Origin of the sequence: Castellaniella sp. (genome assembly GCF_034675845.1) — a bacterium.
Classification (GTDB): domain Bacteria; phylum Pseudomonadota; class Gammaproteobacteria; order Burkholderiales; family Burkholderiaceae_B; genus Castellaniella.
The window spans coordinates 2,178,982-2,235,415 of sequence record NZ_JAUCCU010000001.1; the positions used below are offsets into that span (position 1 = coordinate 2,178,982).

Annotated in this window: 55 protein-coding genes, 1 tRNA gene and 3 pseudogenes (2 of these 59 running past the window's edge); 34 read left to right on the top strand and 25 right to left on the bottom strand. The window is 57.1% G+C overall.

Translation table 11 applies throughout. The features are described from left to right. Positions 1–937: the 3' portion of an EamA family transporter gene (locus VDP81_RS10450; protein ID WP_322996260.1), read on the top strand. 2 nt of this gene lie to the left of the window's left edge; 937 of the gene's 939 nt are visible here — the last part of the coding sequence; only part of the start codon is in view: it crosses the left edge, with 1 base visible at position 1; its stop codon occupies positions 935–937. 56 nt (positions 938–993) lie between these two features. On the opposite strand, the gene VDP81_RS10455 is transcribed toward VDP81_RS10450, so the two are convergent. After that, positions 994–2,421: an L-serine ammonia-lyase gene (locus VDP81_RS10455; RefSeq protein WP_323012262.1), complete on the bottom strand. Its 1,428-nt coding sequence runs from the start codon at positions 2,419–2,421 to the stop codon at positions 994–996. 166 nt (positions 2,422–2,587) lie between these two features. On the opposite strand from VDP81_RS10455, the gene VDP81_RS10460 reads away from it, so the two are divergent. From VDP81_RS10460 to VDP81_RS10470, 3 genes are all read left to right on the top strand, one after another. Beyond that, on the top strand, positions 2,588–3,610 hold the full coding sequence (locus VDP81_RS10460; RefSeq protein ID WP_322996262.1) for a GlxA family transcriptional regulator: 1,023 nt from the start codon (positions 2,588–2,590) through the stop codon (positions 3,608–3,610). A gap of 42 nt (positions 3,611–3,652) precedes the next feature. Further along, positions 3,653–3,737: transfer RNA gene (locus VDP81_RS10465), tRNA-Leu, on the top strand. A gap of 143 nt (positions 3,738–3,880) precedes the next feature. Next, the gene (locus VDP81_RS10470) at positions 3,881–4,837 is read left to right on the top strand and encodes a tyrosine-type recombinase/integrase (RefSeq protein ID WP_323012263.1); all 957 of its coding nucleotides are present in this window, start codon (positions 3,881–3,883) and stop codon (positions 4,835–4,837) included. Here the strand turns inward: VDP81_RS10470 and istB are convergent. Beyond that, positions 4,788–5,528 (bottom strand): IS21-like element helper ATPase IstB, encoded by a 741-nt coding sequence (gene istB, locus VDP81_RS10475; protein ID WP_323011742.1) that lies wholly within the window; start codon positions 5,526–5,528, stop codon positions 4,788–4,790. The two genes, VDP81_RS10470 and istB, sit on opposite strands and share 50 nt — an antisense overlap. After that, entirely contained in the window at positions 5,515–7,035 is a 1,521-nt protein-coding gene (gene istA, locus VDP81_RS10480; RefSeq protein ID WP_323012395.1) for an IS21 family transposase, read from the bottom strand. Before istA ends, istB begins: the two co-directional genes overlap by 14 nt. Before the next feature lie 140 nt (positions 7,036–7,175). Between istA and VDP81_RS10485 the strand changes: the two are divergent. Continuing rightward, a pseudogene (locus VDP81_RS10485) lies at positions 7,176–7,403 on the top strand (tyrosine-type recombinase/integrase); the annotation flags it as partial. Between the two features lie 180 nt (positions 7,404–7,583). Here the strand turns inward: VDP81_RS10485 and VDP81_RS10490 are convergent. Beyond that, entirely contained in the window at positions 7,584–8,372 is a 789-nt protein-coding gene (locus tag VDP81_RS10490; RefSeq protein WP_323012265.1) for an FRG domain-containing protein, read from the bottom strand. After that, positions 8,365–9,207: a hypothetical protein gene (locus VDP81_RS10495; protein ID WP_323012266.1), complete on the bottom strand. Its 843-nt coding sequence runs from the start codon at positions 9,205–9,207 to the stop codon at positions 8,365–8,367. Before VDP81_RS10495 ends, VDP81_RS10490 begins: the two co-directional genes overlap by 8 nt. A 200-nt stretch (positions 9,208–9,407) precedes the next feature. Between VDP81_RS10495 and VDP81_RS10500 the strand changes: the two genes are divergently transcribed. Next, the gene (locus VDP81_RS10500) at positions 9,408–9,701 is read left to right on the top strand and encodes a plasmid mobilization protein (protein WP_323012267.1); all 294 of its coding nucleotides are present in this window, start codon (positions 9,408–9,410) and stop codon (positions 9,699–9,701) included. A gap of 49 nt (positions 9,702–9,750) precedes the next feature. Next, a complete protein-coding gene (locus VDP81_RS10505; protein ID WP_323012268.1) occupies positions 9,751–10,194 on the top strand; it encodes a TrbM/KikA/MpfK family conjugal transfer protein in 444 nt (147 codons plus the stop codon). Here VDP81_RS10505 and VDP81_RS10510 read toward each other — a convergent pair. Further along, the gene (locus VDP81_RS10510; protein ID WP_323012421.1) at positions 10,180–10,968 is read right to left on the bottom strand and encodes an alpha/beta fold hydrolase; all 789 of its coding nucleotides are present in this window, start codon (positions 10,966–10,968) and stop codon (positions 10,180–10,182) included. The two genes, VDP81_RS10505 and VDP81_RS10510, sit on opposite strands and share 15 nt — an antisense overlap. Here VDP81_RS10510 and VDP81_RS10515 point away from each other — a divergent pair. After that, positions 10,891–11,859, top strand: a complete 969-nt coding sequence (locus tag VDP81_RS10515) for an IS5 family transposase (RefSeq protein WP_323011486.1) — start codon at positions 10,891–10,893, stop codon at positions 11,857–11,859. The genes VDP81_RS10510 and VDP81_RS10515 overlap by 78 nt on opposite strands. 148 nt (positions 11,860–12,007) lie before the next feature. On the opposite strand, the pseudogene VDP81_RS10520 reads toward VDP81_RS10515, so the two are convergent. From VDP81_RS10520 to VDP81_RS10540, 5 genes and pseudogenes are all read right to left on the bottom strand, one after another. Then, positions 12,008–12,256, bottom strand: a pseudogene (locus VDP81_RS10520) (alpha/beta fold hydrolase); the annotation flags it as partial. 250 nt (positions 12,257–12,506) lie between these two features. Further along, entirely contained in the window at positions 12,507–12,728 is a 222-nt protein-coding gene (locus VDP81_RS10525) for an alpha/beta hydrolase (protein ID WP_323012269.1), read from the bottom strand. A 154-nt stretch (positions 12,729–12,882) separates the two neighbouring features. Further along, positions 12,883–13,470, bottom strand: coding sequence for an AraC family transcriptional regulator (locus tag VDP81_RS10530; RefSeq protein WP_323012270.1), 588 nt, complete (start codon positions 13,468–13,470; stop codon positions 12,883–12,885). Positions 13,471–13,608: 138 nt separating this feature from the next. Further along, positions 13,609–14,013: a nuclear transport factor 2 family protein gene (locus VDP81_RS10535; protein WP_323012271.1), complete on the bottom strand. Its 405-nt coding sequence runs from the start codon at positions 14,011–14,013 to the stop codon at positions 13,609–13,611. A 111-nt stretch (positions 14,014–14,124) separates the two neighbouring features. Next, positions 14,125–17,124, bottom strand: a complete 3,000-nt coding sequence (locus VDP81_RS10540) for an ATP-binding protein (RefSeq protein WP_323012272.1) — start codon at positions 17,122–17,124, stop codon at positions 14,125–14,127. A gap of 272 nt (positions 17,125–17,396) precedes the next feature. Here VDP81_RS10540 and VDP81_RS10545 point away from each other — a divergent pair, with 272 nt between their 5' ends. From VDP81_RS10545 to VDP81_RS10575, 7 genes are all read left to right on the top strand, one after another. Beyond that, complete coding sequence (locus VDP81_RS10545) at positions 17,397–18,083, top strand: hydrolase (RefSeq protein ID WP_323012273.1); 687 nt, start codon at positions 17,397–17,399, stop codon at positions 18,081–18,083. A gap of 62 nt (positions 18,084–18,145) precedes the next feature. After that, positions 18,146–18,406, top strand: coding sequence for a XapX domain-containing protein (locus VDP81_RS10550; RefSeq protein ID WP_323012274.1), 261 nt, complete (start codon positions 18,146–18,148; stop codon positions 18,404–18,406). A 17-nt stretch (positions 18,407–18,423) separates the two neighbouring features. Continuing rightward, on the top strand, positions 18,424–20,319 hold the full coding sequence (locus tag VDP81_RS10555; RefSeq protein WP_323012275.1) for an amidohydrolase: 1,896 nt from the start codon (positions 18,424–18,426) through the stop codon (positions 20,317–20,319). Between the two features lie 10 nt (positions 20,320–20,329). Continuing rightward, complete coding sequence (locus VDP81_RS10560; protein ID WP_323012276.1) at positions 20,330–20,782, top strand: DoxX family protein; 453 nt, start codon at positions 20,330–20,332, stop codon at positions 20,780–20,782. Positions 20,783–20,793: 11 nt separating this feature from the next. Next, positions 20,794–21,393 carry an NAD(P)H:quinone oxidoreductase gene (wrbA, locus tag VDP81_RS10565; protein ID WP_323012277.1) on the top strand — a complete coding sequence of 200 codons (600 nt, stop codon included), beginning with the start codon at positions 20,794–20,796 and terminating at the stop codon, positions 21,391–21,393. Between the two features lie 489 nt (positions 21,394–21,882). Then, positions 21,883–23,364 carry an IS5 family transposase gene (locus VDP81_RS10570; protein ID WP_323012059.1) on the top strand — a complete coding sequence of 494 codons (1,482 nt, stop codon included), beginning with the start codon at positions 21,883–21,885 and terminating at the stop codon, positions 23,362–23,364. A gap of 130 nt (positions 23,365–23,494) precedes the next feature. Continuing rightward, a complete protein-coding gene (locus tag VDP81_RS10575) occupies positions 23,495–23,770 on the top strand; it encodes a prolyl oligopeptidase family serine peptidase (protein ID WP_323012278.1) in 276 nt (91 codons plus the stop codon). A gap of 253 nt (positions 23,771–24,023) precedes the next feature. On the opposite strand, the gene VDP81_RS10580 is transcribed toward VDP81_RS10575, so the two are convergent. Together VDP81_RS10580 and VDP81_RS10585 are read right to left on the bottom strand one after the other, a co-directional pair. After that, the gene (locus VDP81_RS10580; RefSeq protein ID WP_323012279.1) at positions 24,024–25,829 is read right to left on the bottom strand and encodes an amidohydrolase; all 1,806 of its coding nucleotides are present in this window, start codon (positions 25,827–25,829) and stop codon (positions 24,024–24,026) included. Positions 25,830–25,915: 86 nt separating this feature from the next. Next, a pseudogene (locus VDP81_RS10585) lies at positions 25,916–26,120 on the bottom strand (hydrolase); the annotation flags it as partial. A 954-nt stretch (positions 26,121–27,074) separates the two neighbouring features. Between VDP81_RS10585 and VDP81_RS10590 the strand changes: the two are divergent. The 7 genes from VDP81_RS10590 (at position 27,075) to VDP81_RS10620 (ending at position 34,808) form a co-directional block, all read left to right on the top strand. Next, a complete protein-coding gene (locus VDP81_RS10590) occupies positions 27,075–27,662 on the top strand; it encodes a nuclear transport factor 2 family protein (RefSeq protein ID WP_323012280.1) in 588 nt (195 codons plus the stop codon). Positions 27,663–27,777: 115 nt separating this feature from the next. Continuing rightward, a complete protein-coding gene (locus VDP81_RS10595; RefSeq protein ID WP_323012281.1) occupies positions 27,778–28,083 on the top strand; it encodes a GNAT family N-acetyltransferase in 306 nt (101 codons plus the stop codon). 81 nt (positions 28,084–28,164) lie between these two features. Then, a complete protein-coding gene (locus VDP81_RS10600) occupies positions 28,165–29,772 on the top strand; it encodes an MFS transporter (protein WP_323012282.1) in 1,608 nt (535 codons plus the stop codon). After that, positions 29,765–30,661 (top strand): pirin family protein, encoded by an 897-nt coding sequence (locus tag VDP81_RS10605; protein WP_323012283.1) that lies wholly within the window; start codon positions 29,765–29,767, stop codon positions 30,659–30,661. Before VDP81_RS10600 ends, VDP81_RS10605 begins: the two co-directional genes overlap by 8 nt. A 40-nt stretch (positions 30,662–30,701) precedes the next feature. Beyond that, the gene (locus tag VDP81_RS10610; protein ID WP_323012284.1) at positions 30,702–31,442 is read left to right on the top strand and encodes an SDR family NAD(P)-dependent oxidoreductase; all 741 of its coding nucleotides are present in this window, start codon (positions 30,702–30,704) and stop codon (positions 31,440–31,442) included. A 123-nt stretch (positions 31,443–31,565) separates the two neighbouring features. Then, the gene (locus tag VDP81_RS10615) at positions 31,566–33,617 is read left to right on the top strand and encodes a prolyl oligopeptidase family serine peptidase (protein WP_323012285.1); all 2,052 of its coding nucleotides are present in this window, start codon (positions 31,566–31,568) and stop codon (positions 33,615–33,617) included. 60 nt (positions 33,618–33,677) lie between these two features. Then, complete coding sequence (locus VDP81_RS10620) at positions 33,678–34,808, top strand: MFS transporter (RefSeq protein ID WP_323012286.1); 1,131 nt, start codon at positions 33,678–33,680, stop codon at positions 34,806–34,808. On the opposite strand, the gene VDP81_RS10625 is transcribed toward VDP81_RS10620, so the two are convergent. Next, positions 34,805–35,749, bottom strand: a complete 945-nt coding sequence (locus tag VDP81_RS10625) for a LysR family transcriptional regulator (protein WP_323012287.1) — start codon at positions 35,747–35,749, stop codon at positions 34,805–34,807. The genes VDP81_RS10620 and VDP81_RS10625 overlap by 4 nt on opposite strands. Before the next feature lie 146 nt (positions 35,750–35,895). On the opposite strand from VDP81_RS10625, the gene VDP81_RS10630 reads away from it, so the two are divergent. The 7 genes from VDP81_RS10630 to VDP81_RS10660 all read left to right on the top strand — a co-directional run bounded on the left by VDP81_RS10630 (position 35,896) and on the right by VDP81_RS10660 (position 41,135). Next, positions 35,896–36,285, top strand: a complete 390-nt coding sequence (locus tag VDP81_RS10630) for a RidA family protein (RefSeq protein ID WP_323012288.1) — start codon at positions 35,896–35,898, stop codon at positions 36,283–36,285. A 105-nt stretch (positions 36,286–36,390) separates the two neighbouring features. Beyond that, on the top strand, positions 36,391–37,398 hold the full coding sequence (locus VDP81_RS10635) for an NADP-dependent oxidoreductase (RefSeq protein ID WP_323012289.1): 1,008 nt from the start codon (positions 36,391–36,393) through the stop codon (positions 37,396–37,398). 239 nt (positions 37,399–37,637) lie between these two features. Further along, complete coding sequence (locus VDP81_RS10640) at positions 37,638–38,273, top strand: nucleotidyltransferase domain-containing protein (RefSeq protein ID WP_323012290.1); 636 nt, start codon at positions 37,638–37,640, stop codon at positions 38,271–38,273. Continuing rightward, positions 38,257–38,679 (top strand): hypothetical protein, encoded by a 423-nt coding sequence (locus VDP81_RS10645; RefSeq protein WP_323012291.1) that lies wholly within the window; start codon positions 38,257–38,259, stop codon positions 38,677–38,679. Before VDP81_RS10640 ends, VDP81_RS10645 begins: the two co-directional genes overlap by 17 nt. A 417-nt stretch (positions 38,680–39,096) precedes the next feature. Beyond that, positions 39,097–40,380 (top strand): tyrosine-type recombinase/integrase, encoded by a 1,284-nt coding sequence (locus VDP81_RS10650; RefSeq protein WP_323012292.1) that lies wholly within the window; start codon positions 39,097–39,099, stop codon positions 40,378–40,380. Between the two features lie 58 nt (positions 40,381–40,438). Continuing rightward, positions 40,439–40,807, top strand: coding sequence for a type II toxin-antitoxin system RelE/ParE family toxin (locus VDP81_RS10655; RefSeq protein WP_323012293.1), 369 nt, complete (start codon positions 40,439–40,441; stop codon positions 40,805–40,807). Continuing rightward, complete coding sequence (locus VDP81_RS10660) at positions 40,800–41,135, top strand: helix-turn-helix transcriptional regulator (RefSeq protein ID WP_323012294.1); 336 nt, start codon at positions 40,800–40,802, stop codon at positions 41,133–41,135. Before VDP81_RS10655 ends, VDP81_RS10660 begins: the two co-directional genes overlap by 8 nt. A 118-nt stretch (positions 41,136–41,253) precedes the next feature. Here VDP81_RS10660 and VDP81_RS10665 read toward each other — a convergent pair whose 3' ends face one another. Both VDP81_RS10665 and VDP81_RS10670 read right to left on the bottom strand, forming a co-directional pair. Then, positions 41,254–41,391: a hypothetical protein gene (locus tag VDP81_RS10665; protein ID WP_322996269.1), complete on the bottom strand. Its 138-nt coding sequence runs from the start codon at positions 41,389–41,391 to the stop codon at positions 41,254–41,256. Positions 41,392–41,551: 160 nt separating this feature from the next. Then, entirely contained in the window at positions 41,552–43,624 is a 2,073-nt protein-coding gene (locus VDP81_RS10670; RefSeq protein WP_323012295.1) for a CocE/NonD family hydrolase, read from the bottom strand. Between the two features lie 165 nt (positions 43,625–43,789). On the opposite strand from VDP81_RS10670, the gene tehB reads away from it, so the two are divergent. Beyond that, the gene (tehB, locus tag VDP81_RS10675; RefSeq protein WP_322996271.1) at positions 43,790–44,353 is read left to right on the top strand and encodes a tellurite resistance methyltransferase TehB; all 564 of its coding nucleotides are present in this window, start codon (positions 43,790–43,792) and stop codon (positions 44,351–44,353) included. Positions 44,354–44,381: 28 nt separating this feature from the next. Here tehB and VDP81_RS10680 read toward each other — a convergent pair whose 3' ends face one another. Genes VDP81_RS10680 through VDP81_RS10710 form a run of 7 tightly spaced genes read right to left on the bottom strand, consistent with a single transcriptional unit; the run spans position 44,382 to position 52,036 of the window. Continuing rightward, positions 44,382–44,504: a hypothetical protein gene (locus tag VDP81_RS10680; protein ID WP_322996272.1), complete on the bottom strand. Its 123-nt coding sequence runs from the start codon at positions 44,502–44,504 to the stop codon at positions 44,382–44,384. Then, positions 44,501–45,703, bottom strand: a complete 1,203-nt coding sequence (locus VDP81_RS10685) for an MFS transporter (RefSeq protein WP_322996273.1) — start codon at positions 45,701–45,703, stop codon at positions 44,501–44,503. The genes VDP81_RS10680 and VDP81_RS10685 overlap by 4 nt, the downstream gene beginning before the upstream one ends. 56 nt (positions 45,704–45,759) lie before the next feature. Next, entirely contained in the window at positions 45,760–47,394 is a 1,635-nt protein-coding gene (gene cydC, locus VDP81_RS10690; protein ID WP_323012296.1) for a thiol reductant ABC exporter subunit CydC, read from the bottom strand. Continuing rightward, positions 47,378–49,183 (bottom strand): thiol reductant ABC exporter subunit CydD, encoded by a 1,806-nt coding sequence (gene cydD, locus VDP81_RS10695; protein WP_322996275.1) that lies wholly within the window; start codon positions 49,181–49,183, stop codon positions 47,378–47,380. The genes cydC and cydD overlap by 17 nt, the downstream gene beginning before the upstream one ends. Before the next feature lie 12 nt (positions 49,184–49,195). Continuing rightward, on the bottom strand, positions 49,196–49,288 hold the full coding sequence (cydX, locus tag VDP81_RS10700) for a cytochrome bd-I oxidase subunit CydX (RefSeq protein WP_322996276.1): 93 nt from the start codon (positions 49,286–49,288) through the stop codon (positions 49,196–49,198). Positions 49,289–49,306: 18 nt separating this feature from the next. Further along, positions 49,307–50,455 carry a cytochrome d ubiquinol oxidase subunit II gene (cydB, locus tag VDP81_RS10705; protein ID WP_322996277.1) on the bottom strand — a complete coding sequence of 383 codons (1,149 nt, stop codon included), beginning with the start codon at positions 50,453–50,455 and terminating at the stop codon, positions 49,307–49,309. A 15-nt stretch (positions 50,456–50,470) separates the two neighbouring features. Continuing rightward, positions 50,471–52,036: a cytochrome ubiquinol oxidase subunit I gene (locus VDP81_RS10710; protein WP_322996278.1), complete on the bottom strand. Its 1,566-nt coding sequence runs from the start codon at positions 52,034–52,036 to the stop codon at positions 50,471–50,473. A 225-nt stretch (positions 52,037–52,261) separates the two neighbouring features. On the opposite strand from VDP81_RS10710, the gene VDP81_RS10715 reads away from it, so the two are divergent. The 3 genes from VDP81_RS10715 to VDP81_RS10725 all read left to right on the top strand — a co-directional run bounded on the left by VDP81_RS10715 (position 52,262) and on the right by VDP81_RS10725 (position 54,191). Then, complete coding sequence (locus VDP81_RS10715; protein WP_323012297.1) at positions 52,262–52,627, top strand: two pore domain potassium channel family protein; 366 nt, start codon at positions 52,262–52,264, stop codon at positions 52,625–52,627. Between the two features lie 70 nt (positions 52,628–52,697). Further along, a complete protein-coding gene (gene wrbA, locus VDP81_RS10720; RefSeq protein WP_323012298.1) occupies positions 52,698–53,291 on the top strand; it encodes an NAD(P)H:quinone oxidoreductase in 594 nt (197 codons plus the stop codon). A gap of 6 nt (positions 53,292–53,297) precedes the next feature. Then, positions 53,298–54,191, top strand: a complete 894-nt coding sequence (locus VDP81_RS10725; protein WP_322996280.1) for a Rossmann-like and DUF2520 domain-containing protein — start codon at positions 53,298–53,300, stop codon at positions 54,189–54,191. Here VDP81_RS10725 and VDP81_RS10730 read toward each other — a convergent pair. Further along, positions 54,157–54,882 carry a type 1 glutamine amidotransferase gene (locus VDP81_RS10730; RefSeq protein ID WP_322996281.1) on the bottom strand — a complete coding sequence of 242 codons (726 nt, stop codon included), beginning with the start codon at positions 54,880–54,882 and terminating at the stop codon, positions 54,157–54,159. The genes VDP81_RS10725 and VDP81_RS10730 overlap by 35 nt on opposite strands. A gap of 8 nt (positions 54,883–54,890) precedes the next feature. Then, on the bottom strand, positions 54,891–55,601 hold the full coding sequence (locus VDP81_RS10735; protein WP_322996282.1) for an FAD-dependent oxidoreductase: 711 nt from the start codon (positions 55,599–55,601) through the stop codon (positions 54,891–54,893). Between the two features lie 219 nt (positions 55,602–55,820). Between VDP81_RS10735 and trpB the strand changes: the two genes are divergently transcribed. After that, a protein-coding gene (trpB, locus tag VDP81_RS10740) for a tryptophan synthase subunit beta (RefSeq protein WP_322996283.1) crosses the window boundary here: on the top strand, positions 55,821–56,434 show its 5' portion. Its footprint extends 595 nt past the window's final position; 614 of the gene's 1,209 nt are visible here — the first part of the coding sequence; the start codon lies at positions 55,821–55,823; its stop codon lies off the right edge, out of view.

Consider the following 56,434-nt stretch of genomic DNA (forward strand, 5'->3'; position numbering starts at 1 on the left):
GACCAATATCCCATCCTCGTCCCCAGCCCCCTCGGTCACCGGTTCGGGCAAAACTCGTCGCCCGTCGCCTGCTCCCCCCTTGCCGTTGAGCAGCGGTTATTGGCTGGCCGTGGGGCTGGCAATTGCCGCCATGATCAGCGTACAGGTGGGCGTTTCCTTGGCCGTGCCGGTAATCGCGGATTATGGGCCATTGAGCACTTCGGCCTTGCGCATCTGCTGGGCCGCTGTGGTCTTGTTTATCTTTGTACGCCCGCCGCTGCATCGTTTCACGGCCAGCCAGTGGCGCGCCACCTGGATTCTGGGCGTCGGCATGGCGCTGATGTCCCTGGCATTCTTTTTGGCGCTGGAGCGCCTGCCCCAGCATTTGACCGTGGCCTTGGAGTTCTGCGGCCCCTTGGCGGTGGCCACCCTGGGCGTGCCTGGGCGACGAGCCCTGGTCTGGCCCCTGCTGGCAGGCATCGGCATCTTGCTGCTGGTCTGGGGCGATGCCCATGCCGCGTCGGGGGTGGATCTGATCGGCATTGGTTTTGCTTTGTTGGCCGCCAGCGGCTGGGCGGTCTACATCATCATGATGAAGCGCATCGGCCAGGGCTTTCCGGGCTTGCAGGGCCTGTCGGTTTCGCTATTGGCTGCCGCCGTATTGTCCTTGCCTTTTGCCGTGGCCGAGGCCGGCACCGTGGCGTTTCCCTGGCAGCAGTTGGCGCTGACCGCCGGGCTGGCAGTGCTGGTGCCGCTGGTGCCCTACATCCTGGAAATCCAGTCCCTGCGCCGCCTGCCAGCGGCGGCGTTTGGGGTGCTGATGAGCTTGGAGCCCGCCATTGGGGCCATATCGGGCTGGTGGATTCTGGGGCAGGGCATGGGCCTGGGCCAGATGCTGGGGGTAGGCCTGGTGGTGGCGGCCAGCATCGGCGTGGTGCGGGCCGCCCGCAAGACCTGAGCAATCCTGCGGCTGTCGTTGGCTGTACGCCGGGCTGAATCAGCCGATGTCATACATCAGCACTCGACCACGTTCACCGCCAGTCCGCCCCGGGAAGTTTCCTTGTATTTGGATTTCATATCGGCACCCGTCTGGCGCATGGTCTCGATCACCATATCCAGCGTGACATGGTGCTTACCATCGCCATGCAGGGCCAGGCGCGAGGCATTGATGGCCTTGTTGCCGCCCATGGCATTGCGCTCGATACAGGGAATCTGCACCAGCCCGCCCACCGGGTCGCAGGTCAGGCCCAGATTATGCTCCATCCCGATTTCGGCGGCATTTTCGATTTGCGCGACCGTGCCACCCAGGACTGCGGCCAGACCGGCTGCCGCCATCGAACAGGCTACCCCGACCTCGCCCTGACAGCCGACCTCGGCCCCCGAAATCGACGCATTTTCCTTATACAGAAAACCAATCGCGGCGGCGGTCAGCAGAAAATCCACGACCCCGGCTTCGGACCAGCCTGGGATAAACGTGCGGTAATAGCGCAGTACTGCTGGCAACAAGCCGGATGCCCCGTTGGTGGGTGCAGTGACCACCCGTCCGCTGGCGGCGTTTTCTTCGTTGACCGCCATGGCGTATAGGTTGACCCAGTCCATGGCGAACATCACATCGTCCGGGTTGGCGGGCGCCGGTGGGCGGACCTGACCGGGCTCGACCGCCCGCGACTTGGACAACAGTTCCTGGTACAGCGCCGGGGCGCGACGCTTGACCTTCAGCCCGCCGGGCAGGATCTCATCGGCAAAAGCGCCTTGCAGCCCACAGCCGCGGTCGATGGCATCGTCCATCACCTGGGCGATGCGCAGCACGCCCGCACGCACTTCGTCGGCTGAACGCAGCGTGATCTCGTTGGCCATCATCAGTTGGGCGATGCTGAGGCCATGGCGCTGGCATTGCTCCATGAGTTCGGCTGCGTTGGCAAAAGGGTAGGGCATGGGTTCGTGCTCGGGCACGGTCTCGTCGGTTTCGATGCTGTCCAGGGCGCGGATAAACCCCCCGCCAATCGAGATGTAGCGTTCGTCCAGCACCGTGTCGCCGCGCGCATCCAGCGCCATGAAACGCATGCCATTGGGGTGTTCCGGCAGCGGCTGCACGCGCCCGGAAAACGCGGTTTTCGGGTTGAAGGCAATGGTGTGATGCTGCCACAGGCTGATGCGTTGGTCGCGTTCGATCGCGTCCACCAGATCGCCGATAGCGGCTGGGTCCACGGTATCGGGGGCCTCGCCCATCAGGCCCAGCATGATGCCCATGTCGGTGCGGTGGCCAGCCCCGGTTTCTGCCAACGAACCATACAGGTGGATAGACAGGCTGGCCACCTGGGACAGCAGCCCGCGCGTATCCAGATTACGCGCAAAGTTGCGTGCAGCCCGCATCGGCCCCACGGTATGCGAACTGGACGGCCCAATGCCGATCTTGAAAATATCGAAAACTGAGAGTGCCATGAATATGCTCCGAAGATTGCGGATGATTCTAGTGATTTAGAGAAATCTGGATTGAATAAAAACGACATTCATCAGGTAATTTTCAGTATTTCATTTTGTTTGTAGTGTTATTCTGTATACAGTCATTTTTAATAAATGAATAAAAACGACATGAATAACATATAAAATGAATAAAAACGACATGCAATCCCCTGCTGCTCCATCCGATCCCGTTCGTGTCCGCCTGGGCTTCGTGCTGCTGCCCCAGTTTTCGATGGGGATGTTCGCCGCCTTCGCCGATTTATTGGGCCTGCTGGACGCCCAAGTCGACATGCCCGGCCCATGCGCTTGGGAAGTCGTGGCGGACACCCTCATCCCCGTGCGCTCGGCCAGCGGCGTGCAGATCGTGCCCACAGACCTGTTGGGCGACCCTTTGCGCTTTGACTATCTGGTGGTCGTGGGCGGGCCGCTGATGCCTGCCAGTCCTTTTGGCGCGGGGCTATTGGCCTGGCTGCGCCAGGCGGCAGGCGCAGGCCGCCATTTGGTCGGCCTGGGCAACGGTGTTTTTGCCCTGGCCCAGGCCGGCGTGCTGGCGGGCCATCGGTTCAGTTTGGGCGGCAACCTGTATCAGGATTTTGTCCGGCGCTTTCCGGCAGTTGCACCGGAACAGCTGGTCATCGACCGCCAGTTGGTGTTCGACCGGCGCCGCATCACCTGCGCCGGCGGCCCAGCCGTCACGGACGTGGCCGTGCGGATTCTGCGCCGACACGTACCGGGTGCCGACATCCAGCAGGCCCTGCGCTGCCTGCAGACCGATGTAGAGCAAGCCCAAACCCGCGTGCAGCCCCCGCCGCCCGACGTCCCGGCCGACTGCCCCCCCATCGTGCGCCGCGCTGTCCTGCTGATCCAGCAATACGCAGGGCAGGCCCTGACCCTGCCCCAGTTGGCCGACCGCCTGGGCCTGTCTGCACGCCAGTTGCAGCGCCTGTTTCGCGAGCACCTGGGCACCACGCCCCAGGGCCATGCCCGCAAGATTCGCCTGCAGCTGGCAGCCTGGATGCTGCGCCATACCGACAAAAGCATCGCCACCATCGCCTCTGAATCCGGCTTCTCGGATGCCGCCCATATGGGCCGCGCTTTCAGGGCTGAATACGGTCAAGCACCCGGCTTGTGGCGCCGCCAAGCAGACAATGCCAAAAACACCGTATAATGGCGATCCATTTCCGGAGTCCAACACTGTGACCCCGACCCTGCCCGGGTGGTGAAATTGGTAGACGCAGGGGACTCAAAATCCCCCGCCGCAAGGCGTGCCGGTTCGATTCCGGCCCCGGGCACCACTCTGAAAATCTCAATAAATACAATCTTTTAGAGCGGTTTCTATTCTTACCCCAAGACCGGGGGATTTTCCAAGTTTGCGAGCCAGGTACAGTTTCGGTACAGTGGTGAAGCGCCGAGTGTACTGTTCGGAGCTTTTACTCGCATGGCAACCATCGTTAAGACCCCTTCTGGTACCTGGAAAGCCGTCATTCGAAAGACGGGCTGGCCGACTGCGTCCAAGACATTTCGGACAAAGCGGGATGCGGAGGATTGGGCCAGGCGTACTGAAGATGAGATGGTACGCGGAGTGTACATACAGCGAGCGCCAGGGGAGCGGATGACGGTAGAGGCGGCGCTGAAGCGCTATCTGCGGGAGGTGACGCCGACCAAGCGGGAATCCACTCGCGTATCAGAGCATAAGAAAGCGCAGCCGCTGATGAGGCATCTTGGAAAGTATTCGCTGGCTGCTTTGAGCGCCGACATCGTCGCGCAATACCGTGACATGCGATTGGCAGGCGATCCGGACGAAAACGGCAAGCTGATTCCACGCAGCAATAACACTGTCCGACTGGAATTGGCGTTGCTCAGTCATCTATTTACCGTGGCTATCAAGGAATGGGGTATTGGGTTGCCTTTCAACCCCGTCGCCCAGATTCGACGCCCTGCCCCTGGGGCTGGGCGAAATCGTCGGCTGACGCCGGCAGAAAACAAGCGTTTGCTGGCTGCCGTGGATGCTTACTCAAACCCAATGTTCAGTTGGATCGTGCGAATTGCTCTCGAAACCGGAATGCGGCTTTCAGAAATCGGCGGTCTACGGCTTCACCAGGTTGATATGGAGAAACGGGTTGTACGTCTGGATATCACAAAGAACTCATCGCCGAGGACTGTTCCGCTGACGAAAGCGGCGACCGCTGCGTTTCAGGCTGCGATTGATAATCCGATTCGGCCACCTGAGACAGATCTAGTGTTCTTTGGTGAGCCTGGTCGGGACGGCGTGAGACGGCCTTATCTGTCAATGGCCATTTATTTTGACCCACTTTTGGCCAATAAAATTGACCCACCCCTAAGCCCTATTCGGGCATTTTTTGTCTTAAACGGTAGCTCTCTCCTCCCAGCATGAATACGTTGGAATGATGGATGATGCGGTCGATGATGGGGATGGCCACGTTATCGTGATGGAAGAACGCCCCCCAGTCAGCGAACCCCTTGTTAGTAGTCAAGATAATCGACCGGTACTCATACAGGGTATTGACCAACTGGAACAGGTTGAAACGGGCCTGCGGTGTCATGGGTAGGTAGCCCAGCTCGTCGATTACCAGCAGGTCGAATTTGGCCAACTGATTGATGCGTTTTTTCAGTTCCCCCTTCATCTCGGCCAACTCCAAGTCCTCGACCAAATCCAAGGCAGTGCGAAACAACACCTTGTAGCCACTGGCCACGGCCTTGTGGCCAATGCCAATGGCCAGGTGGGTCTTGCCAACGCCGGGAGGGCCAATGAATATGATGTTCTCTCGATTGTCAATGAAGCTGAAATCCAGCAATGTGTTGACTTGGCGCTTGCTGATCGTCGTCTGGTGACGGTAATCAAACCCCTCCAGGTATTTGCCGGTAGGCAGTCCCGATGCACGGCGGTGCCGTTCAATACGTGTGCTTGCACGCTCGGCCAGTTCGTGCTCGGCTAGCAGGTGGGCAAAGTCCAGGTAGGATAGTTCTCCCGCCTCGGCCCGGGCGACCAGATCCACTAGGTTGTGGCCAATCGCATTCAGGCGCAGGGCACGATACTGGGTGCGGGCTATCTCAAGCGCACTCATGGTCCACCTCCTGGCCACCCGGTTGGCCAACCTGGGCGTAGACGGTCAGATCCAGCGGCTCAGCCCCATCCGCTCTGGACTCCCACAATGCGCCAGTGCGCCCACGGGCATGTGCCGATGCACTGGCTTGCAGATAACGCTCCAGCTGTGTGGCCGTCATACTTGGCCGACGAGCTAGTGCGGCAATCAGCCCGGCGTCTGTCTTCGCGTATACGCGAAGCATCTTGCAGACAGCCACCAACTGGTCTTTATAGATCCGTGGCGATGTATGCTTCAGGGTCGCGCACAGGGCCTGAGCATCCGGCGATGGAATCAGGGTGGCAATCTCCTGCTCCAAGTCAGTGATGCGTTGTGCATGGTCGCGGTAATGGTGATTGTTCTTGGCGATTTGTCCGCGCCCGACGCATAGGGTATGGGTGGCGATCACAGAACCAGATTCCAGGTCTGTAATAACTAGGCCACCATCTTGCTCGACCACGCCCACATAGGCCCGCTGCCAGGCCAGCGGGACAGAATATTTGTTGGACTGCCACGAGATCAGCCCCGTCTTGTCTGCCCGGCGGCGCTGCCAGACAGCCGACTGGGTGGTCAAGTCAAATGATGGGTTGTAAGGGCGCAAATGCTTGCGCTCTTCCTTCTCAAAAAGTTCACGCGGAATCTGTCCTGTGGTGCCATGCAGCCGGGCATTGGCTACGTCCTCCAACCATTGGGCGAGGTGTTCGCGCAGCGCCTGCTCGCTGGCAAACTCCTCGCCATATAGGCAGTCCGTCTTGACGTACTTGACGCCTGCCTCGACCTTGCCCTTGCTCTCGGGGTCATAGCCCTCGCAGGCATGGATACGAAACCGGGCATGGGTGGCGTATTCATAGAAACGCGCGTTGACAGTCAGTTCGCGGTAGCGCTCGTCGATAACCACCAGCTTGGTCTGATCATAGATGCACTCCTCTGGTACCCCGCCAAAGTAGCGCATCGCTTGGTCATGCAGTTCGATGAAGGCTGCTGTATCGAGCGCCTTGAACGCCAGCCCCACATACAGCAGCCGTGAATACGACAGGACAAACACTACAAAGTGCACCGTGCGTGCCTGGCCGCCAATCAGCACCTCGCGCAGTTCACCCGGGTCCACCTGGCACTGCACGCCAGGCACCGTCTGTAAAACCGGCTCGTAATAGCGCAGTTGCCCGCAGGCGACCTGTTGCTTCAGGTCCTGTACATAACGCCGGATGCTGCGATCTGATACAGCCAAATCGCCAACCTTCGCGCGCAGGCGTCGGGCAAGCTTCACTGCCGTGAGCTTCGGATAACGCTTCAGTTCAATGGCCAGGTAATCCCGGTAGGTATCGAGCGATTTGCTGCGTGACTGATAGGCTTGCTTGTCACTGATCTGCGTCTCGTCCATCTGCAGGTACTTACGCACCGTGTTGCGCGAGATCCCCAGCTCGGCGCTGATGGCCCGTATCGACATCCCGTGACCCTGATCGTACATCCCTTTTATCTTGTGAATCACAACCCACTCCTTCATCTGTGCGCTCCTTCCTACCTGCCATTGCGGGGTCGGAACGCTATACGGTTTGTGGCCTCATGGCCACCCGGGAGGTGGGTCAAAATTATTGGCCATTAGTGGGTCATTTTATTTGGCCATTAACACCTTATCTATTCGATAAGGCCTGGACGGACGCCAAGAAGGCTGCTGGTCTGACAGACTTCCGGTTTCATGATCTGCGACATGAAGCGGTTAGCCGGCTGGTCGAGGCGGGGCTGTCAGATCAGGAGGTGGCGGCGATCAGCGGGCATAAGAGTATGCAGATGCTGAAACGCTATACGCATTTGAGAGCTGAGGATTTGGTGGGAAAGTTGGATAAACTGCATAGTTGAGCACTTGTTTACGACCCGAAGAAGACAATCTCGCCTGGATGCAGTCCTTTTGGACCGTTTTTGGACTCACCATGATCCATTGACATTGACGGCCCAGGAATCTTATCTAGAAACACTGGCTTCAAGACGGTCCCAACACTGCACTTACACATGCAAAGACACGCCCTATCAATTGACAGGCTAAACAGCGTAGATTTGCATCTGCATACGAATCGACCGCGCCAATCCATCAAGGTCTCCGTAGAGACTCTTGCTGGTGATGTTCATCTTTCGTAGAAGCGCAAAAACACCCGGCACTAGGCTGCCTCGTATAACAAACTTCTGCATGTTTACGGATGAGTAAAGAGGTGAAGTTAGAACGTCTTCAATGCGAAGGTCCCTATTGCCGGAAAGAAGAAATGAGCCTGCCTGACGATCCAAGCGAGCGTTTAGGAGTTTGGGTTCGCCGACCCAAATTATGTCGTAGGAAAACCGGTCCACAACTTGATCGAATACTTCATCTTGACGATCAAAGAGCGTTACTCTCGTTTCGGAGAACCCATTATCTTTGGATCTAATGTACTCAATAGACCGATCCATAACAGCAGAATAGTCAATCGCATACAGGGCTATATCTCGCTGAAGAGCAGGGGCCGATGCCTCAAGCGCGAAATATAGCGCGACATATGGACTCTCAGTGAAGTCAAGCAGCCGGGTCGGAATACCATGGTGTTGCATGATAGAAAGCCATGCCAACTTCGAACTAGGCTGGAGATTTTCACGGTCGTAGAGGTGGAACTTCGAGCAAAAGCTCTTTAGCGAAAAGTCCTCGAACTGATAAGCCTTTTCCGCTGACCAGTTTGGCCCAACGACACGCTCGAGCGAAGACTGAAGGTGCCATGATGCATCGGCCTGCCCCCTAAACAAATAGTTGTTGGGCAATTCATTAATCTGCTGGATGAGGGATGCGACGGAGTCAATTTCAACCAAGACCATCGCGTCTCACTGTGCGATATTTGGCTGTTAGATCTGCTAAAACGATTTCCGGCCGGTGCTCTTGCTCGTCGTATTTCCGCTTAACAGGATCGCCTTTAAGGTTGACCGTTACTGCCTTTTGTCCCTTTGACTTCTGGATCCGCGCCGACGCTTCATTACCAGTTGCGGCTGTACTGCGAGTTACCTCCTGAAGTACCCGCCTATTTAGATCTGTGCCGCTTATCGTTGTTCTGCCTTTTATTCCTTCCGCTGCATTCAAGTAGACGGATAGAGGCTTTTGAAAATGTTCATCGGCATCGAAGGGATTTGGCCCTCTAAAAGTAGCGGAGAAAGTAAATACTTTGAAGGCCGTTTCGATGGCCTTCAAAAAACCATCAGGATCAGGAATCGGGCGAATTTCCACTGCAATTTCATTCTTTACAACCACTAGGGACCGCGAAAGTAGTTGTTCTAGCCTTGCAGCTATGCCTTTCGTAGTCTGGGAAAGGTTAGGCTTTTTCGCGATGCCCAAAAATCCGATGGCTGCGTCGAAGACGCAATGGGTGTACGGGCTCGCTTCCAATTCTTCTTCAACGAAGTTAGACGTCTCCTCATCGAACTTCTCGATTGTTGAGGTAGTTGTTCGTCCTGCAGCGAAGTAGCCCGTGAACTGATCAAACATCTGAATATTACCAATATGCCAGTGATACCCTTTTCGAAGTTCGCTCGACGGTTTTTCAAGTATTGCTTGTAGCAGTATGTCTCTCGGCGTCAGTTCATCGTGCAAAAAGGATGCCTGATGCGGGCGAACCATCTTTACACGAAACAAGCTGTACTCAATTGAGGGCATATTGCTCCTTGGCGTCTATCAAACAAGTTCCTAGACAATCAAAAAGTACCAGGCTAATTCTGCCTGACAAGAGCTATTGACAACTCCACGCTAACACATCTAACAGAATGTGTCATTTTGAAGTCGGAATTAACACCCATGAGACCAACGATTGCTGCACCAACACAAAGCTAACGCGTCTCCCTACCTATTGGGCCTCCATGAACGAACCTCTCTCCGAGGTCATCCGCATTCGGGTGACCCCGTCCCATGCTGCACGCCTGGGCGAAGCCGCCGCCCTGTCCGGGCTATCCCTCTCTAACTATGTAAGGCGACGGCTTTCCGCCGACGACACCCTACAGGAAGAACTCACCCTGCTGCGCAAGGTCGTGGCTGATCTGGGCCAGCTACGAGACACCCGCCTGGCTGCTATTGAAAGCGCCCACCTGCTGCGGGCCATGGCCAAGCCTGAACATCTCGCCATCGCACAACAGACGCTGCAGCAGCAGCGCTGATCCCCCAGGCCGACAGGCCACACGCTCTACCCTTTCCGGAGACCTCCCCATGCACACCCTTCCCGCCCTGCGGGCCGGGGCGCTGGCGCTTGCCTGCGTCCTGGCGCCTGCCGCCCACGCGAACGGCACCATTGAGCTACTGACCGGCATTCCGCGCCTGGCCTGCGAAGCGACGCTATGCCTGTCGTCCAGCTTGCGCCCTGGTGAGTGCAGCCCGTCGCTGGATCATTATTTCGACATCAAGAAATACAACAAGCGCGGCCTGGACTGGTCTGCAACGGTCGCGGCCAGACGGGCTTTCCTGTCTGAATGTCCGTCTTCCGACGAACCGGGTACGGAGCTTTTTCGCTGTGCTGTTATGTTTCCGCAGCAGCGGCGAACGCCGCTGCGGTGGACTTCAGCAGAAACGTACGTGTTAAGACTCAGGCTGCAGGCCTGGAGTTTAAACTTTGTCGTATTGATTGAGGCTCCCGAACGTTCAAGGCTGTCGTGATTGATGGGCAATCGGCTCGAGGAATGCGCGTATCAAGGTTGCCACCTCTTGCGCATGCGTTTCTAGCGCAAAATGTCCCGCATCAAGGAGGTGAACCTGAGCATCTGGCAGATCCTTCTTGTAAGCGGCGGCACCGGCAGGTACGAACGCAGGGTCATGGCGCCCCCATGCGGCAAGTAACGGGGGGCGGTAGTCGCGAAAGTAAGCTTGGAACGCTGGATACAGCGCGACGTTACTGCGGTAGTCGAGAATCAAATCAAGTTGAATCTCCTCCGCGCCCGGCCGTGCCATGTAGGCGATGTCGAGCTCATAGCCGTCTGGTGACAGCGTTCCTGGCTCGGCGCCCGTGCCGTATTGCCAATTGCGGATGGTGTCCGGTGAGAGGGATTCCCGGCAGGCTTCCCGGTTTTCCGCGCTTGGCTCGCGCCAGTAAGCCTCCCAGGGTCCCCATTGATCGCTAAACCCGTCGAGGTAGGCGTTACCGTTCTGCGAGATGATTGCTGATACCCGATAGGGATTGCGCATGGCTATCCGTAGGCCCACCGGAGCACCGTAATCAAAGACGTACAACGCATATCGCTCCAGTGACATGGCTTCAGTGAAACCCTCGATCACGTTGGCTAGGGAAGGTCTGAACAAGTCCCCTGGACCTGTCAGAATGTAGGTTGTTGAACGAGACCCAATCAGGAAGCCCCGATGAGCCAGTTGAGTTTTTCCGACGCCGAATTTGCAGGCAAGCGCAAAGTGACGCGCCGCGAGAAGTTCCTGGCCCAGATGGAACGGGCCGTTCCCTGGAAGGTCTTCGCCGACCTGGTCGAACCGCACTACCCGAAGGCCGGCAACGGCCGTAGGCCTTACCCGTTGGAAGTGATGCTGCGCATCCACTTCATGCAGCAGTGGTTCAACCTGTCGGACCCGGCGATGGAAGAGGCGCTGTACGACAGCACCTCGATACGCAATTTCGCCAAGCTCTCGCTCACGCGTGGCAGCATTCCTGACGAGACGACGATCCTGAACTTTCGTCATCTGCTGGAAAAACACGACATTGCAGCAGACGCACTGGAAGCGGTGAACTTGCTGTTGGCCGATCAGGGCATCACGGTACGCAAGGGCACGATCATCGATGCCACGATCATCGAAGCGCCCAGTTCTACGAAGAACGCCGCAGGCGCGCGGGATCCCGAGATGCATCAGACCAAGAAGGGCAATCAGTGGCACTTTGGCATGAAGGCCCACATTGGCGTGGACATGACCGGCCTGGTGCACACTGTGGTGGGCACGGCAGCCAATGTTCACGATGTCACGCAGGCCCATGCGCTGCTGCACGGTGAAGAAGAATTGGTGCTGGGCGATGCGGGCTACCGAGGAGTCCAGGATCGAGAGGAAAACCAGAGTCGCAACGTGCAGTGGCACATTGCCATGCGTCCGGGCAAACGCCGTGCGCTGGGCAAGAGCAACATGGGGCGGATGCTGGAGTCCTACGAACGAGCCAAGGCCAGCCTGCGCTCGCGGGTGGAGCATCCGTTTCGGGTGATCAAATGCCAGTTTGGATTTACCAAGGTGCGCTATCGGGGGCTGGCCAAGAACACGGCGCAGCTGAAGATGCTGTTTACGTTGGCAAACCTGTGGAAGGTGCGCCACCATTTGATGGCTACGGCGGGATAGGTGCGCCCGAAATGGGCGTAGAGGGCCCAAAACGGGCCTGTCAGGGCGGAAATCACCCTGATTCTGGCCTATTTTTGAGCAAAAGTTCTGCATTATGAAATTCAGGTCGATTGGGCTGGAAAAACAGATTCTGAAACCGGCTTGATCAGACCTTCCCTAGGCTGTCGAACGAGTATTCAAATGTACCGCGCGGTGGCGACTTTGTCTGGCCGAATCCGGGCAGGTCGGGCGCGATTAACCTGAAGCGATCGGCGAGTAATGGAATCAGGTCACGGAACATGTGGCTGGCGCTCGGAAACCCATGCAGGAGCAGAATCACCGGTGCGTCACTCGGTCCCGCCTCGCGGTAGAAGACCTCGACATCATCGACTTGAATAAACCCATAACGTGTTTTCATCGCATTATCCTCTCGTTTTTTGGAAATACCTGTTCAAACCAGCTGTTTGGTAACAACGGTCGATTCGCCATGAGAGAAGAATCGACACGCTGGCCCAGAAACCATAACGAAATACATGATCTGAGACTTCGCAACTATTAGTGCCAGTTCATTGTCGCAATTCACTGTCTCTTATTATTGGATGGCTGTCTGAGATTGGGATGATTGTGTGATGCGCAGTGCCCGAGGATTATTCGGACGATGTAAAGAATCAGCTATGGATAAACGCCAGCACATCAGCGTTAAACTGATCAGCATCAGTCTGTGCCAACCCATGCGAACCGCCGGGGTAGATTTTCAGGGTGCCATCGTTGACCAGTCCTACTGCTAACTCTGCAGAAGCAGCGAGTGGAACGATCTGAACGTCATCGCCATGGATACCCCAGTCCTTGTAGAAAAGTGTGGCGTTATCGCTAGTGGTGAACGTAGTCATGGATATCGCTCCTGTGGGTGAGCTCCAGAGGAACGATAAGGCGATAACCCAAGCAACGATAGGACGAGAGTGCTATGTTTGGATGAATGTAGGTTTGGATAAGCAAAGGTTTTCTACACATCTCAGTGATCGCGTGCAGATCGAGAACTTGGCTTCACTCCACCTCCGCATTCGCTTGTATCGATTTCAACGATTCGCTGGCATATATCCGCCGCCATTCGCCGGGTGTCATACCCACGAGATGCCGAAACAAGCGTGTGAGATGGGACTGATCGCACATCCCGCAATCTAGCGCGATTTGGCAGAGGGAATGGTTGGTCGTCAGCATCATTTGCTGTGCGCGCTCGATGCGCAGTCTTGCGATATAGGCGAACGGAGCCTGGCCGAATGTTTCTTTGAAAGTTCGGAAAAAGTGTCCCGTACTCAGTCCGGTAAGAGCAATGAGATCAGGGCTCCTGATAGGCTGTTCGAGATTTTCCTCAATGTAGGTTGTCAAGCGTTTCGCCTGCCAATGGGGTAATCCGCCGCGGAATGCGCTCTCGGCCTTCTGTCCGACGCCTCGTTCCAGACTGGCCGTTAGCAACGCCGTCGCGCGGGATAAGCATGCTTGTACAGCCTTACGATCAACCTCGACGTTAGATTGCGCCACGGTGAGCAACTCCAGCAAAGTCGCTGTCAACATAACCCCACTCTGGTTGTTCGGTTCACGAGCGTTGGTGGCCAACACTACACAGTTGCTCATGGGACTTCCTCCGTTTGTGATCGATTAGGGATGTCGATCCACGTAACGAAGATGATCGGATAAGTGCGCTCAAATGCTAAGTAAAGTGTAGAAAAACGCTGTAAAGTAAGGCCACTCTATCGCGCTGACTTCTGGCCTCTACGTGCCGCTGCGCCACGACGCATCGAAAGGAGAGGTGCCCGAGTGATCTCGCAGAATGATTAATTGCACGATCTTGTCTTCGGCGAGAGTGAAATAGAGCAGGACTTCCAGCGGATCCGGCAACCCACGCTTATCGAATTTTCCGTCGGCGTGGGCCGCGACAACGCAGTGGCCGTAGTGCTGAACGCAATGAATGGGGCGAAGCGACAGCTGCTGCCCGATAACGTCGCACTCGGCCCATTTTTTTAGTTCAGCCAGCCCGCACCATTGCTGTAACTGATCGTTGACGATCGAATCTGCCGCGAAAACTTCAAGAAGATGGAACAGATCACCGGCATTCGTTGCCTCTATGAACTGTGCGACTCTTTGAGGAAGAATAGAATCGCTTGAGTGACCAACCATACAAACACCCCTTGTAGGGCGTGCGTACGCCCTCGAGTTATCTTTTCCTATTCTCGGAGGTTGCGGACTGGAGCGCTCGTAAAGTGGTGTAAAACCGTGTAAACCACGAGGTCAATCAGAGACTTGCTTTGCCCTCGCGGCCGGACGCCAGGCTTCGATTAAACGTCTGGCTGTTCTGAGGTCGCATGTGTCGTAACCTTCTGTAAAGCGGCCGTAAACCTCCGCCAGGATTGTGCTGGCCTCCTCACTCCGCTCCTCGCTTGCGAGTAGTTCACCTAAAGCCATAGCGGAGCGCAATTCGAAGCTGAGTGCGCCTTGACTATTTGCAAGCTCAATTGAATGTTGCAACATCGCCTTGGCTGCGCGCGGATCTAAGCGACCGGAAACCACCCCGATTCGGGCTCGCGTACGCAATAGCTCAGCCCTGTCGAATGACTCATGTCCCGCCTCGGCTCGCTCCAGAGCCGCAGAGATCATTGCCTCCGCCTCCAGGATCTCACCGCATTCGAACAGAGCTTCAGACATCGATCGGCTCAAGGTCATCGTGAGTAAGTGACGGCCCTCTCCATTCAAAATATCTAGCGCTTCGCGATACCTGTTTGCTGCCGTCTGGAATTCCCTTCGGAGTAAAGCCACTTCGGCTGACAGCGCGATACTCAAAGCCACATGTGGACCAAAGGAGTAACGACTAACGTATTGCTTGAGGCGGTTTTCCAGCGCTTCCGATTCCTCTATATCTCCCCTCCACAGAAAAACCGTCGAGGCGTACAGCAATTCGGCGACGAATACGTTCACCGTTTGCTCGTTCTGCTCAGCCTCCTCGACGGCCTGATGTGCAACTTGAGCAGCGCGTTCGGTGGCGCCGCTTAACCAAAGCGCGCGTGCAAGGACGATGAGAGCACGCGTCCGATGTCCGTAACCATACATATCGATCTTTGTCACGCCACGCGCCGCAGATTGCTTGAAGCCCTCTTCGATGTGGCGTAACGCGCCCGCCTGATCGCCAGCCAAGAAATACGCACACCCGAGCATCCACTCAGACATGACGATCCCCGCAGGAGAGTCGATACTGCGTGCCAGCTCGATACTGCGTCGGCTCACCTCGACCGCCCCATGGGAGTGACCGATTTCGATCAAAAAGGTATGTAGTCCCGAAAGTAGTCCAAGTTCGCGTTCGTGATCGTTTAAGGTCCGAGCAAGGCGTAGGGCGTGTTCAATCGAATTACGGACTTCATTACCATTGCTACGAGTTAGTAGTGCGGAGATCGCCAACGCTTCTTGCAAGATGAGGTGTGTCGCGGAGCCCTCCTGGGGACCCAGTAGCAACAACGCGGCTTGACACCAGCGATGACACTCGTCCAGTAGTGATAACGCCAGTAGATGCGGTGCGGCGAGCGCTGCCAGACGAACACCCAGCTCGCTTTCGCCTGCTTCGGAGAACGCCCATGCAAGCGCAGTGCGCAGGTTGCAGACCCGCTCACCCTCTCCTGGCTCGGAGAGTGCCCACACCAGCGCAGAGCGCATGTTGTAGCCCCCCATCACATCCCGGTTCGTGGCCTGCCACTCATTCTCACGCTCATTATTTCCGCTGAGTTGTGCAATGAGATACTCGGTGAGCTTGCGCGAGACGGCGTTGAGTTCGCCCGACTCCGCTAGTTTTGTCGATGCGTAGGCGCGTGTAGAGTCCAGGAGGCGCAGATGCCGTGATCCGTTCAGCGTCGATGGCGACAGCAGTGATTTGTCGGTAAGGCTTGCGATTGCTGCTGATACGTGGGTCTGCGTGAGGACTGCGTCCGTAGCGACCCACTGTGCCGCCGCCAGATGGAACGGAGTCACGAACACTGACAACCTGACCAGGACGCGGCGTTCGTTCTCGGACAGCAGGTTGTAACTCCAATCAAGCATTGCCTGGAGTGTTTGATGCCGGGGCGGCGCGGTGCGCCTGCCATGCCAGAGAAGATCGAAGCGGCTGTGGATCAGTTCCGCAGTTCCGCGCAGGCCGTGCGAGCGCACGCGACCGGCGGCGAGTTCGATCGCCAGGGCAATGCCATCCATCTTTCGGCAGATTTCGACGGCGAGCAGCGCTGTCTCATCCGTCAGTGTCTCTTGCGCGCCGCTTGCCGTTACTCGATCCATGAAAAGCTGGACTGCGGGAAACGCCATCGCATCGTCCGCTGTCATGCCATCGCTGACTGGAGGAAAATCGAGCGGCGGAAGGATATGTACATGCTCGTCCTCGACACGCAATAACTCGCGGCTGGTCGTAAGCAGGTGAGCCTGAGGCGCGGATTTAAGAAGCCATTCTGAGAGAGCCGCCGTCTCGTCGATGAGGTGCTCGCAATTGTCCAGTACGAGCAACGTTCTTCGAACGCCCAAAAAAGTCAGGATGCTTAGTTTAGGATCTTGTAACTGCACCTTTAGGCCGAGCACGGAGGCAATCGTAGCAGGAACGAGCGAGGCGTCAGTGACCGAGGATAAGTCGACGTAGTACACGGCGCCGCTAAAGGCATCGAGCATCGTGTGCGCTACGGAGATCGCGACAGTCGTCTTGCCCATTCCACCAGGGCCGACGATGCTCACAAATCGGTGCTCGGTGAGCATCTGGACCAATGTGCGAACCGAAGCGTCGCGTCCAATGAGACGTCCGAGTTGTTCGGGCAACGAGCGTTCCGGGGTCGATACGAATGGCTGGCTGGCGGAGCGAGGATCGGGAGATCGGATGGCCTCGAGTTTCTGGGACAAAGTCTCGGAATGCACTCGAGTTACGGGTACCACGAGGCTGTATCCGCGGCCTGGAAGGTTGACGACGTAGCGCGCACCGTCCTTGGCTTCACCCAGACACTTGCGCAGGTTTGAGATGTTGACGCGTAAATTGGCCTCGTCGACCACCAGCCCCGCCCATGCACGCGCGATCAATTCACGCCCGGAAACTACTTCTCCGGACCGCTCAACCAACGCAATCAGTAAATCGAGCGAGCGGCTACCGAGTTTGACGGTCACCCCATGGCGCTGCAGCAACCGTCCGGTTACGTGTAGACGAAATGGGCCAAACTCGACGATCTCGCCACCTTCTGGCACGTAAGGACTCGGGGGCAAATGATGATTTTCCATGCGAAGGGCTCCGCCACACAATACACGAGGTCTTCGTCCTGCTTGTACCTCCTATGAACCGCAGGAATCTTCCATAAAAGCAGGGCTGTCCAATCAATGGATGGCCTTGTGCGAGATAGTGATACAGCCGTTATGGCAATAGCGTTATTGAGGCCAGGAATGGCCTAGAACCGCTCGGGCGCGCGCCCTCAGACGTCGCCATGATCGACCCAAAAATCGATCCATTGGTGGCGGTCACTATCTGCGCAAGCATGCTCTATAGGAAATTTAACATGACCAACCCAAAACTCGAACTACTGACGCCGGATAACTGCCAGGTTATCTTCATCGATCAGCAACCCCAAATGGCGTTCGGGGTTCAAAGCATTGACCGACAGACGTTGAAGAACAACGTAGTCGGACTAGCCAAAGGCGCGAAGATTTTCTCGATTCCGACCATTATTACCACAGTTGAGTCGGAAAGCTTCTCTGGCTATAGCTATCCTGAACTGCTATCGGTATTTCCGGAGGCGCCCATTCTCGAGCGCAGTTCGATGAACTCCTGGGATGACCAGAAAGTGCGGGACGCGCTCAAGAAGAACGGCCGCAAGAAAGTAGTCGTGTCAGGCTTGTGGACTGAAGTTTGTAACAACACATTCGCCCTGTCGGCAATGCTCGAAGGCGACTACGAGATATACATGGTAGCGGATGCGTCGGGCGGCACAAGCGAGGCGGCCCACGACTACTCTATGCAACGCATGATTCAAGCCGGTGTTGTGCCCGTTACCTGGCAACAGGTCATGCTTGAATGGCAACGCGACTGGAAGAATAGGGACACTTATGACGCTGTCATGGAGCTAGTTAAAGAACACTCCGGTGCCTATGGCATGGGGGTTGACTATGCGTACACCATGGTTCACAAGGCGCCGCAGCGGACCGAACACGGGCCGATTCTTGCCCCGGTGGCCGCGTCTCTTTAACGAATGGGGCGCACATTCTAGCGGTGCGCCCGTCATAACTAAGCACATCGAGAGAGCGAACCATGAAGCTCTATATTTTTTCCATAGCCGCTGGGGTGTTGGTGGGCGTTATCTATAGCTTGCTCAGTGTGCGTTCTCCAGCACCACCATTGGTCGCATTGTTAGGCTTGCTCGGCATGTTGATTGGCGAGCAGCTTATTCCAGTAAGCAAACAGATCCTGGAGGGTACGGCGTTCACTACAGCCTGTGCGAAAACACAAGCCACTGAACATGTGCTCGGACAGCTGCCAGGAAGAAACCAGGTAAGAAAGGACACTGCGTGATTAAAAGAGACTCTCTTATGGCTGACTCCATTCCAGACATCGTTTTCCACAATGGCCGAATCACAACTCTTGATCGCGCCAACCCTACTGCCACAGCGGTCGCCATCAAAGACGGAAAATTTCTAGCCGTCGGTACAGACAGCGAAATTCTCGCCCTGAGCCCTCCGGCAACTCGGGCAGTTAATTTACGCGGCAGGCATGTACTTCCAGGCCTGTATGACAACCATACCCATGTAGTTCGAGGTGGGCTGAACTACAACCTCGAGTTGCGCTGGGACGGTGTGCGCTCACTGGCGGATGCGTTGGACATGCTACGCCGTCAAGTCGCCATCACTCCGGCACCGCAATGGGTACGTGTGGTTGGAGGCTTCACTGAACATCAATTCATTGAAAAGCGTTTGCCGACGATAGAGGAAATTAACGCCATTGCACCCGACACGCCCGTTTTTTTGCTTCATCTATACGACCAGGCGCTGCTGAATGGTGCTGCTTTACGAGCCGTTGGCTACACCAAAGATACGCCGCAGCCTCCGGGGGGAGAAATTACTCGCGATGCGAATGGCAATCCTACCGGTTTGCTGTTAGCCAAGCCCAACGCGATGATCCTGTACTCCACTTTGGCGAAAGGCCCTAAGTTACCTTTTGATTATCAGGTCAACTCAACACGTCACTTCATGCGTGAGCTCAATCGGCTGGGTATCACTGGTCTTATCGACGCGGGAGGCGGCTTTCAGAACTACCCGGAAGATTACGCTGTTATCCAGAAACTATCAGATGAAGGACAGCTGACCGTGCGTCTGGCCTATAACCTTTTCACGCAAAAGCCCAAAGAAGAGAAGGAAGACTTTCTGAATTGGACCAGCAGCGTAAAGTACAAACAAGGCACGGACTATTTTCGTCACAATGGCGCGGGCGAGATGTTAGTGTTTTCTGCCGCCGATTTCGAAGATTTTCGCCAGCCACGACCAGACTTATCGCCAGAGATGGAAGGTGAGTTGGAAGAGGTGGTGCGTATTCTGGCACAAAATAACTGGCCCTGGCGCCTGCATGCCACTTATGACGAGACCATATCTCGAGCGTTGGATGTGTTTGAGAAGGTTAATCAGGACATACCGCTTCAGGGGATCAACTGGTTCTTCGACCACGCTGAAACAATATCCGATAAATCGATTGACCGAGTAGCCGAGTTGGGTGGCGGCATTGCAGTGCAACACCGTATGGCCTATCAAGGTGAATACTTCGTTGAGCGCTACGGCGCCAAAGCAGCCGAAGCGACCCCGCCAATCGCCAAGATACTGGACCGAGGCGTAAAGGTTTCCGCAGGGACGGATGCCACTCGCGTCGCATCTTATAACCCTTGGGTGTCGCTCTCGTGGATGATCACGGGAAAAACGCTGGGCGGCATGCGGCTGTATCCCCAACGCAATCTTCTCGATCGGGAAACCGCACTGAGAATGTGGACGGAGAATGTGGCTTGGTTCTCCAATGAAGAGAACAAGCGTGGGCGCATCCAGGCAGGCCAGTTCGCCGATTTCATCGTTCCCAGCAAAGACTATTTCGGAGTGCCGGAGGACGAAATCTCGTTTCTTACCTCACACTTGACTGTCGTAGGTGGACGCATTGTTTATGGTGAGGGGCAATTCCTTTCACTGGATGACAATCCTGTACCGCCCGCAATGCCCGATTGGTCTCCCACGCGTCTATTCAAAGGTTACGGTGCATGGGGCGAACCAGAAGGGGCAGGCAAAAACTCCCTGCAACCGCTTCGCAATCAAGCCATTGCTTCATGCGGCTGCGCAAGCGCATGCGGATTACATGGCCATGATCATGCGACAGCCTGGGGTTCAAAGGTTCCTGCCTCCGACTTAAAAGGCTTCTTTGGCGCATTGGGCTGCTCTTGCTGGGCAGTTTAAGGGATCGGCCATGTCTATGAACAACACTAATGGCAATTGGCCAGTCGCCGCTTCGCGGCCAGCCCTTGGAAGCAGAGCCATTCGTTTTATTGCATATCTGGGGCTATGCGCAGCCTATTTGCAAGGAGGCATCGTCAAGCTGACCGATTTTCCAGGGGCCATCGCGGAGATGAATCACTTTGGGCTGACACCCGCACCGCTGTTTGCTGTGCTGGTGATCGTACTCGAGTTGGTTGCATCGTTGATGATCTTGATGGGTCGTCTGCGTTGGCTCGGAGCCCTGGGGTTGGCAGGCTTTACGTTGCTTGCCACAGGTATCGCCTTGCGTTATTGGGAACTACCAGTGGGGCATGAGCGCTTCATGGCTACCAATTCATTCTTTGAGCACCTTGGTTTGGTCGGCGGCTTCCTGCTCGTGGCATGGTTGGACCTCCACGAGAAACTTGTTAATCGAAAATTTTAAGAGAGGTAGTTATGGCAAAAGTACTGGTACTGTATTACTCGTCTTATGGACATATTGAAACTATGGCGTATGCCGTAGCGGAAGGGGGCCGCGAGGCAGGTGCGGACGTTGTCGTCAAGCGGGTGCCCGAGTCGGTCCCTGAGCTAGTCGCGAAGAGGTCGGGCTTTAAACTTGACCAGAGCGCACCAGTCGCCACGGTTCAAGAGTTGTCGGAATACGACGCCATCATTTTCGGCACTCCTACACGCTATGGAAACATGGCAGCGCAAATGAAGAGCTTCATCGACCAGACTGGCGCGCTTTGGGCCACCGGCGCACTGGTCGGTAAGGTCGGTTCGGTCTTTACGGCCAGCGGGTCTCAGCACGGTGGGCAAGAATCGACCGTCCTCACCTTTCATCCGGTCTTGCTTCACCTGGGCCTCATTGTCGTCGGATTACCTTATTCATTTCAGGGACAGATGGGTGTCGATGAAGTCATGGGCAACTCTCCCTATGGTGCTTCCACTATCGCTGGGAACGACGGCTCTCGGCAACCGAGCAAAGTTGAATTGGATGGTGCCCGTTATCAAGGACGGCATGTTGCACAGATCGCTGCAAAATTGATCGCATGAATCTTCCATAACAGTAAACCTGTTCAATCAGTGGATGGCCGTTTGCGAGATAGTTATATCGTCGTTACGACAATGGCGTTCTAGCCAGCATGATTCGCCCGAACAACATTGCCGTCGAGTCGACACTCGACAGGTCGCAAGCAGCTGATCATTGCCGGCCTGTGGACCGAGATCTGCGTCGCCATACCAGCGATTCAGGCTGCGGCTGGCGTTAATTTGATGACCTGTCAGCCGAGTGGCAGCGTGATTGGGCGCGGGCCGACACTGCAGTTGGGCTCACTGACATACTTATTCAGCATTCTGCCGGTAGCGGCATCGCGTATCTGTGGGAGCAGCAACTGCTCAATATACCGGTTCCCCGTACTAAGTCGCCCCTGAAGTATCAATAACACATTGATTTCATGTAATAATATTGACATCCAAAACCAACAAATCTCCCAGAAACGCCTCCGTTGCAGGTCATTTTCTGGGAGAAATGCCAAACGCCCCATGAGTGAAATCGACGATTTTTTCCGCAGTCGCCTGGATCAAATGATCGATCTGCGCAAACCGCTGGCGGTACTCGCCACGCATATTCCCTGGCAGGAATTGGAGGCCTCGGTGGCCCATCGATTTGCACGCCAAGTGCGCACAGGAAAGAAAGTTTCCGATGTGGATTTGTTTGGCCCGAGCGTGGCTGTCGTGGGCGGTGCGATTTCAAACGCTGGGCGCCCGCGCCTGCCGATGCGCCTCATGATCTCCTTGCTGTATCTGAAGCACACCTTCAACGAAAGTGATGAAGGCGTATGCGAACGCTGGAGCGAGACGCCAGTCTGGCAATACTTTTCCGGCCAGGAATATTTCGAGGATCGCCTGCCGTGCGATCCCAGCGCGATCAGCCGCTTCCGAGGCCTGCTGGGCGAAGAAGGCGTGGAAGAATTGCTGGTGCAAACCATTATGGTGGGCATGAAGCTGGGCCTGATTGAACGTCGGGCACTGGAAACCGTGATCGTGGACAGCACGGTGCAGAGCAAGGCGGTGGCACACCCCACTGACAGCCGCTTGCTGGAAGTGGCACGTGACAAGCTGGCTGAGGCTGCCAAGGCCCATGGCATTTGCTTGAAGCAAAGCTACGCCAAAGAAGGCCGGGACCTGGCCAGGCGGGCTGGGCGATATGCGCACGCCAAGCAGTACCGCCGCATGCACAAAGCGATCAAGCGCCAGCGCACGATTCTGGGCCGCTTGGCCCGCGACATCGAGCGCAGCAAGACGGTGCTGGCCCAAAGCATCCAGCAAGCCCTGGATCCGCTGCTGGCCCGAGCACATCGAATCGCGGAGCAGAGCCGTCGCAAGCAGGCGGTGAAGGGCAAGGACAAGATTTACAGCTGGCATGCCCCCGAAGTCGAGTGTATCGGTAAGGGCAAGGCCCGCACCCCATATGAGTTCGGCGTCAAGGTGGGTATCGTCACCACGTTGACAGGGAACCTGATCGTGGGCGCACGCAGCTTCCCAGGCAACCCGTACGATGGTCATACTTTGGCGGAGGCATTGGAGCAAGCCAGTATCCTGCTGCAGGACACCGGCGTCAAACCCAAGACGATCTATGCGGATCTGGGGTATCGCGGGGTAGATGGTGAAATCCCGGAATATGCACTGAAGCACCGTGGGAAATTCAAACGCTTGACACCCAAAGAGCAGCAGTTGCTGAGACGGCGCCAGGCGATTGAGCCGATCATTGGGCATCTTAAAAGCGATCACGGCATGAATCGCTGCCACTTGAAGGGACAAATTGGGGACGCTATCCACGCGGTGCTATGCGCGGCGGGCTTCAATATGAAGTGGCTGCTGCGCATGATTGCCCGCAAGGGCATCCGCCCTTTTTTTGCGCCTTATTTTTTGACCTGGATCTGGCAGCGAATTCAGAAATCATCCCTGTGGGGTGAGCTACCCCGCCAGGATGCGTGGCCTCAGATCGCCGGAAATCCGGCGTGATATAGGTGAAATGAATTCTTCAGGGACGACTACTAAGGGCTGATCAACTCCATCTGGTAGATCATTTCCATTTAACAGACAGCCAGACTGCTTTCTGGCAGCCATTCCAACTGTGAAATGTCCGGATGTCGTGGCGGGTTTTCAGAACTTTTGCCTGCCCCCATTTCACGACATCCAATCTGGCGTTATCTATCTAGCCGTCCTTGTCACCACAGCGGACACTGACGATCGCGTCGTTCCCGCTTACTCATTCAAGTATGTGGTGACGCTCCAGGCCTCCGATCTCGGCGTACGTCTGAACCTGTTGCGTGTCGAGAGCGGTGCAGGTCACGGCTCCGGCAAACCGTCAGACAAAGCTATAGAGGAAATTGCCGACATGTGGGCGTTTGCTGTGCAGTGGGCCTGACTGAGTGTTGGCAATTAATGTAGAGTCCGTGAAGGTTGCGCGTCATGCGACCTTCCCACTTGTTGAGCGATCCCGGTCATGAGTCCGAGCCCCTGCCTACCAGTAACGGTGATTACCGTCTGCTAAGGTTTTGCCTTCGGACTGTTTCTGCCGTAAATTGAGGCTGGGTGTTTGACGTGGCTAGTATCCTGAAAAAGAAATCGTGGGCGGCCACAAACTGTTGTGGAGCGTGAGCTATTCACACTGGGCCAGCTCACTTCGGCTCATAGTGGTTCCCAAGATATTTAATGGGCGACCAGGCGGGGAGGATGTCGGGCAGGGGCGGTGAGAGGGTGCTGTAGTCTTGCGCACCGAACACCACCCTACCATCCATGACGGTCAAAACAGAGACTATATATTTAATCTGATCTTCCGACACGGTGAAGTAGTCCCTATCCAGCAGAGCGAAATCTGCCAGATTACCTGGAGCAATCATGCCAATTTCGGATTCTGCGTTCATGAACCACGCCGGACCACTGGTGAACAGTTTCAGCGCCTCGGCGCGCGAAAGGCGGTTGTTCTCGGCAAGCACTTCGGATCCGGAGACCGACTTTCCGGACACCATCCAGCTGATGCCGACCCAAGGGTTAAACGTGGAGGCCCGATAAGCATCGGTGCTCATGGCCAGAGGGACGCCACTATCTACAAGCTGGCGCAGGCGCGGAGTTTCCAAAGCCATTTCGAGGCCGTGGGTCTCGATAAAGCCATCTCCGTGCAGCGCCATCTTGATGTCCAAGGCAATTCCGCCTCCAAGCTCTTTGACTCTGGCGATGTTTTCCGAACTAATAGTCTCAGCGTGCTCAATGCTCCACTTCAGGCCCGCAAGAGGGGACGTTTTATTCATCTCTTCCAATGCATCAAGGAAGGGAGAGATGTTTTCGTCGTAGCTGATGTGCATCCGAAAAGGAATTCGCCGCTGAACCAGCTTTCTCACGTCCTGTTCGACGTGTTGCCGCATGACTTCGGGGTCAATGATGACCGCAGGGCGATCGAAGTTCTCATGATCGTGCACGTGTAACGCCAACACTTCTCCGGCACCGCGATATACCTGGCCATGCGCCAAAGTCGGGTGCCGGTTGTGTCCGGGGCTGATGGGTGCGGTTCTCGTGATCACTTCAATTTGTGCGTCCACCATATTCATTGGGCTGCCGTCGCCGAATTGCATGTCCACGAAGGGCATGCGCACGTTGAGGCGGTCGTCGCGGGCAAGGACGTCTACGGTCGATTGGGCGTTAGGGTAGCCTCTGTTACCAGCATCAATGACCGAGGTAATTCCAAAACGATTGAGACCGTGGATGGCATGGACCAGCGCGCTCACCTGTTCATCGAACGAAGGTTGCGGAACCATGGTCTCCATGGCGATAAAGGTGAAGGTGTAGCCATGGACTACACCCGTGTAGTTTCCCTGGTCGTCCTTCTCGAACTCAGTGCCTGGAAGTTGTGGAAACCGATCGGTGCCCACGCCGAATGCCTCCATCGCCAGCTCATTTATGAAGGCGCGGTTGTAGGCGTACTGCACGATCAGAGGGCGGTTAGGCACAGCCTCACGCAGTTCGCTCATGGTGGGGAAGCGATTTTCTTCGAACTGGTAAGGGGACCACCCTCCAATCACCTTGACCCAGTGGCCCTCAGGCGTTCGCTCTGCCTGCTGACTCAGCATGGTTAATGCCCGACGGAGCGTGGGCACGCCATCCCAACGTACGTTGTAGGTGAAGCTGCTCTCATTGAGCACGTGGGTGTGGGCATCGCTGATGCCCGGGATCATTCTTCGACCGCTGGCGTCGATAATCTCGGTGCTGGAACTTTGCAGACCAAGAATTTCGGCGTCGGCGCCGACCGAATAGATGCGACCATGCTTCACTGCCAAGGCAGACGCTTCCGGCTGCGCTGGATTGCCGGTGAAAATCTTTGCATTGAATACGATCAAGTCTGCGCCGGGAGGTTCCTGCACGGACTGTGCCTGGACGGTGGAGGCGCAAAGAATTGCCAGCAATGCGATCCATATTCTCTTAATCATCATTTCCATCCTCGTTTGAATGATATTTTCGAAGCGCAACCAAAGTCAGGCTAAGAACTGTGTGAGTAGGCGGAGGCCGCCCAGGAGAGATGCTTCGAAAAGCTTTCGGTTTTCAACAGCGGCGATAGTGGTTGGCTCGCCAAAAATGTGCGCCGCATTTGCCAGGCCTACGGTGTTGTTCTTCAGGGTTTGTCGATCAACGCTCTGCATTCCGAACGCCATTTTGGGCTGTTGGTCGCTAAAGCTCAGTTGAGAGTTGCTCGGGGGTAAGACTTCAAGCTTCCGGCTCTGAATTGTGCTCATCTTTGGCAAACGCGATGGGTTGCGTGAAATGTATGATCAATGTCGCAAAACAACGGCACTTATTATTGGATGATTGTCCGATATTTGGCGATTAGGGCCGTGTTAATTGTCGGGCTATCGGCTCGACGAACCGCATATCAAGGCAGCCACTTCTTGCGCATGCATCTCTAATGAAAAATGCCCCGTATCGAGGAGGTGAACCTGCGCATTCGGCAGATCCCGTCTGTAATCGGCGGCGGGCGATACTCGCAAAAGTGAGACTGGAAAGCTGGATACAGCGCGACGTTTTTGCGGTAGTCGAGGATCAGATCGAGCTGAATGTCCTCTGCACCCGGCGCGCCATGTAAGAGATGTCTAGTTCGTAACCATCGGGTGACAAGTGCTGCTTATCCGCTCCGGAGCCATACCGCCGGTTGCGGATCGTGTTTGGTGCGAGCGACGATCGGCAAGGTTGGAGAATTCATGGTCAAGGAGGAACGGGGAAAATCTCCCCCATAGGTTGCACCGGGGCGACGCCAGGACACAGGACAGGCTGGTTTCGATATCGTCCATATAGCCAACAAGCGCAACCACTACGCTCCCTCACGACTCTGGAACTGTTTGGGCTTCACAAACAGTGTTGTGTGTGTCTGCCTGTTTATCGACTAAACGCCCGTCATTAGAATCTTTCACAACCACACATCCGCCGGCATCGGCCCTGTAATGAGGGAATCTGTTCATTGACAACACGCAACGCTGTTTTCCACCTGGACGCCAGGCGCTTTATGAACGGCATCGAGAAGCGGGGGGAGCATCTGGCCTAAGCAGACCGCTAAGTGCGACGAGACATTGACCGTATGAATCTTCCATAAAAGCAAGCCCGTCCAATTAATGGATGGCCGTTTACGAGATAGTAATACCGCCGTTATGGCAACTTAGAAACCTCAATAGCAAAGGATCAAATACATGACAATCCTTAAATTTTCAAAGGCGGCTCTCTTCTCTGCACTCGCGATTAGCACGTCTGTCTTGCCGTCAGCGCCTGCCGCAGCGCAGACAATAAGCTCACCGGATCAGTCCGCAGCGTCTCTCGCCGTTGTTATGGATTTTCTGTCTAACACAGCACCGGACAAGGTCGAAGCGGCGGCCGCTCGCCTCGTGGCGCCCGACGCAGTTTATGTATCGCTGAACTTCGACAACCCCGAGCTGAAGAAGATAGAGCCGTGGACGGGGACTGCCAAAGGCCCCAGTGCGTATAGCAGCACGTTCCTTAGGGTCGCAGAATATTGGACGATCGAGGACTTCACAATTACCGACAAACTGGCTGTGGGTGAGGATGTCGCCATTTTCGGCAAGTTCACCTATCGTTCGGTTGAGGTGGGCCATGTCTTCACCTCGCCATTCTCGATTCACGCCAAGGTGCAAGAGGGCAAGTTGATCTACTTCCAGTTTATGGAAGACACATACGCATCAGCGAGCTCATTCCGTAAAAGCGGATCGTGGATAGTAAAGACGACCAAGGCGACCCCAGCATTCGAGGTCGGCGCAAAGTAGCCTGACTTGATACCTCATTACTCCCTGAGGCATATCCTGCTCGCCAAACATCAAGAGAGATTCCCTTTGTCCTGCAACTCGAACTACTTACCCCTTTACGTTTACGGAGACTGAAATGACCGAGAAACCTGCCATTCAGATTTCGTACGAGGATAAAGGCCATAAGGGTCGTTTTGTCGCTCGAGTCAATGGTGTCGCCGACGAAGGCGAGCTGACTATCTCCAAGGTGTCCGATGTGCTGATCATCGCCGACGGCACGCTTGTTCCCGACACGCTTCGCGGAACCGGCACCGCGTCGGTGCTAGTCCAGGCTTTGATTGCGGATGCTCGCGCCAAGGGACACCGCATCGTGCCACTCTGTCCTTATGTCCGGGCGCAGTCGCTGAAGCACCCGGAGTGGTTCGATGTTATTCAGAATTGAAGCAAGTAGAGCTTTCTTGATCATGATGGCTATGTTTTCAAGATGGCAACCAACTCTGTTTGCCGCCCGACAGGAGCCAAAATGACCGCCATTGATATAGCTGCTCCGGCGAAGGGTCCACTGAGCTTCCCGGTCTTTCGGGCGCTGTGGATCGCCACGATCATTTCCAACATCGGCACATGGATGCATGATGTCGGTGCAGGGTGGCTGATGACCTCGTTGTCGCCAAGCCCACTGCTTGTGGCGCTGGTGCAGGCCGCTACGACCCTGCCGATGTTTTTGCTGGCTTTGCCGGCGGGCGCGCTGGCCGACATCGTCGATCGTCGAAAGATGCTGCTGGGCGCGCAGGTCCTCGGCCTTGCCGCTGCAGCGGTTCTGGCCCTCCTGACTTTTCAAGGGCTGACCACCCCATGGGTGCTGCTTGGCGCTACCTTTGTTCTCGGCGTGGCAGCGGCGCTCAGTGCGCCAGTGTTTCAGGCTATCGTCCCCGAACTGATCGACAAGGCAGGCTTACCCGATGCCGTGGCGCTCAATAGTCTTGGCGTCAACATTTCGCGCGCCATAGGCCCGGCACTTGGCGGGGTAATCGTGGCAATGGCCGGCATTCCGGCAGTCTTCGCGCTGAACGCAGTGTCGGTTTCGGCGGTACTGATCGTGCTTGTCAGATGGAAGCGCGCAACGACCGTACACAGCTTGCCGCCTGAACATTTCTTCGGCGCGCTTCGGGCCGGTTATCGCTATGCACGGCATTCTCCGGCAATGCTGCTGGTATTGATCCGCACCCTTGGCTTCTTCCTGTTTAGCAGCGCGCTTTGGGCGATGCTGCCGTTGGTGGGGCGCCGTGAACTGGGGTTAGATGCAGCGGGCTACGGCGGGCTTCTCGGCTGCATGGGCGCGGGTGCCATTGTCGGTGCATTGCTGCTTAAACAACTGCGCAAAAGGGTAGCCTCCAACACGGTCTCGATCTGGGCAACACTGCTATTCGCGGCTGCGACTCTCGCATTGGCGCTGGCACCCAATGCTTGGCTGGCCGGGATAGTGATGTTCGGTGCTGGCCTCGCCTGGATCGGCATGCTGACCTCGCTCAACGTCGCAGCGCAAATGGCCTCGCCTGGTTGGGTCAAGGCGCGGGCGCTCGCTGTTTATCTGCTGGTGCTTCAAGGGGCCATGACTGGCGGCAGTATCCTGTGGGGAACTCTGGCTAGCAGCGCCGGCGTCTCCGGCGCCCTGATCATCGCGGCCATTGGTCTGACACTGGCGATCCTGCTGGCGATGCACTGGCGGCTGCCGAACGATTCCACCATCGATCTGGCGCCCTCGAACCATTGGGCTGAGCCTGTCGTCGCCATCCCGCCTGCCCATGACCGCGGCCCCGTCCAGATCGAGATTGAGTACCGGATCGCCCCGGAACAACAGGCTGCGTTCATCACCGCACTGCACAAGTTTCGCGTGACGCGCTATCGCGACGGCGCGATCCGCTGGGATGTTTGGGAAGACGTTGCAGAACCCGGCCGGGTGGTCGAGGAATTCGTCGTTGAAAGCTGGGTCGAGCATCAGCGTCAGCATGCCAGGGTGACTCACAGCGATGCATTGGATCAGCAAGTGTTAAAGGCGTTTCACATAGGCGATCAACCCCCTGTCGTTCGTCATTTTCTGCGACCACTTTATAAGGAAACACGACATGATTGAAATGGTCATTGAACAGCGTCGTCGCGATCTCGGAGGCGGCTTTGAAGTGGGCCGCATTTTGCCGATTGCAAAACGACGCATGGTAGGTCCCTTTATTTTCTTCGACCACATGGGGCCGCTTGATCTCGCGCCAGGCCTTGACCGGAGCCTCGACATCCGTGCCCATCCGCACATCGGTCTTGCAACGGTAACGTACTTGTTTGCTGGCGAGGTGATGCATCGCGACAGCCTTGGCTACGAGCAGGTGGTTCGACCACAGGAAGTGAACTGGATGACTGCAGGCAGCGGTATCACCCATAGCGAGCGGTTCGAGCGCGCACGTGAACAGGGTGATCACTTGCACGGCATTCAGGCCTGGGTCGCGCTGCCGACCGAGTTGGAAGAAGTCGCGCCGTCGTTCTCTCATCATTCCGCGAGCGATCTGCCGAAATGGAGCGACGCTGGCGTCAACGGACAGCTCATCGACGGCAGCGCCTATGGCCTGACTGCTGGCACCGAAACGCATTCGCCACTGTTTTATGCCCATCTCGACATGGCACCAGGCGCGATCGCCGAGATTCCGACAGGACACAAGGAGCGTGCGATCTACATCGCGAGCGGTGCGGTGGAGCTGGATGGAACGCGCTACGAGCGTGGCAGGATGCTGGTGCTTAGCTCGGCCGCCTCGCGTGTGCGAGCCTTGGAACACTCTACCGTGATGGTTCTAGGTGGCGAGCCCGTCGGAGAGCGGTTCATTTACTGGAACTTCGTGTCCTCCTCGAAAGACCGGCTCGCCCAGGCGGCAGCTGATTGGAGGGCGGGAAGGATGAAGCTGCCCGATGCCGACGATGAAGAGTTCACCCCACTGCCGGACGAACCGTTGCCGCCATTTTCTACGCGAACCACGTAGGTATCTGAACTTAGCTAAAACACTGTACAAAGGAAATTATATGATCGATTTAAATGGGAAGCACGCATTAGTAACTGGGGGGTCGCGGGGCATCGGAGCTGCGATCGCACTGGCGCTGGCAGAGAACGGGGCCGACGTCGCATTTACTTATCAGCACTCAGCCGAGAAAGCTGATGCGGTCGTGAAGTCAATCGAGAAAATGGGGCGTCGCGCAGTGGCCATCCAGGCCGACAGCGCCGACCCGAAGGCTATCTTGCGCTCCGTGAGCGAAGCCGTCTCGACGCTCGGTGGACTCGATATCCTTGTCAACAGCGCAGCGATTGGTCACACCGGCATGATCGCGGACCTTGATGTGCATGACTATCAGACCGTGATGGACGTCAATGTACGAGCCCCAGTGTTGTTTGCGAAGGCAGTTATCCCACATCTCACGACCGGGGGACGCATCATCACGATCGGTTCGGCTCTGGGAGAACGAGTCCCGTTCCCGGGCATCACGCTTTATGCAATGTCCAAGGCAGCACTTACCTCCTTCACTCGAGGCCTTTCGCGCGAGCTCGGCCCGAACGGAATCACCGTGAATCTTGTACAACCCGGTGCGACTAATACGGATGCCAATCCTGCAGATGGCGAGGCCGCCGATTTCCAACGAAGCCTGACTTCGTTGGGACGCTACGCTGAGCCACATGAGATAGCGAATGCTGTGGTCTTCTTTGCTAGTCCTGCTGCGAGTGTGGTTACGGGCGCCACCTTGACCGTTGATGGAGGTTCAATCGCATAATCGAACTTGTTCTGTCGAGCTTTTACAAAGGACCTGATATATGACTCAGCTAATTTCAGAGCCTATTCTCCTGATGGGCGGTGCGGGTGCTATCGGACGCCTCTCCGCCCGCGCGAGAGCTTAATGATCTATCCGCAAACAGCTCAAGCCGATGTTGTCGATGAATATTTCGGCCAGAGAGTGGCCGACCCTTATCGCTGGTTGGAGAACGATATTCGTCGAGACCCTGCTACTTACGCCTGGGTAGACGTGCAAAACAGGCTATCTGCTTCTTATCTGGCCGGGCTTCCAGGGCGGGATGTTTTTCGGGAACGTCTTGCGGTTCTGTTTGATCACGAGCGACTTACCACACCAGAAAAGCGGGGGGACCGGTACTTCTTTACGCGCAACTCGGGGCTTGACAATCAAGCGGTCCTTTTCGTCCGCGAGGGCATGAATGGCTTGGATCGTGTTGTTATCGATCCGAACGAGTGGTCAAGAGACGGCGCCACCGCTTTGGCAGAATGGGCGCCGTCGGAAGACGCGTCCCATCTAGCCTATGCAATTCAGGAGGGTGGTGCGGATTGGCGCACGATTCGCGTTCTTGAAGTCGACAGTGGCATGATCCTCAAGGATGAAATCAAGTGGGCGCGATTCACGAATATCGCTTGGGTGAAGGATGGTACGGGGTTTTTCTACTCCCGCAATCCCAAGCCGGAAAAGGACGTCGAATTCTCGGCACTGGCTCTCGGACATGCGGTCTATTTCCACAGGCTTGGAACGGAGCAGTCCGAAGACCGGCGCGTTCATGCTCCGGAGACGGATTTACCGATGATTCATACGATGGATGTCACCGCAGACGGAAGATACGCCGTAATCTACTCGAGTGCTCTCACGGGAGGCAACGGATTCGCTGTGGTCGACCTGAGTAATTCCGACTGGCCTATAAGAACTGTAGTCGATACTTTCGACCATACCTGGCTCCTTGCCGGCAACATCGGTGCAAAGCTTTTCCTCTTTACGCAGAAGGGCGCAGAGCGAGGCAGGCTTGTGACAATAGACCTCGCCGATTCTGAAGCGGTGTTCGTTGAGCTCATCGCGGAGCGACAGGACAGAGTGCTTAAATTTGGTGCGCTTGTTGGCAGTCGCCTCATTGTCTCTTATATGCACAACGCAAAGACAGAGGTTGAGCGCTATACGGTTGACGGCACACCCGACGGCGTCGTCGAGTTGCCTGGCGTGGGTAGCGCTGGTGCTTTCTACGGTCGGCCGGACGATGATGAGGCTTTCTTTATCTTCACTAGCCACGATGCACCAGCCGCCATCTACCACTACGACGTTGCTACCAATTCTAGAACAGCTTGGGCGAAGCCGAAGGTCGCGATCGACCTGACCAATATCTTGGTGAAGCAGCACTTCTACGCGTCCAAGGACGGCACGCAGGTGCCAATTTTTGTCGTTTGTCGCACGGACGTGACGGCTCCCGCGCCGACTATGCTCACGGCCTATGGGGGATTTGGTATTTCCATGGTTCCCTTCTATTCGCCTGCAGCGATGGCATGGGTCGAGCAAGGTGGGGTCTACGCCGTTGCGAACATTCGTGGTGGAGGAGAGTATGGGAAAGCGTGGCATGATGGCGGGCGGGGACCAAAGAAACAGAATTCCTTCGATGACTTCATTGCTGCTGCAGAATTCTTAAAGAGGGAAGGCATTACATCGCCGGATGGGCTGGCCATTCATGGCGAATCCAATGGTGGCTTGCTGATTGGAGCTGTTGTCAATCAGCGACCAGAGCTATTCGCGGCCGCTATTCCAGTTGTTGGCGTCCTCGACATGCTGCGGTTCGATCGTTTCACTGGTGGGCAGCTCTGGACACAGGAGTTTGGCCGCCCGGATGACGAGGCAGATTTCCGGAACCTTTTCGCCTACTCTCCGCTGCACAATATCCGGTCTGGGGTGACCTATCCGGCCATCCTTGTCTCTACCGCTGACACTGATGATCGTGTCGTTCCTGCACATTCATTCAAGTACGTTGCTGCGCTCCAGGCTTCCGACCTTGGTGTTCGCCCACGCCTGTTGCGCGTCGAGGGCCGTGCGGGTCACGGGTCGGGCAAGCCCACGGACAAGGCGATAGAGGAAATCGCAGACATGTGGGCATTTGCTGCGTATTGGACTGGTCTCGATGTTGGCAATTAATGCAGAAACCCTGGAGGCTGCGCTTCATGCGGTCATTGCAATTGTTGAGCGGACACGGCCGTGAGTTCAGGTCTGTATCTAGGCGCAACGGGGTTCGCTCTGATCGCGGTCTGTTACGGTTTCGCTCGTTTTTCCTTCGGGCTGTTTTTGCCGCAAATTGACGCCGAGCTGTCCTTGTCTTCTACGCTAAGCGGGTTGATCTCGGGAGGGGCCTTTCTGAGCTACTGCATTGCTATTGTTCTATCGACTTATTTGACTGAACGTATCGGTGCTCGTTTTGTTGCCATCTGTGCCGCCCTGGTCGCAGCGGTAGGTATGGCTAGTATCGCCATTGCACCTTCTGCATCTTGGCTTGCAGGCGCGGTAATCCTGGCCGGCTCAAGCACGGGGTTGGTCTCGCCACCCATGGCTGCAGCTGTGGCCGTAGGCATCCAGCCGGACCGACAGAGCGTCACCAATACGGTCATTAACGCAGGAACAGGTGCCGGCGTAGTGCTTTCGGGGCCAGTGGCATTGATGTCGGGTGATCAATGGCGCCTTGCTTTCGCTGGTTTTGCCGTCGCCGCAGTTGGTCTGGCATTAGTCGCCGCGCTCAGCGTACCGGGAAGTTCCAGCAAAGTCACAAAAAATGCCAACAGTCTGCCCTCATTTAACGGTGTGCTTTGGCGTCTGATCTTTGCATCTTTCCTGATGGGCGCTGCCAGCACTGCCATTTGGTCATTTGGGGGCCAGCTCATCGCGCTTCGACTCAATTGGAGCAGCGCTGGCGTGGAGTTCCTCTGGATTGCCATTGGGTCGGCGGGCATTGCGGGTGCTGGGGCAGGGACTCTTATTGCGCGGTTCAGAATTGACCGAGTGCACCGCATTTTTTTGGTGATGCTGGCAGCAGGTATCCTTCTTATCGGTGTCGGCGCCGCCACAGTCGCCCTGACACTTTTTGGAGGAATTCTTTTTGGTGCAGCTTACATCATGCTCACAGGCGTCTATTTAGTGTGGGGAGTTTCTGCACTGCCTGATCGACCTGCCTCTGGCCTAATGATCGGCTTTCTAACTATAGCTATCGGTCAAGCGGTAGGCGCCCCGATCTTCGGGCTACTGATGGACCGGCTGACAACCAACTCCGTGGTGACCATTTTTTCGTGTCTCGCCCTCACGCCAGGATTGACACGGGCTGAAATACGAATGTGTTAGGGGTCTGTATCCATGTGTAGTGGAGGTCGGGATACGACTGGCGCGTGCTGCGCCATCAATGCAACGATCCAATCGATGAACACACGTAGTTTTGCACTGACATGCCGGTTCTGGGGAAAGGCGACGTACATCGGCATTGGGTCGATATGCCAATCGGTAAACAACGGAATCAATTCGCCCCGCGCCACGTGCGCCTGAGCCATGTAGGAGGGCAACCAGAGGGCTCCCATTCCAGCCAGGCCTGCGGCCAGATATGCGTGACCATCGTCGACCACTAACGCGGGCCGACCCAAGACGTCAATGCTTTTGCCATCACGACGTATGGTGTGCGGGAACAAGCGTCGGGTGCGCGACCACGAGAAGCTCACGGTGCGGTGATGCGGCAACTCCAGCTCGCTAGGGTGGTTGGGGTGCCCCGTCCGCTCCAGATAGCTTGGTGCGGCATACACCGCCAGCGGTAGATCCGCCGCATGCCGAGCCACTAGCGACAGGTTGGTCACCTCACCCCCGCGTACAACGCAATCCACATTCTCGTCAATTAAGTCCACTACGCGATCGCTCGCACCAAGATACAGCTGAATGTCGGGATACTTGGCGTGAAAGTTCGGTAGCGCCGGCACCAGAATCATGCTGGCAAATGGGCTGGGCACATCCACCCGCAGCCTGCCCCGAGGTGACGACAGGCCGCCGGACAGACTGGTTTCCGCATCGTCCATGTCGGCTAACACACGCAACACACGTTCATAATAAGCCGCTCCGTCAGGGGTTACATTGACCTGGCGAGTTGTGCGATTCAGTAATCTGACGCGCAGGCGTGCTTCGAGTTGCTGCACCAGTTGTGTCACGGTTGTTTTACTCAGATGCAGGGTTTCCGCCGCTTTGGTGAAACTGCCCGTTTCCACGACCCGGGCAAAGGCCTGCATGGCATCGAAACGGTCCATCTCCCCTCCTCGACTCTGGCATTGTTTGGGTTATACAAACAGAGTTGTGCGTCTTAGGCAGTTTATCAGCTAAGCACCTGTCATTAGAATGAGTCACAAGTACTTATACAGCCGACATCGGCTCTTCCAAACAAGGAATTAGTTCTATGACAACACGCAACGCTGTTTTTCCATCCGGACGCCAGGCGCTTTACGAACGACACCGCTACTCGCCAGCAATCGAATCCAATGGTTTTCTGTTCGTCTCCGGCCAGGTCGGCAGCCTGGAAGACGGCTCGCCGCAACAAGGGCTGAAAGCGCAGGTGCGACAGGCTTTTGAAAATCTGAATGCCATTCTAGCGGCAGCCGGATGCACCTTCGACGACGTGGTCGATGTTACTGTTTTTATGGTTGACCCACAATCGACATTCGAGGAAATCTGGCAGGTGGTGCCCGAATATTGGGGCGAAGCGCCGCATCCAGCCTTGACCGCCGTGGGCGTCACATGGCTGTCTGGATTTGATTTTGAAATCAAGATAATCGCCAAGTTACCGTAGAAAGATCAAAGTCACCACAGCAATACTCTCGCCCCTGTGCCGAAAACGACCACGGCGCTCTTACAACTTTCTCAATTATTACGACAAATCATCGAGGTATTCATCATGTCAACACGTCATGTCTGGCGTCTGGCACGCCGTCCGGCGGGTTCAATCGTTACTGACGATTTTCGATTTGGCTCCGAGCCAATCCCTGAACTTTGCGACGGAGAGTTTCTGCTTCGTGTCCGTTACCTGTCACTAGATCCGGCACAGCGAGTTTTCATCGGCGATCAAGAACAGTTTCTACCACCCGTCGAGCTTGGCGCTCCGATGTTCGGACTCGTAGTTGGTGTCGTGGAGAAAAGCAGAAAGGAAGGTATTGCAGTAGGCACTCTTCTAAGCGGTGCCGGCGAATGGGCTGACTACATCGTCAGTGACGGCACGGGTTTTACAGAGCTACCCACTTTTCCGGGAATAAGTCTCGCGGCCACGTTCGGGACATTCAGTCTTGTAGGGCCCACTGCTTACTTTGGTCTTCTCGATATTGCCGACCCGCAGCCAGGTGAAACCCTGGTCGTTTCGGCGGCAGCCGGTGGCGTGGGCCAGATCGTTGGTCAAATAGGCAAGCTGAAAGGCTGCCGGGTGATCGGCATTCCCGGCGGGCCGGAGAAATGTGCTTTCGTCACCGAGCAACTGGGTTTTGATGCCTGCATCGACTACAAATCTGTAAATGTTGGTGATGCGCTAGATCATCTGGCGCCAGAAGGCGTGGACATCTATTTTGAACAGGTGGGCGGCCCGATCCGAAACGCCGTCATGGAGCGCATGAAGATGTTCGGCCGCGTCTCCGTTTGCGGGATGATTTCCGAATACAACGTTACGCACGCGGACACCCAACCCAGCTACTGGTGGGCCATTATGATGCGACGCCTCACGGTCCGTGGCTTCATATTCGATGATTATCGTGCCCGTTTTCCAGAGGCGGAAAAAAATCTCGCCGCGTGGATGCAAAGCGGACAGCTTACGACGCGACAAGATATACGACAGGGGCTTGAGAACGCTCTCTCATCTTTGCAAGACCTGTATTCCGGGCGGAATTTCGGAAAACTGTTGCTTGAAGTCACGCCATAACTGGTTCTTGCAGTCTCCTTGCCGACTATGACGTCTCAACCGTAGCGGTGTCTGTCAAGCTAATCGGAACGCTGTAAAACCGAAGCCATGACACCCAGTGTGTAAGGTCATTGCGAGCCGACAATCACCGCACAAAATGCGGCGATTGGCATCATAAACGCCGCATAGAACTCGACCGACATGTGGGCAGGAGTTAGCAGCCGCCGGGAAAGGCCCAGTAGTAGCCAGCAAAACCCAAATTGGGTATCATAAACCCCAATATGGGTATTTCAAATATTACTGCGCCCCGCCGGAGCCTGTCCGACGCTCTCTTTCCCGGTACCAAACAACGGGTGCTAGGGATACTGTATGGTCAGCCTGATCGCAGCTTTTATGCCAATGAATTGATCAGCCTCGCAGCCAGTGGCTCCGGTGCCGTGCAACGTGAACTCGTCACGCTCACGAATAGTGGCTTGGTGACCGTGACGGCTGTTGGCAATCAGAAGCACTACCAAGCGAACGCAGAATCGCCTATCTTCAATGAGCTACGTTCCATCATTCAGAAGACGGTAGGCCTGGCTGAGCCGTTGCGCACAGCCCTTCAACCCATGTCGGCCCAGATCACCGCAGCTTTTGTATATGGCTCCGTCGCCAAGAAGACAGATACGGCCAGCAGCGACATTGATCTGATGGTGATCAGCGATGACATCAGCTACGGTGAACTTTTCACCGCCCTTGAAGCGGCCAGTGTGAACCTCGGACGCCCGGTCAACCCAACCATTCTGTCTCAAGACGAGTTCCAGAAACGTCTTGCCAATCAGGAATCATTCCTGACCCGCGTCATGGAACAACCCAAGATCTGGATATTAGGTAAAGACAGTGACCTCGGCATTTGAAAATCTGAGCGGCCCCGGCAAGCCATTACGGGCCGAACCCCCTGACAAGAAAGAGTTTGAAGGTCTGGTTCGTTCTGGGCGGGCGCGATTGCGTGATGCTCTAAACACAACGCTATCCATCGAAAGCCGCTTCGACCTGGCCTACAACGCTGCCCACGCGTTGTGCCTGGCTGCGTTACGTTGGCACGGTTATCGCTCCGGCAACCGATATGTCGTATTCCAACTATTGCCGCACACGCTGAATCTTGGCTCATCTGTCTGGCGAGTTCTCGACAAGTGTCACAACATTCGGAACCTGGGTGAGTATGAGGGCGACTTGAACGTGGATGATCGTATCGTCACCGATCTGGTGACAGCCTGCCAGTCAGTTGCAGACCGAGTCGATGCTTTACCACCGTTGAAGTAGCTGTGAGCAAGGCGACCGTCTGTACCGAACTGTACTTCGAACCAAACTTCGGTACAGTACAGGTACAGTGACCAGTTTTACAGAATTTCGTTAAAATACGCTAATAGACTGATTCGTAAGTCCTTTTATCTATTTTAACTTGCACCCAGCTTCGCCCTGCTTACCTATACAAACACCTTAAATCGCCAACTCAAAATCCCCCGCCGCAAGGCGTGCCGGTTCGATTCCGGCCCCGGGCACCAACGGCTTGTTCCACAAAGGTTCAAGTTGCATCAAATTCTCAAAGAAATCATGCGGTTAGGATAGAAACTTAACCCATGATGTCCCATCAAGTTTCAGTAAATCCCGACGTTGCGTGCCCCCCAAGGTGTACCCTAGACTGGTTGTACCCAGTTTTCTTTTTACAGGGGTACACCTATGGGATTCCTGACTGATCTTAAGATCCGCACCCTCTCGCCCAGCGTCAAAGAACAGATGCTGAATGACGGCGATGGCCTCTACCTGCGCTTGCGCGCATCCAGCAAAAGTTGGCTCTATCGGTACAAATCCGGTACGAAGCAAATCAAGATCGGCCTAGGCGCCTACCCAACGATCACCCTCGCAATGGCACGCGAACTCACCAGAGAGGCGAACGCGCTGCGCGCTCAAGGCATCGACCCGCAAGACGCTCGACGAGAGCAGCAAGAGCAAGCCAAGATCGCCAAGATGAATACCTTCGAACTGATGGCGCGCGCCTGGCTCGAAAGTGCCAGCAAGGATCGCGTCTGGTCTGCCGGCTACAAAAACAAGGTCACCCGGCACTTGGAAATTCACGTGTTCCCCTGGGTTGGTGACAAAGCCATGGAGGCCATCAGGCCTCCTGAAATCGTGCGCTGCCTGCATCGCATCAAGGATCGCGGCAACCTGGAAACAGCGCAACGTGTCCGCGAAGCCGTCCAGCATGTCTATCAGTACGCTGTGGATACGGGTGTATTGGAGCCCGCCCAGAATTTCGTCAACAACCGTACTGGAGGCTTACCAACACCACGCGGCCGCCACTACGCAGCCATCACTGATCCGCAGCTACTGGGCCAGCTTTTGAGAGATATGCGCGCGTACTCCGGTAACTTCATTTCCGTTGCCGCCTTGCGCTTGGCTCCGCTAGTCTTCCAGCGGCCCGGCCAGCTGCGCCTGGCACATTGGGAAGATGTCGATCTCAAAAAGGGCCTGTGGCGCTGCCCGCCAGAGAACATGAAGATGCGCGAGTGGCAGAAACGCGATAGCCGCACCCCTGCGCATATTGTGCCTCTGTCACGCCAGGCGCGACGGATTCTAGAGGATCTGCTGCCGATTACCGGCCCCTCCGGCCCTGTGTTTCCCAACATGGCCAGGCGCTCTGACAAGTCACGCTATATCAGCGAAAACACGATCAACTCGGCTTTACGCACGCTGGGGTATGACACCAAGGAACAGATCACAGGTCATGGATTTCGTGCCACCGCACGCACGATGATCCGCGAGTACCTTGGCTGGGAGCCGGACGTCATCGAACGCCACCTGGCGCACGTATCGAAAGAAGAGCTGGGTGCCAGCTACGACCGAGCCACCTTCTTGGCTCAGCGCAAGGTAATGGTGCAGCAGTGGGCGGATTTTCTGGATGAGCTGGAGGCGGGAAAAATGCCCAAGCTTGCGGAAAACGTCCTCTGGCTCAAGCGGGCGTAGCCTACGCCTACTTGGCGTTCAACAGCAGCCCAAAACATTCCAGAAATGGTATATTGACATGAAGCCTTCCTCCATGAAGCCGCTCTTCTGGCTTGGCAGCAGCAAGAAAGACCTGTTGGCTCTGCCGGTGGCTGTACGAAAGTTCTTCGGTCATGCGCTTGACTTCGCCCAGCGTGGCGAACAGCACGAAGCGGCGAAAGTGCTAAAGGGCTTTGGCAGTGCGGGTGTACTTGAAATTGTTGAAGACGACACCGGTGGCACTTACCGGACTGTCTACACCGTGCGTTTTGCTGAAGCCATATTCGTATTGCACGTCTTTCAAAAGAAGAGCAAGCGAGGTATCGAAACGCCCAAGCCGGATATGGAAATCATCCGTCAGCGTATGAAGGCCGCTGCAATCGTCGCACAGGAGTTGAGAAATGAGTAAACGCATCGTTGAAGGGATTGAAGTCGAAGCCAGTTCAGGTAATGTGTTTGCTGACCTTGGCCTGCCCGACGCCGAAAAACTGCAAATCAAATCAGGGCTGACCGTCGAGATTGCCAAAGCCATCCGCGAGCGCGGATTGACGCAAGCCGAAGCGGCAGAACGCATGGGTCTTACCCAACCCAAGGTATCAAGTCTACTGCGTGGTGGGTTCTCGAATTTCTCCGAACGCAAGCTGATGGACTGTCTGAACCGCTTGGGCTATGACATCGAAATTCGTGTGCGCGAAACGGCAGAACCAATCGGCCACCTAGTGTTGACTCACGCCTAAGTCGATGGCCGGGACGTAGCCGCTGCAACACGCCTGACACGGCCGCCAGCAGAGCCGGTATTCAGGGGTCTGCCTTCAGTGAAGCGCTAATCAATCGCTTCGCCCGGCGACAAGACACTTACTCGTCGGAGTCTTGCTCTTCCTTGACCTGTTTGTTCTCGCTGGATTCAGATCCTTGGTCGGATATCTTTGGGGCTTTCCAGTTAAGCGGTGGCGCGACGATATCCTTCCAGGCGATACGTTTAGGTGTGGACATAGTTTTCTCCCAAAGCAATGTGGCAGCACACTGTGTGCCGCCACCATCACTGTATAAACTATCAGCATTCTTGTGTTATGTCAAGTTTATAGGGCAGATTGGGGAGCAGTGCGGCAATTCTCCCCATCCAATCACAGCAATCTGAAGTATTGGCCTTCCCCTACTGAAACCGCCGCGGAATATGATCCGCCCAGGTTTTTTCCCTCACCAATTCCCCGTTTTTTCGCAAAACCTTCGTAAACGTGACATGAAAGTACGTATCGTCCGATTCGATCCGCGCTTTGGCCGATAGGGCTATTTCCTCGCCGTTGATGGTGAACAGATTGTTGCGCTCGCCCTGGTAGCTGGCATGGGCGGGTCTGGCATCGTTGACGTCCCAGCGGTACGACTCGCTGGATTTGAATTCATTGCCGTGGGCGGTCCAGCGTATGTCGCTCGTGGTCGTGAAGGTCGAATCACCGGTTTTTTCGTTGCGGAAACTCTCAAAAACCGGACCGTTGTTTTCCAGTGTCTCGCCAAAGGGCGCCGCATCGTCAACTTCTGGCTGGGGCAGCAGGCAGGCCTGATCGCTTGCGTTTCGTGTCGGCACCACTGGCAGATCCAGCCAGGTGCTGTTGCCCGACAGAAGGCTGGTCACGCCTGCCGTGGGGCTGGGCCAAATCATGGGAAACTGTGCGTTAGAGACCGCCAGCCGGATGCGGTGGCCTGGCTGGAAGCGCCAGGTGGTGAAGTGTATCGAGGCCGTCAGGGTGGTGGGTTCGCCGGGAATCAGCGCGGTGGGCTCCAGCCGTGAAAAACGCTGGGACGGGTTGATGCTTGCGCCGCTGACCAGGGATACCTTGCCGTCGGGTGCAACATCTTCCAGGCGCACCGTCCATTGGTAAAAAGGGGCGTCTGCGGCCACGCGCAAACGCACTTGTGGCATGCCCATGATTTCCAGGGCTTCGGTCAATGGGGCAGAATCAAAGACCAGGCTATGGCTGTCGTCTGTGGCCATGTCGCCTGTTTGTTCGCCCCACCAGCCGCCGGCGGCCATCCCGGTGCCGGCACGATAAAGCAGGGGCTGGGCGGTTTCCTGTGCCGTCGGCGCTAGGCTCAGTTGCTGCGCGGCCTGGGGGTAGTAGCGTTTTGTGCTGTTGTCCGACGGCCATTGCTGGTCGCAGCGCCAGTAACCAGGGATTGTGCTCAGGTCGGTGGCGGGGGAATGCCCGGTACGCATGAATGCCATCCAGCGGGGTTCGTCCAGGACGCCGTTGTCGATGCCTTTCAGCCAGTAATCCCACCAGCGCACGGCTTTTTGCCGCCATTCGTAGTTGGGGCCGGGCACGCCATATTCAGGCCAGGCGTGGTTCCATGGGCCGATTTCTGCAATGACCGGCGCTTTGGACGACTGCCCCACGTCGAGGACGAAATCCCGGTAGCCGTCCAGCAATCCGCCAATCAGATAGGCCGGGACTTCCAGGGGAGCCTTGAATGTCGTGGATTCCTGGCGCCAGAAATCGCCGTCCTGCTGCTGGCGCAGCCAGGTGAAAATCCAGGGTTCTTGGTCGAAACGATTTTTGAAATAGGTTTCGTCAATCCGGTAATCCGGGCTTTGCGGCATCGAATTATCGGTATCGATCTGATGGGCATATGAATCTATGTGCAAGGCCCCGTCTATATAGTGCACGTCGTTGTAGAAAAGATCTGTCGAGCCATGCGCTGCGATAATCGCCTTCAGGGCGGGGGGCTTTCTGTGGGCCGTCATCAAAGAATTGAAGGCGCTCCATGAAATGCCGTACATGCCCACTTTGCCGTTGGACCAGTCTTTTTTGGATAGCTGGTCTATCAGCTGTTCGGCATCGGAAATTTCTGCCTGGGAATATTCGCTTTTGGGGATACTGCCCTGGCTACCCCCGGTGCCGCGCACATCCACCCGGGCCACGACGTAGCCGCGTTTGGCAAAATAAGCCCCATAGCCATAGTCGCTCAGGACAAAAAAATCGTCTTTGCGGTAGGGCACCATTTCCATGATGACAGGGAAGGTTTCCCCCGATTTTTTAGCGGTGGGGCGATAATAGGTGACGGCCAACTGCACGCCGTCTTCCATGGTCAGCGTGCTTTGTTCCAAAGAGAATTCGTAGTGGGTGGTTTGCACAGGTGGCTCGCTATCGCCAGAGCAGCCCAACAACCCAAGCATCAGGGATAGGCAAACCGCCATTCTTGCCAGACTGCTTGTATTCCATCGCATCATTTTTTTTCCAGGGTTGCGCACGATCCCCGCATCATGTCAGAGGTCGATATGGCGCACAAGACTTGATGAGCAGGCCGTCAGGCGTTTTGTGGGTTTGTGCAGACGGAATTGCTCCGCTATCCTGGGGTGCTTATCAGCAGTGATGATTTTTAAGGATTTCATGCTATGGAAGATTTGAACAGCCGTCATGGCCTGAACCCGGCGCACAGCGAAGTCGTGGACGCATGTCGGGTGATCCAGCCTTGCGATGCCTTGGATATGGGGTGCTCCAATGGCCGCAATGCCTTGTATCTAAGCCAGCTTGGATTCAATGTCACGGCGATTGATGCCAATCCCAATGCCATCAATATGCTGCAGGGCATTGTGGATCAGGAAAAAATCAGCAATATCCAGCCTCGGGTCTATGACATCCAACAGGCCGATCTGGATGCTGATTACGGTTTTATTGCGTGTACCGTAACCCTGATGTTTATCGATCCGTTGCGTGTCGACGCGGTGCTGTCCGATATGCAGGATCACACGTTGGCGGGTGGCTATCACCTGATTGTCTGCGCCATGGATACCGAGGCATACCCTTGTCCCATGAATTTTCCATTTACCTTGAAAACAGAGCAATTGCGCACGATGTATCAGGGCTGGGAATTCATCAAATACAACGAAGATCCCGGCACCATGCACAATGGGGCGCGGCTGCAGTTTGCCACCATGCTGGCGCGCAAACCCACTTAAGACAGCCGCACACGCAGGGGCGGGCGGTTTAGCATAGGCTCATCCCGCCCTGCAATAAATCAAAAGCGCCCTGTCGCCAGCCTGCCAAAATCAACGCCAGTGTCGCTGCAGCCACCAGGCCTGCCAGGATCGTCCAGCCTTTATGCATCATGCTTGCACCCCTTGCAGCCGTGCCACGGGCTGTTCACGAATCGGCCAGTTCAGCGCGGCGGCGACAAAGCTCAGGGCAATTGAAATCTGCCAGACCACATCATAGCTGCCTGTCTGGTCGAACAGATATCCGCCCAGCCAGCCGCCCAGAAAAGATCCTATCTGGTGAAACAGGAAGACGATGCCGCCCAGCATCGACAGGTTGCGTACGCCGAATATCGTGGCAATGGCCCCGTTGGTCAGTGGCACCGTGGATAGCCAGAGCAGGCCCATGGCAATGCCGAAGGCATACGCGCTGCCGGTGGTGATCGGAAACGAGATGAATAGGGCAATCACCGCTGCCCGGGCCAGATACAGGGCGCTCAGCAGACGGGGCTTGGAGTGGCGCCCCCCCAGCCAGCCGGCGATATAGGTGCCGAATACATTGAACAAACCCACCAGCGCCAGCACGGTGGTGCCGACAATAACCGGCAGATGCTTGTCCACCAAAAATGACGGCAGGTGTACGCCAATAAACACCACCTGAAAGCCGCAGACGAAAAAGCCGAAGGCCAGCAGCCAGAAACCGGAGTGGTTGCAGGCCTCGTGCAGGGCTTCTTTCAGGGTCTGCTGGTGTCCATGCGTTGTGGGCGGGGTGTCTTTGATCATGACGGCCAGGGGCACGATCAGGGCCGCCAGCAGACCCAATACCACCAGTGCTGCCGCCCAGCCCAGCCACTGGATCAATCCCAAGGATCCGGGCAGCATGGCGAATTGCCCAAAGGACCCTGCTGCTGCCGCAATGCCCATGGCCAGGCTTTGTTTTTCCGGGGGCACCGCCCGTCCGACGACGCCCAGTATCACTGAAAACGAGGTGCCCGACAGGCCGATCCCAATCAGCAGGCCTGCGCTGAGGGACAGGGATAGCGGCGAATCCGCATACCCCATCAGTACCAGCCCGGTCGCATAGAGAATCCCGCCGACCACGATGGTGCGCTTGGCACCCAGACGATCGGCCACTGCCCCCGCAAATGGCTGGGCAACGCCCCAGGCCAGATTCTGCAAGGCCATGGCAAAGGCAAAAACCCCGCGTCCCCAGCCAAAGTCGGCGCTCATTGGCGAAAGAAACAGGCCAAAGCCGTGGCGTATCCCCAGAGATAGAAACAGGATCAGCGAGGCGCCCAGCATCAGCCAGAAGCTTTTTTTGGATGAGAAGCTCATAGAATCGTCGGGTGTTCGGATGGGCGAATTATAGGAGGATGGCGGCCCTATATGCTTCATATTTCAATGATTCTGTCGAATACGCCATCTGGTACCCGAGCATGGGTGGCAACCAGCACCGTGCGTCCTGCGGTGGCCTGGGCCAGGTCCTTGAAAAATGCCTGGGCTGTGTCATGGTCCAGGCCCGATACCGGCTCGTCCAGCAGATAGATCCGGGCGGGCGACAGCAGCAGTCTGGCCAGGCACAGGCGGCGGGCCTGGCCAGCGGATAAGGTCTGTCCGGACTCACCCACCCAGGTATCCAGGCCGTGGGTCAGGCTGCTGATGAAGCCGCCCAGTTGGGCCTGGGCCAGCGCCTGCCACAATTGTGTATCGGTGGCCTGCGGGCAGGCAATGCACAGATTGTCGCGCACCGTGCCCAGGAATACAGGCGAAAACTGTGACAGCAGGGCAATCCGGGTGTGCAGTTCGTCGGGCTGGGTCTGTTTCAGATCCACCCCGCCCAGGCTGACGCAACCTTGTTGGGGGTCCATGATCCGCAGGCATAGCGACAACAAGGTCGATTTGCCGGCCCCGCTGGCCCCCATGATGGCGACCCGTTCGCCGGGCTCGACGCGCAGGTCCAGATCCTGCAAGACCCACGGGCCATCTGCGTAGCGAAAAGAAACCTGTTGCAGGGCCAGAGTTCCCTCGGTGGGCAGGCTGACGGGCTGATCCACGATCATCTGGCTGGCGGGCGTAGTCAATAGTTGGCGCACGCGGGCGGCAGCCTTGCTCATGGCCCCGGCGCGGGATGCGCCGCGCATCAGTGGGCCGACGACTTCGAACAGGCCCAGCCCCCCCAGCACGATGCCCACCCACACCGGGCCGTCTAGTGCGTCGGCCTGGATGGCGTGCATGCCCAACAGCAGCATCAGCACCAGGGCCAGACCCAGGACGAGCTGTTGCAGCAACTGACCCCAGGCTCCCAGAGCGGACAGGCGATCCCGCGCTTGGGCCAACTGCTGGCAGGCTTGGGAAAATTGGATTTGAGCGCTGTCCTGCAGGGCAAAGGCCGTGATGTCGGCGTGTGCCTGGACGGCTTGGTGGATCTGGTTGCGGGTCCAGGCGGCATGCAGTTGCAACTGGGCGCCGGGCGCTTGTGCGCGCCAGGCCAGCAGGGCGGGAACGCACAGGGAGGCAAACACCAGCAACAAGGCCACCGAGGTCGCCAGCCAGGGGGCATACTGGCCCGCCAGCACTCCGAAAGACAGCGCTGCCAGACAGGCCACCAGGGCGGGGGAGATCAACTGTAGAAATACGCTGTCCAGCACGTCTACATCATTGGTCAAGCGCGCCACCAGGTCGCCTTCGCGCCAGTTGGCCAACTGGGCCGGGCTGAAAGTCATGGTGTGCGCGAATACCCGGGTACGCAGTTCGGCCAGTAAATCCAGGGTAGCGGCATGCCCCAGCACCCGTTCGCCGTAGCGCGATCCGATGCGCAGGAACGACAGGCCGCGAATCAAGGCCGATGGCGCGAACAGATCGAACCCCAGCATGGAGCCTGCCAGAAATGCCGCTGTCAAAAACCAGCCGGCCACCATGAATAAGCCCACTCCGGCCCACACGGTGACCAGTGCCACCAGGACCGCCGCCAGCAAAGGCCGCCAGCGGGGCAAGAACCAGGCGATGCTTTCAAACCTGCGCGGCATGGTCAGGCAAGTCCTTCAGTTCATCCAGGTTGATCCTGCGACCCAGGGTGTGTGCCGCCGCGATGTCGTGGGTGGCCACGATCAGGGTGCGCCCGGCACAGAAGCGCTGCAGCGAGGCCATCAGTTGGCGGCTGGTGTCGGCATCCAGATGGGCGGTGGGTTCGTCCAGCACCACCAGGGCAGGGTTCAGCAAAAATAAACGGGCCAGCGCCAGACGCTGACGCTGGCCACCCGACAGACCGTAGGCGGCCTCGCCCAGGGGCATGTGCAGGCCCAGCGGGCTGGCCAGCACGAAATCCAACGCGCAGGCCTGATCCAGCGCCTGTAGCAAGTCGGCCTCCGGGGCGTCCGGTGCCACCAGATGCAGGTTGTCGGCCACCGAGCCTGCCAGAAAGAAGGGGCGCTGGCCGATATAGGCCAGGTCTTTTCCCAGGGCAGGGTGAGGCTGGGCGGGGCCGTCTGGGGTCAGTGTTCTGGATTGACCCAACAGGCTAAGCTGGCCAAGGCCTGCACCGCGCAAGCCCACTAAGGTTTCCAGCAGCGTGGTCTTGCCGACCCCACTATGGCCCATGATGGCCAGATGCTCGCCAGCTTGCATGTGCAGCGTGATATCCCGCAATAGAAATTCGTCTGGATGTCGACCGGGCAGGCTCAAGCCCCGCAGCTGGATGCTGGCATCGCGTGCTGCGGCGGGCGTCCAATACCTGGCGTCGGACACTTCCTGGGTCGCCAGGACTAGCGGATGCGCTGGGTCGGCAGCCAGATTCGGCAGGCCACCAAACAATTGGTCGATCTGCCCCACGGCGGCGCGGGCCGCTGCCCGGTCGTGGTAGTTGGCCGCCATCTGGCGCAGGGGGTTATAGACCTCGGGTGCCATGAACAAGGCAAATAATCCCAGAGGCAGGCTGATCGCCTCGGCGCGAAACTGCAGATATCCCAGGTAGCTCAGGCCGATATACAGGGCCATGGCGGCGACCCCCAGGGCGGCAAAGAACTCCAGCACGGCAGATGACAGAAAGGCTATGCGCAGCACCGCCATGGTGCGTTGGCTCAAGCGTTGGCTGGCGTCGCGCATGGCGGTGGTTTCATCGTCTGCCCGGCCAAACAGCCGCAAGGTAAAGGCACCGCGCAGGCGGTCGGTGAAGACGCCGGACAAACGGGTCATTTCCTGCTGGTGGCGCTGGCTGGCGGCTTCGGCCCCCCAGCCCACCAGGGCCATAAAGACCGGAATCAAGGGGGCCGTCAGCAGCATGATCAGGGCCGCCAGCCAGTCCAGCGGCAGCAGCACCAACCCAAACGCCAAGGGCAGAAAGACGGCGGCAATGGCTGAGGCCTGGTAGCGGCTGAGGAAACCGTCCAATTGTTCGACCTGATCGACCAGGGCGCTGGCCAGTTCGCCTGAGACCTGCTGGCGCGTCCAGTGAGGCCCGTGGGCCAGCAATTGCTTGAACAGGGCCTGGCGCAGTGCCGCCTTGATGGCCTCGGCGGCACGGCTGGCGGCGCGTTCGCCGGAAAAGGACAGGACCGCCCGCAGCAGCACCAGTCCGGCAATGCCGGCGATCCAGGGCCAGCTATCGGTGCCGGGCAGGTCGTGGTTGATGACCCCGCCCAATACCTGCGCCAGCAGCCCGACCTGAACGACCAGCAGCAGCCCGACCAGCAAGGGGGCGGCTACGGCCCAGATGAAGCGGGTGCGCTGCTGGCGCCACAGCTTGGCCAGCCAGCGCGATTGCGTCGGATCTAGGGTCGTGTCCGTCGATCTTGGGGCGGATGACGCGCGGCCAGACATGGGCTGGCTGCTTTACTCGTCCTCGCTGAGTTCATGCCACAAGGCATTGAGTATGGCGAAGGCGCAGGCCAGTCCCAGTCCTAAGGCCCAGGAAAAATACCACATGAGAGCTCCTTGTCAGGCTTAGTAAGCATGACCTTCGAGATTTTTTTCGGTGACCTTGCCGCGCATCACGCGGTACACCCAGGAGGTGTACGCAATAACAATGGGCAGGAAGATAATCGTCGCCAACAGCATGATCCATAAGGACGCCTGGCTGGAAGAGGCGTCCCAGATTGTCAGACTGACATTGGGATTCAGCGACGAGGGCAATAAAAAGGGAAACAGGCTTAGACCGAATGTCCAGAGTACGCCTGTCAAACTGGCGGTAGAGGCCAGGAACGCCCAGACCTTATTGGGTCGGCCCACCAGTAGCGCGGCCAGCACGGCCCCCAAGACACCAATTAAGGGGGCCAGCCACATCAGCGGCCAACGCGCATAGTTGTGCATCCAGGCGCCGTCGACGATCTGGGCGGTTTTGCCCAGCGGCGTGGAAATGGCGTCATAGACGATGGGGCTGCTGATGACGTAGCCGTGCATGCCCCAGGCCACCCAGCTGCCTGCCACCACGAACAGCACGGCGGTCAGCAGGCCACAAAGACGGGTCAGCCTGCGCGCCCGTGCCGCAATGTCGCCCTCGGTTTTCCAGGCCAGCAGGATGGTGCCGTGCATCAGCATCATGCACAGGGCCAGCACCCCGCACAGCAGGGGAAAGGGCGTGAACAGATCAAATATGGTGCCATGATAGAACGGGCGCAAGGTAGCGACTTCGTAGTCAAAGGGCACGCCCAGGATGACGTTGCCTACGGCCACGCCAAATACCAGCGAGGCCACCACCCCGCAGGCGCACAGCAGACCATCCCAGGTGCTGCGCCAGCGGGTGCCGTGCATCTTGCTGCGGTACTGAAAGCAGATGGGGCGCAGGATCAGCGTCAGCAGCAACAGCAGCATGGCCAGGTAAAAGCCGGAAAATGCCATGGCATACAGCAAAGGCCACGCGGCAAAGACGGCGCCGCCACTGAGAATCAGCCAGACCTGGTTGCCTTCCCAGACGGGGCCGATGACATTCAGCACGATGCGCCGTTCAGTGTCGGTCTTGGCCACCAGGGGCAGGGCTGCCGCCACCCCCAGATCAAAGCCGTCCATGATCGCAAAGCCGGTCAGCAACAAGCCCAGCAGCACCCACCAGATCACGCGCAGGGTAGAAAAATCAAAGGGAATCAGGGTATCCATGATGTGTTCCTGGGGTTAGGCGCGAGATACGTCTGGCAGGCCCGGTTTTGGGGCGGCGTCATCAGGTTCGTGGGGCCCCTGGCGGACGGCTTTCAGCATGACCTTGATGCCCACGATCAGCAAAATGGTATACAGCACGGCATAAAACGCCAGCGAGATCAGCAGATCGCTGACCTGCAAGCTGGATACGGCATAAAAGGTGGGCAGTATGCCTTCGATCACCCAGGGCTGGCGACCGAATTCAGCCACGAACCAGCCGCATTCGATGGCGATCCATGGCAGGGGCAGCGCCCACAGAGCAACCCGCCAGAAACGGGGTGAGCTGAGCAGTTGGCGGGTCGAGGCCAGCCAGAACGCATAGATGAAAAAACCGATGAAGAACAAGCCGCAGGCCACCATGATGCGAAATGTCCAGTACAGCGGGGCGATCTCTGGCACGGTGCTGTTGGCCGCCAGGGCGATGTCGGCTTCCGTGGCCTGGGTAATGTCTGTCATGTAGCGTTTCAGCAGCAGGGCATAGCCCATGTTGTGGCGGTATTTCAGGAATTGGGCCTCGGCGGCCTGGTCATCTGGATTGGCCTGCAGCGTCTGCAGGGCGGAATACGCCAACAAGCCTTCTCGTGTCCATTGTTTGGCGCGTTCGACCAATTCGTTGATGCCAGGGATGGGCGTGTCCAGCGAGCGCGTACCGATGATTCCCATCACATAGGGGATTTCAATATCGAGATAGTTTTTCTTTTCCGCCTGGTCGGGGATGGCGAACAAGTTGAAGCTGGCGGGGGCGGGTTCTGTCTCCCACATGGCCTCGATGGCGGCGAGCTTCATTTTCTGGTGTTCGGTGGTCAGGTAGCCGCTTTCGTCGCCCAGCACCACGACCGACAAAGAGGCCAGTAGGCCGAAGCTGGCGGCGACGATCATGGAGCGTCGGGCCAGATCGTGGTGGCGGTTGCGGATCAGATACCAGGCGCTGACGGCCATCACGAACATAGAGCCCATGACATAACCGGCACTGACAGTGTGCACGAACTTTGCCTGGGCGACGGGGTTGAAGATCACCGCCCCGAAGTCGGTCAGTTCCATGCGCATGGTCGCGGCATTGAAGACCGCCCCGACGGGATTCTGCATCCAGCCATTGGCAATCAGAATCCAGAGGGCCGAGAAGTTCGAGCCGATGGCCACCAGCCAGGTGATGATCAGGTGGCTGATTTTCGACATGCGATCCCAGCCAAAGAAGAACAGGCCGACGAAGGTGGCTTCCATGAAAAAGGCCATCAGGCCCTCGATGGCCAGGGGTGCCCCGAAAATATCACCCACATACTGGCTGTAATAGGCCCAATTCATGCCGAACTGGAACTCCATCACCACCCCGGTGGCGACTCCCAGGGCAAAATTGATGCCGAACAGCCCCCCCCAGAATATCGTCATGCGTCGCCAGATGGCGCGGCCAGTCATCACGTAAATGGTTTCCATGATGGCCAGCAGGAACGACAGGCCCAGCGTCAGCGGTACAAACAAAAAGTGGTACATCACTGTAGACGCAAACTGGATGCGCGACAGATCTACTAAGGTGGGATCAATCATGATTGCCCTTCATGGCATCTGGGATATGGTGACTTCATGTTTGTCACTTTATCACGGGCCAACAAAGAGAAACATCGCGCTTTTGCGGAGGGATGCGAGCAATACAACGAGTAACCTTGAGCTAGTATTCGTCCCTTGGGTTAAGATGCGCGTTGTGCAACAAACCGTCCAAAGGATGGGGTTCACGCCTGCTCAATATAGTCTAGCTACAAAGTAGGTATTGCCATGTACGAATCAAAACACGAAGACCTGTTGCCCAGACACCGTTTTGCCTGGCGCTTGCTGGTGCACTCCCTGTATGCCGTCGGAGTGATCGCAGTCATCATGGTGCTGGGGGTGGCAGGCAATATGTGGTTCGAATCGATCAATTTGCACGATGCCGTTTTCAATATAGCCCTGATTGTGGCGGGTATTGGCACTATTGCCTTGCCCACGACAGTCGCGGGCAAGCTGTTTTTTTCCGTGTATGGCATTTTTGTGGGCCTGGTCTTCATGGCCACCTTGGGGATTGTGCTGGCCCCGCTGGCCCATCGTGTGTTGCATAAGCTACATCTGGACGAACGCCCGGATGATGACGAAGAAAACAAATAGGGTGTACAGTCGGCGCAGGCCATGTGCTCGATTGATGGTCGTCATTGTGTGAATTTCTCAGGAGATCTCCATGAGCGTCAGACTTGCCATTGTTTACTACTCCACCTATGGCACCAACCACCAGATGGCCTCCATCGCCGCCCAGGCAGCCACGGCGGCGGGGGCCGAGGTGCGTTTGCTGAAGGTGCCCGAAACCGCTCCCGCCCAGGTCGTGGCCGGCCAGGAAGCCTGGAAGGCCCAGGCCGACAAAACCGCCGATATCCCGCATGCGACGGTAGAGGACCTGGAATGGGCCAATGCCTATTTGTTTTCGTGCCCCACGCGCTTTGGCGTGATGGCCAGCCAGATGCGGGCCTTTATCGATACCCTGGGGGGCTTCTGGGCCAAGGGCGGTCTGGCCAATAAGGCGGTTTCCGCCATGTCCTCGGCCCAGAATACCCATGGCGGCCAGGAGGCCACCATTCTGTCGTTCTATACCACCGTGTTTCACTGGGGCGGTTTGGTGGTGGCGCCTGGGTTTACGGACCCATGTATCTTCAAGACCGGCGGGAATCCCTATGGTTATAGCCACACTCAGGGGGCGCCGTTCACCGACGAGGTCCAGGCCAGCATTGGCTACCAGGCACGTCGGCTGGTGCAGTTCGCTGAAAAGATCTCTGCCTGATCCGTGATGCACGATCCAGTGACTGCCGCTGCGCCTCGCCTGGGCTTCATCGGTGCTGGCCGTCTGGCCAGCGCCCTGGCCCTGGCCCTGCAGCGGGCTGGTTTGCCGGTATGCCGGGTGGCCAGCCGTCACGACGCCTCTGCCCAACACATGGCCCAACGGCTGACAGACTGTCAGGCAGTCAGCCCCCAGGCCTTGGTTGATGATTGTGCATTGGTGTTCATTACCACGCCCGATGCGGCCATTGCCCAGGTGGCACAGACGTTGTCCTGGCGTGCGGGCCAGCAGGTGGTGCACTGCAGCGGCGCCACCCCGGTTGCGGCGTTGCAGGCCGCCCGCCAGGCGGGCGCGCAGGTGGGCGGTTTCCATCCCATGCAGGCTTTTGGGGTGGATGCCGGGGTGGCGGCAGATAGCCTGCCAGGCTGCACTGTCGCGATCGAGGCCGATGATCCTGAACTGCGTGCGCAATTGGGGGAATTGGCCACCCGGCTGGGCTGTAAAGGCCTGGATCTGCCGCCGGATGCGCGGGTGCGCTATCACGCCTCGGGTACTTATGCTGCCCAGCATATTCATGTCCTGATGGCCGAGGCCGTGCGCTTATGGCAATCCTGGGGGGCCACTGAACAGCAGGCGCTGGATGCCTTGTTGCCCCTGCTGCGCGGCACCCTGGAGTCCCTGGCCCATAGCGGGGTGGCGGCGGGCATGCCTGGCCCGGTGTCGCGCGGGGATGTCGGCACGATACAGCAGCATCGCCACGCCTTGCAGGAATTGGACCCGGCCATGTGCCAGCTCTATGATCAGCTAGGCCAGCGCGGTGTGCGTCTGGCCGTGCAGGCCGACCGCCTGGACCCGACGCGGGCGCAGGCTATGTTGCAGCTTTTGAGGCTGCCCCCCGAATAAAATTCAGTATCCAGTGTGCCAGCACGATGCCATGTTCAGGTTGGCGCAGGCTGTGGCGCGCTGCCTGCAGACGCTGGGCATCCAGGTGGCCGCGACGTGAAGCCAGCAGGTCGGCCAAATATGCCCGGGTGAATTCCGGGTGACCCTGAATGCCTAGAAAAGTCTCGCCCACCTGCATCATATAGATTGGACAAAACCCGCTTTGGGCCAGTACGCGACCCTGGGGTGGGAGCTCAAGCACCTGATCCTGGTGGCTGGCCAGTAGCTGTAATCCATCGGCATACCAGGGACTCATCCAGGGTTCTCGTTGGACAATGGTCGTGGGGTAGATACCGAGGCCCCAGCCCCTTGGGCTGCGCACTACCTGCCCGCCCAGGGACTTGGCCATCAGTTGGTGCCCAAAGCAGATCCCTACCAGAGGCTGTTTTGCCTGCCACAGCGCACGCATGAAATCTGCGAGCTGCTTGATCCAGTCGGCATCATCATTGGCCCCGCACTTCGAGCCGGTGGTGATCCACCCATCCATCCCGCTGGCCTGCTGGGGAAACTGCCCCTGGTGGCAGGCAAAGACGGTTAACTGGACGCGTGGATCGGCGGCCTGCAGCAGGCTGCGGATCATGTCGGGATAGCTGCCATGCCGTGCTTGCAGGTCGTCGGCGACATCGTCGCATTGCAGAAGGCCAATATTCATAGACGTGGTCAATAGCCTTCGAATTCTTCAGCGCGGATATTGTCTTCGTTGGCGCCGGTAGCAATCAGTAGGGCCCGCATGGCCTTGACCATGCCTTCGGGACCAGCCAGGTAAAAGCGGGGCGTGGCCAGATCGGGTACATGGCGGCGAATCATGTCGGCATTCACGCGCCCGTGTTCGGCGCCGCCGACCTGGGTCTCGGTGAAGACAGGCACGAAAGTGAAGTTCTGGTGCGTGTCGGCCAGTTGTTGGAGTTCGGTGGTATAGGCTGCCTGAGCCGGCGTGCGGTTGGCGTAGATCAGCGTGATCTGGTGCGCGGTATGGTCGTGCAGCGCCTGGACAATCATGCTGCGCGCCGGGGTAATGCCGATGCCGCCGATGATGAAAACCGCCGGGACGGTTTCGGTCTTGTGCAGGGTGAAATCCCCGAATGGCGCAATGAGTTTCACCATGGTGCCGTCCGGCGTGGCTTTGAATGCGTTTTTGAATGCCGTGCCGCGCATGCGGGTGGCGACCACGACGTGGGGCTCAAAGGGTGCATTGACAAAAGAAAACCCGTGCATCATGTCGTGCTTGGGCGTGCCTTCCGGACTGGGAAGCTTGACGTCGCAAAATTGCCCGGCCCGGATATCCAGGTCGGCGGGCTTTTCCAGCGTAAATTCCATCGAGCCTTCGGCGATATCGCGTTTCCCTATCAGTCTTACATCATAAGTCGTCATGATTGTGCCTTTTGTCGTTGATCACGGAGGCGGTTCACGTCAGTGTCGGGCGGAACTCTCATCGGCAGTATAGGACTGAACGCCCCACGACGGTCCTTTGCCGCTGATGCCATCAGGGACATCGACCAAGCCCGTGTTTGTCGCGATTGACGACCATCAGAAAGCCTCACACAATATTCTGTTGAATTGATTCCTATCATCACTCACCCAGGATTTTCCATGAGCAGCCTGCCCGATTTTGCCCCCATGCCCGATGCCGATGGTTTTTTTGGACCTTACGGAGGCCAACTGGTGCCGCCGCACCTGAAACAGGCCATGGACGATATAGGCGCTGCCTATGCCCGTATTACGCAGCGCCAGGATTTCCAGGAAGAACTCGCTCAGTTATATGCCGATTATGTCGGGCGTCCCAGCCCGATCTTCCATGCGCGGCGCTTATCGACGCAGTTGGGCGGCGCCCAAATCCACCTGAAGCGCGAGGATCTCAATCACACGGGGGCGCATAAGATCAATCATTGCTTGGGCGAGGCCCTGTTGGCGCGCTTCATGGGCAAGAAAAAAGTCATTGCCGAGACCGGCGCAGGCCAGCATGGGGTGGCCTTGGCGACCGCTTGCGCGCTGGTGGGTATTCCCTGCGAAATTCATATGGGCCAGGTCGATATCGAAAAAGAGCACCCCAATGTCACCAAGATGCGCATTCTGGGTTGCAAGCTGGTGCCGGTCACCCAGGGGGCGGCTACCCTTAAAGAAGCCGTCGATAGCGCCTTCGAGGAATACCTGACCAACCCGGACGAATACCTGTATGCCATTGGTTCGGTGGTTGGGCCGCATCC

Excerpts from the sequence above, each read along its gene's own strand:
- VDP81_RS10455 (WP_323012262.1), bottom strand. The coding sequence starts at position 2,421 with ATGGCACTCTCAGTTTTCGATATTTTCAAGATCGGCATTGGGCCGTCC.
- VDP81_RS10460 (WP_322996262.1), top strand. The coding sequence starts at position 2,588 with ATGAATAAAAACGACATGCAATCCCCTGCTGCTCCATCCGATCCCGTT.
- VDP81_RS10470 (WP_323012263.1), top strand. The coding sequence starts at position 3,881 with ATGGCAACCATCGTTAAGACCCCTTCTGGTACCTGGAAAGCCGTCATT.
- istB (WP_323011742.1), bottom strand. The coding sequence starts at position 5,528 with ATGAGTGCGCTTGAGATAGCCCGCACCCAGTATCGTGCCCTGCGCCTG.
- VDP81_RS10495 (WP_323012266.1), bottom strand. The coding sequence starts at position 9,207 with ATGCCCTCAATTGAGTACAGCTTGTTTCGTGTAAAGATGGTTCGCCCG.
- VDP81_RS10500 (WP_323012267.1), top strand. The coding sequence starts at position 9,408 with ATGAACGAACCTCTCTCCGAGGTCATCCGCATTCGGGTGACCCCGTCC.
- VDP81_RS10505 (WP_323012268.1), top strand. The coding sequence starts at position 9,751 with ATGCACACCCTTCCCGCCCTGCGGGCCGGGGCGCTGGCGCTTGCCTGC.
- VDP81_RS10515 (WP_323011486.1), top strand. The coding sequence starts at position 10,891 with ATGAGCCAGTTGAGTTTTTCCGACGCCGAATTTGCAGGCAAGCGCAAA.
- VDP81_RS10525 (WP_323012269.1), bottom strand. The coding sequence starts at position 12,728 with ATGACTACGTTCACCACTAGCGATAACGCCACACTTTTCTACAAGGAC.
- VDP81_RS10530 (WP_323012270.1), bottom strand. The coding sequence starts at position 13,470 with ATGAGCAACTGTGTAGTGTTGGCCACCAACGCTCGTGAACCGAACAAC.
- VDP81_RS10535 (WP_323012271.1), bottom strand. The coding sequence starts at position 14,013 with ATGGTTGGTCACTCAAGCGATTCTATTCTTCCTCAAAGAGTCGCACAG.
- VDP81_RS10540 (WP_323012272.1), bottom strand. The coding sequence starts at position 17,124 with ATGGAAAATCATCATTTGCCCCCGAGTCCTTACGTGCCAGAAGGTGGC.
- VDP81_RS10545 (WP_323012273.1), top strand. The coding sequence starts at position 17,397 with ATGACCAACCCAAAACTCGAACTACTGACGCCGGATAACTGCCAGGTT.
- VDP81_RS10550 (WP_323012274.1), top strand. The coding sequence starts at position 18,146 with ATGAAGCTCTATATTTTTTCCATAGCCGCTGGGGTGTTGGTGGGCGTT.
- VDP81_RS10555 (WP_323012275.1), top strand. The coding sequence starts at position 18,424 with ATGGCTGACTCCATTCCAGACATCGTTTTCCACAATGGCCGAATCACA.
- VDP81_RS10560 (WP_323012276.1), top strand. The coding sequence starts at position 20,330 with ATGTCTATGAACAACACTAATGGCAATTGGCCAGTCGCCGCTTCGCGG.
- wrbA (WP_323012277.1), top strand. The coding sequence starts at position 20,794 with ATGGCAAAAGTACTGGTACTGTATTACTCGTCTTATGGACATATTGAA.
- VDP81_RS10570 (WP_323012059.1), top strand. The coding sequence starts at position 21,883 with ATGAGTGAAATCGACGATTTTTTCCGCAGTCGCCTGGATCAAATGATC.
- VDP81_RS10580 (WP_323012279.1), bottom strand. The coding sequence starts at position 25,829 with ATGATGATTAAGAGAATATGGATCGCATTGCTGGCAATTCTTTGCGCC.
- VDP81_RS10590 (WP_323012280.1), top strand. The coding sequence starts at position 27,075 with ATGACAATCCTTAAATTTTCAAAGGCGGCTCTCTTCTCTGCACTCGCG.
- VDP81_RS10595 (WP_323012281.1), top strand. The coding sequence starts at position 27,778 with ATGACCGAGAAACCTGCCATTCAGATTTCGTACGAGGATAAAGGCCAT.
- VDP81_RS10600 (WP_323012282.1), top strand. The coding sequence starts at position 28,165 with ATGACCGCCATTGATATAGCTGCTCCGGCGAAGGGTCCACTGAGCTTC.
- VDP81_RS10605 (WP_323012283.1), top strand. The coding sequence starts at position 29,765 with ATGATTGAAATGGTCATTGAACAGCGTCGTCGCGATCTCGGAGGCGGC.
- VDP81_RS10610 (WP_323012284.1), top strand. The coding sequence starts at position 30,702 with ATGATCGATTTAAATGGGAAGCACGCATTAGTAACTGGGGGGTCGCGG.
- VDP81_RS10615 (WP_323012285.1), top strand. The coding sequence starts at position 31,566 with ATGATCTATCCGCAAACAGCTCAAGCCGATGTTGTCGATGAATATTTC.
- VDP81_RS10625 (WP_323012287.1), bottom strand. The coding sequence starts at position 35,749 with ATGGACCGTTTCGATGCCATGCAGGCCTTTGCCCGGGTCGTGGAAACG.
- VDP81_RS10630 (WP_323012288.1), top strand. The coding sequence starts at position 35,896 with ATGACAACACGCAACGCTGTTTTTCCATCCGGACGCCAGGCGCTTTAC.
- VDP81_RS10635 (WP_323012289.1), top strand. The coding sequence starts at position 36,391 with ATGTCAACACGTCATGTCTGGCGTCTGGCACGCCGTCCGGCGGGTTCA.
- VDP81_RS10650 (WP_323012292.1), top strand. The coding sequence starts at position 39,097 with ATGGGATTCCTGACTGATCTTAAGATCCGCACCCTCTCGCCCAGCGTC.
- VDP81_RS10655 (WP_323012293.1), top strand. The coding sequence starts at position 40,439 with ATGAAGCCTTCCTCCATGAAGCCGCTCTTCTGGCTTGGCAGCAGCAAG.
- VDP81_RS10660 (WP_323012294.1), top strand. The coding sequence starts at position 40,800 with ATGAGTAAACGCATCGTTGAAGGGATTGAAGTCGAAGCCAGTTCAGGT.
- VDP81_RS10665 (WP_322996269.1), bottom strand. The coding sequence starts at position 41,391 with ATGTCCACACCTAAACGTATCGCCTGGAAGGATATCGTCGCGCCACCG.
- VDP81_RS10670 (WP_323012295.1), bottom strand. The coding sequence starts at position 43,624 with ATGATGCGATGGAATACAAGCAGTCTGGCAAGAATGGCGGTTTGCCTA.
- tehB (WP_322996271.1), top strand. The coding sequence starts at position 43,790 with ATGGAAGATTTGAACAGCCGTCATGGCCTGAACCCGGCGCACAGCGAA.
- VDP81_RS10680 (WP_322996272.1), bottom strand. The coding sequence starts at position 44,504 with ATGATGCATAAAGGCTGGACGATCCTGGCAGGCCTGGTGGCTGCAGCG.
- VDP81_RS10685 (WP_322996273.1), bottom strand. The coding sequence starts at position 45,703 with ATGAGCTTCTCATCCAAAAAAAGCTTCTGGCTGATGCTGGGCGCCTCG.
- cydC (WP_323012296.1), bottom strand. The coding sequence starts at position 47,394 with ATGCCGCGCAGGTTTGAAAGCATCGCCTGGTTCTTGCCCCGCTGGCGG.
- cydD (WP_322996275.1), bottom strand. The coding sequence starts at position 49,183 with ATGTCTGGCCGCGCGTCATCCGCCCCAAGATCGACGGACACGACCCTA.
- cydX (WP_322996276.1), bottom strand. The coding sequence starts at position 49,288 with ATGTGGTATTTTTCCTGGGCCTTAGGACTGGGACTGGCCTGCGCCTTC.
- cydB (WP_322996277.1), bottom strand. The coding sequence starts at position 50,455 with ATGGATACCCTGATTCCCTTTGATTTTTCTACCCTGCGCGTGATCTGG.
- VDP81_RS10710 (WP_322996278.1), bottom strand. The coding sequence starts at position 52,036 with ATGATTGATCCCACCTTAGTAGATCTGTCGCGCATCCAGTTTGCGTCT.
- VDP81_RS10715 (WP_323012297.1), top strand. The coding sequence starts at position 52,262 with ATGTACGAATCAAAACACGAAGACCTGTTGCCCAGACACCGTTTTGCC.
- wrbA (WP_323012298.1), top strand. The coding sequence starts at position 52,698 with ATGAGCGTCAGACTTGCCATTGTTTACTACTCCACCTATGGCACCAAC.
- VDP81_RS10725 (WP_322996280.1), top strand. The coding sequence starts at position 53,298 with ATGCACGATCCAGTGACTGCCGCTGCGCCTCGCCTGGGCTTCATCGGT.
- VDP81_RS10730 (WP_322996281.1), bottom strand. The coding sequence starts at position 54,882 with ATGAATATTGGCCTTCTGCAATGCGACGATGTCGCCGACGACCTGCAA.
- VDP81_RS10735 (WP_322996282.1), bottom strand. The coding sequence starts at position 55,601 with ATGACGACTTATGATGTAAGACTGATAGGGAAACGCGATATCGCCGAA.